The sequence below is a fragment of the Sphingobium limneticum genome, from assembly GCF_008710165.1.
Taxonomy (GTDB): Bacteria; Pseudomonadota; Alphaproteobacteria; order Sphingomonadales; family Sphingomonadaceae; genus Sphingobium; species Sphingobium limneticum.
Map to the genome: position 1 here is coordinate 1 of NZ_VYQA01000009.1, position 55,690 is coordinate 55,690.

At 63.2% G+C, this 55,690-nt stretch carries 53 protein-coding genes and 3 tRNA genes (1 of these 56 cut by a window edge); 17 read left to right on the plus strand and 39 right to left on the minus strand.

Annotated features, from left to right (window positions below):
- Positions 1 to 140: 140 nt before the first annotated feature.
- The 4 genes from F4U95_RS12950 to map form a co-directional block, all read right to left on the minus strand.
- Positions 141 to 1,193 (minus strand): NAD(P)H-dependent flavin oxidoreductase, encoded by a 1,053-nt coding sequence (locus F4U95_RS12950; protein WP_150425949.1) that lies wholly within the window; start codon positions 1,191 to 1,193, stop codon positions 141 to 143.
- Positions 1,194 to 1,281: 88 nt separating this feature from the next.
- Positions 1,282 to 2,694, minus strand: a complete 1,413-nt coding sequence (gene glnA / locus F4U95_RS12955; RefSeq protein WP_120250021.1) for a type I glutamate--ammonia ligase — start codon at positions 2,692 to 2,694, stop codon at positions 1,282 to 1,284.
- 109 nt (positions 2,695 to 2,803) lie between these two features.
- On the minus strand, positions 2,804 to 3,142 hold the full coding sequence (locus F4U95_RS12960) for a P-II family nitrogen regulator (RefSeq protein WP_120250022.1): 339 nt from the start codon (positions 3,140 to 3,142) through the stop codon (positions 2,804 to 2,806).
- A 243-nt stretch (positions 3,143 to 3,385) separates the two neighbouring features.
- On the minus strand, positions 3,386 to 4,216 hold the full coding sequence (gene map / locus F4U95_RS12965) for a type I methionyl aminopeptidase (protein WP_120250023.1): 831 nt from the start codon (positions 4,214 to 4,216) through the stop codon (positions 3,386 to 3,388).
- Positions 4,217 to 4,295: 79 nt separating this feature from the next.
- On the opposite strand from map, the gene F4U95_RS12970 reads away from it, so the two are divergent.
- On the plus strand, positions 4,296 to 5,057 hold the full coding sequence (locus F4U95_RS12970) for a competence/damage-inducible protein A (RefSeq protein WP_150425950.1): 762 nt from the start codon (positions 4,296 to 4,298) through the stop codon (positions 5,055 to 5,057).
- A gap of 9 nt (positions 5,058 to 5,066) precedes the next feature.
- Here F4U95_RS12970 and F4U95_RS12975 read toward each other — a convergent pair whose 3' ends face one another.
- The 7 genes from F4U95_RS12975 to F4U95_RS13005 form a co-directional block, all read right to left on the minus strand.
- Positions 5,067 to 5,393 carry a c-type cytochrome gene (locus tag F4U95_RS12975; protein ID WP_232016021.1) on the minus strand — a complete coding sequence of 109 codons (327 nt, stop codon included), beginning with the start codon at positions 5,391 to 5,393 and terminating at the stop codon, positions 5,067 to 5,069.
- A gap of 234 nt (positions 5,394 to 5,627) precedes the next feature.
- Positions 5,628 to 5,703, minus strand: a tRNA-Lys gene (locus F4U95_RS12980).
- A gap of 106 nt (positions 5,704 to 5,809) precedes the next feature.
- Complete coding sequence (gene rodA / locus F4U95_RS12985; RefSeq protein WP_120250026.1) at positions 5,810 to 6,922, minus strand: rod shape-determining protein RodA; 1,113 nt, start codon at positions 6,920 to 6,922, stop codon at positions 5,810 to 5,812.
- Complete coding sequence (mrdA, locus tag F4U95_RS12990; RefSeq protein WP_150425951.1) at positions 6,919 to 8,994, minus strand: penicillin-binding protein 2; 2,076 nt, start codon at positions 8,992 to 8,994, stop codon at positions 6,919 to 6,921. The genes rodA and mrdA overlap by 4 nt, the downstream gene beginning before the upstream one ends.
- Positions 8,991 to 9,518, minus strand: coding sequence for a rod shape-determining protein MreD (gene mreD, locus F4U95_RS12995; RefSeq protein WP_150425952.1), 528 nt, complete (start codon positions 9,516 to 9,518; stop codon positions 8,991 to 8,993). The genes mrdA and mreD overlap by 4 nt, the downstream gene beginning before the upstream one ends.
- A complete protein-coding gene (mreC, locus tag F4U95_RS13000) occupies positions 9,515 to 10,429 on the minus strand; it encodes a rod shape-determining protein MreC (protein WP_150425953.1) in 915 nt (304 codons plus the stop codon). Before mreC ends, mreD begins: the two co-directional genes overlap by 4 nt.
- Before the next feature lie 17 nt (positions 10,430 to 10,446).
- Positions 10,447 to 11,493: a rod shape-determining protein gene (locus F4U95_RS13005; protein ID WP_024019606.1), complete on the minus strand. Its 1,047-nt coding sequence runs from the start codon at positions 11,491 to 11,493 to the stop codon at positions 10,447 to 10,449.
- Positions 11,494 to 11,655: 162 nt separating this feature from the next.
- Here F4U95_RS13005 and mutL point away from each other — a divergent pair, with 162 nt between their 5' ends.
- Both mutL and F4U95_RS13015 read left to right on the plus strand, forming a co-directional pair.
- Positions 11,656 to 13,452, plus strand: coding sequence for a DNA mismatch repair endonuclease MutL (mutL, locus tag F4U95_RS13010; RefSeq protein ID WP_150425954.1), 1,797 nt, complete (start codon positions 11,656 to 11,658; stop codon positions 13,450 to 13,452).
- 271 nt (positions 13,453 to 13,723) lie between these two features.
- On the plus strand, positions 13,724 to 13,948 hold the full coding sequence (locus F4U95_RS13015) for a hypothetical protein (protein WP_150425955.1): 225 nt from the start codon (positions 13,724 to 13,726) through the stop codon (positions 13,946 to 13,948).
- Positions 13,949 to 14,042: 94 nt separating this feature from the next.
- Here F4U95_RS13015 and F4U95_RS13020 read toward each other — a convergent pair whose 3' ends face one another.
- The 5 genes from F4U95_RS13020 to ychF all read right to left on the minus strand — a co-directional run bounded on the left by F4U95_RS13020 (position 14,043) and on the right by ychF (position 19,118).
- The gene (locus F4U95_RS13020) at positions 14,043 to 14,507 is read right to left on the minus strand and encodes a MaoC family dehydratase (protein WP_150425956.1); all 465 of its coding nucleotides are present in this window, start codon (positions 14,505 to 14,507) and stop codon (positions 14,043 to 14,045) included.
- Between the two features lie 61 nt (positions 14,508 to 14,568).
- Positions 14,569 to 16,122, minus strand: a complete 1,554-nt coding sequence (locus F4U95_RS13025; RefSeq protein WP_150425957.1) for an alkaline phosphatase D family protein — start codon at positions 16,120 to 16,122, stop codon at positions 14,569 to 14,571.
- A 10-nt stretch (positions 16,123 to 16,132) separates the two neighbouring features.
- A complete protein-coding gene (locus F4U95_RS13030) occupies positions 16,133 to 17,410 on the minus strand; it encodes an alkaline phosphatase family protein (protein WP_150425958.1) in 1,278 nt (425 codons plus the stop codon).
- Positions 17,411 to 17,489: 79 nt separating this feature from the next.
- The gene (locus tag F4U95_RS13035; RefSeq protein WP_150425959.1) at positions 17,490 to 18,011 is read right to left on the minus strand and encodes a DNA-deoxyinosine glycosylase; all 522 of its coding nucleotides are present in this window, start codon (positions 18,009 to 18,011) and stop codon (positions 17,490 to 17,492) included.
- A gap of 6 nt (positions 18,012 to 18,017) precedes the next feature.
- Complete coding sequence (ychF, locus tag F4U95_RS13040; protein WP_120250032.1) at positions 18,018 to 19,118, minus strand: redox-regulated ATPase YchF; 1,101 nt, start codon at positions 19,116 to 19,118, stop codon at positions 18,018 to 18,020.
- A gap of 159 nt (positions 19,119 to 19,277) precedes the next feature.
- Between ychF and F4U95_RS13045 the strand changes: the two genes are divergently transcribed.
- Entirely contained in the window at positions 19,278 to 19,721 is a 444-nt protein-coding gene (locus tag F4U95_RS13045; protein ID WP_120250033.1) for a DUF983 domain-containing protein, read from the plus strand.
- Here F4U95_RS13045 and F4U95_RS13050 read toward each other — a convergent pair.
- Genes F4U95_RS13050 through F4U95_RS13065 form a run of 4 tightly spaced genes read right to left on the minus strand, consistent with a single transcriptional unit; the run spans position 19,718 to position 22,363 of the window.
- Positions 19,718 to 20,470: a glutaminyl-peptide cyclotransferase gene (locus F4U95_RS13050; protein ID WP_150425960.1), complete on the minus strand. Its 753-nt coding sequence runs from the start codon at positions 20,468 to 20,470 to the stop codon at positions 19,718 to 19,720. The two genes, F4U95_RS13045 and F4U95_RS13050, sit on opposite strands and share 4 nt — an antisense overlap.
- Positions 20,467 to 21,204, minus strand: coding sequence for a CAF17-like 4Fe-4S cluster assembly/insertion protein YgfZ (gene ygfZ / locus F4U95_RS13055; protein WP_150425961.1), 738 nt, complete (start codon positions 21,202 to 21,204; stop codon positions 20,467 to 20,469). The genes F4U95_RS13050 and ygfZ overlap by 4 nt, the downstream gene beginning before the upstream one ends.
- A 38-nt stretch (positions 21,205 to 21,242) precedes the next feature.
- Positions 21,243 to 22,112 carry an EamA family transporter RarD gene (rarD, locus tag F4U95_RS13060; RefSeq protein WP_281347234.1) on the minus strand — a complete coding sequence of 290 codons (870 nt, stop codon included), beginning with the start codon at positions 22,110 to 22,112 and terminating at the stop codon, positions 21,243 to 21,245.
- Positions 22,113 to 22,141: 29 nt separating this feature from the next.
- Positions 22,142 to 22,363, minus strand: a complete 222-nt coding sequence (locus F4U95_RS13065; protein ID WP_150426082.1) for a hypothetical protein — start codon at positions 22,361 to 22,363, stop codon at positions 22,142 to 22,144.
- A gap of 158 nt (positions 22,364 to 22,521) precedes the next feature.
- Here F4U95_RS13065 and F4U95_RS13070 point away from each other — a divergent pair, with 158 nt between their 5' ends.
- Positions 22,522 to 23,253, plus strand: coding sequence for a hypothetical protein (locus F4U95_RS13070; RefSeq protein ID WP_150425962.1), 732 nt, complete (start codon positions 22,522 to 22,524; stop codon positions 23,251 to 23,253).
- 148 nt (positions 23,254 to 23,401) lie between these two features.
- On the opposite strand, the gene F4U95_RS13075 is transcribed toward F4U95_RS13070, so the two are convergent.
- The 6 genes from F4U95_RS13075 to F4U95_RS13100 form a co-directional block, all read right to left on the minus strand.
- Positions 23,402 to 24,085, minus strand: a complete 684-nt coding sequence (locus F4U95_RS13075; RefSeq protein ID WP_150425963.1) for a DUF2490 domain-containing protein — start codon at positions 24,083 to 24,085, stop codon at positions 23,402 to 23,404.
- 117 nt (positions 24,086 to 24,202) lie between these two features.
- Positions 24,203 to 25,831 (minus strand): alpha-D-glucose phosphate-specific phosphoglucomutase, encoded by a 1,629-nt coding sequence (locus tag F4U95_RS13080; protein WP_150425964.1) that lies wholly within the window; start codon positions 25,829 to 25,831, stop codon positions 24,203 to 24,205.
- Positions 25,832 to 26,077: 246 nt separating this feature from the next.
- Positions 26,078 to 26,647 (minus strand): aminoacyl-tRNA hydrolase, encoded by a 570-nt coding sequence (gene pth, locus F4U95_RS13085; RefSeq protein ID WP_150425965.1) that lies wholly within the window; start codon positions 26,645 to 26,647, stop codon positions 26,078 to 26,080.
- An 80-nt stretch (positions 26,648 to 26,727) separates the two neighbouring features.
- Positions 26,728 to 27,342: a 50S ribosomal protein L25/general stress protein Ctc gene (locus tag F4U95_RS13090; protein ID WP_120250039.1), complete on the minus strand. Its 615-nt coding sequence runs from the start codon at positions 27,340 to 27,342 to the stop codon at positions 26,728 to 26,730.
- Positions 27,343 to 27,563: 221 nt separating this feature from the next.
- Positions 27,564 to 28,448: a TraB/GumN family protein gene (locus F4U95_RS13095; RefSeq protein WP_150426083.1), complete on the minus strand. Its 885-nt coding sequence runs from the start codon at positions 28,446 to 28,448 to the stop codon at positions 27,564 to 27,566.
- Positions 28,448 to 29,350 carry a TraB/GumN family protein gene (locus tag F4U95_RS13100; RefSeq protein ID WP_150425966.1) on the minus strand — a complete coding sequence of 301 codons (903 nt, stop codon included), beginning with the start codon at positions 29,348 to 29,350 and terminating at the stop codon, positions 28,448 to 28,450. The genes F4U95_RS13095 and F4U95_RS13100 overlap by 1 nt, the downstream gene beginning before the upstream one ends.
- A 133-nt stretch (positions 29,351 to 29,483) precedes the next feature.
- On the opposite strand from F4U95_RS13100, the gene F4U95_RS13105 reads away from it, so the two are divergent.
- From F4U95_RS13105 to ppdK, 3 genes are all read left to right on the plus strand, one after another.
- Entirely contained in the window at positions 29,484 to 30,356 is an 873-nt protein-coding gene (locus tag F4U95_RS13105; RefSeq protein ID WP_150425967.1) for a glycine--tRNA ligase subunit alpha, read from the plus strand.
- Between the two features lie 106 nt (positions 30,357 to 30,462).
- Positions 30,463 to 32,835, plus strand: coding sequence for a glycine--tRNA ligase subunit beta (glyS, locus tag F4U95_RS13110; RefSeq protein WP_150425968.1), 2,373 nt, complete (start codon positions 30,463 to 30,465; stop codon positions 32,833 to 32,835).
- Positions 32,836 to 32,974: 139 nt separating this feature from the next.
- Entirely contained in the window at positions 32,975 to 35,674 is a 2,700-nt protein-coding gene (gene ppdK, locus F4U95_RS13115) for a pyruvate, phosphate dikinase (RefSeq protein ID WP_150425969.1), read from the plus strand.
- A 55-nt stretch (positions 35,675 to 35,729) separates the two neighbouring features.
- Here ppdK and F4U95_RS13120 read toward each other — a convergent pair whose 3' ends face one another.
- Positions 35,730 to 36,206, minus strand: coding sequence for a hypothetical protein (locus F4U95_RS13120; protein ID WP_150426084.1), 477 nt, complete (start codon positions 36,204 to 36,206; stop codon positions 35,730 to 35,732).
- 126 nt (positions 36,207 to 36,332) lie between these two features.
- Between F4U95_RS13120 and F4U95_RS13125 the strand changes: the two genes are divergently transcribed.
- Both F4U95_RS13125 and F4U95_RS13130 read left to right on the plus strand, forming a co-directional pair.
- Positions 36,333 to 36,409 (plus strand) — tRNA-Arg (locus tag F4U95_RS13125).
- Between the two features lie 55 nt (positions 36,410 to 36,464).
- Positions 36,465 to 36,541 (plus strand) — tRNA-Arg (locus tag F4U95_RS13130).
- 54 nt (positions 36,542 to 36,595) lie between these two features.
- On the opposite strand, the gene F4U95_RS13135 is transcribed toward F4U95_RS13130, so the two are convergent.
- The 10 genes from F4U95_RS13135 to F4U95_RS13180 form a co-directional block, all read right to left on the minus strand.
- Positions 36,596 to 38,047 (minus strand): cobyric acid synthase, encoded by a 1,452-nt coding sequence (locus F4U95_RS13135; RefSeq protein WP_150425970.1) that lies wholly within the window; start codon positions 38,045 to 38,047, stop codon positions 36,596 to 36,598.
- Positions 38,048 to 38,087: 40 nt separating this feature from the next.
- Complete coding sequence (locus tag F4U95_RS13140; protein WP_150425971.1) at positions 38,088 to 39,713, minus strand: pilus assembly protein TadG-related protein; 1,626 nt, start codon at positions 39,711 to 39,713, stop codon at positions 38,088 to 38,090.
- A complete protein-coding gene (locus tag F4U95_RS13145) occupies positions 39,710 to 40,162 on the minus strand; it encodes a TadE/TadG family type IV pilus assembly protein (RefSeq protein WP_246171590.1) in 453 nt (150 codons plus the stop codon). The genes F4U95_RS13140 and F4U95_RS13145 overlap by 4 nt, the downstream gene beginning before the upstream one ends.
- Before the next feature lie 162 nt (positions 40,163 to 40,324).
- Positions 40,325 to 41,209, minus strand: a complete 885-nt coding sequence (locus F4U95_RS13150) for a PAS domain-containing protein (RefSeq protein ID WP_150425972.1) — start codon at positions 41,207 to 41,209, stop codon at positions 40,325 to 40,327.
- Positions 41,210 to 41,316: 107 nt separating this feature from the next.
- Entirely contained in the window at positions 41,317 to 41,532 is a 216-nt protein-coding gene (locus F4U95_RS13155; RefSeq protein ID WP_120250048.1) for a hypothetical protein, read from the minus strand.
- Positions 41,533 to 41,558: 26 nt separating this feature from the next.
- Positions 41,559 to 42,821, minus strand: coding sequence for an N-succinylarginine dihydrolase (locus F4U95_RS13160; RefSeq protein WP_150425973.1), 1,263 nt, complete (start codon positions 42,819 to 42,821; stop codon positions 41,559 to 41,561).
- A complete protein-coding gene (locus F4U95_RS13165) occupies positions 42,818 to 43,825 on the minus strand; it encodes an arginine N-succinyltransferase (protein ID WP_150426086.1) in 1,008 nt (335 codons plus the stop codon). Before F4U95_RS13165 ends, F4U95_RS13160 begins: the two co-directional genes overlap by 4 nt.
- Positions 43,826 to 43,833: 8 nt before the next feature.
- Positions 43,834 to 45,081 carry a hydrolase gene (locus tag F4U95_RS13170; protein ID WP_150425974.1) on the minus strand — a complete coding sequence of 416 codons (1,248 nt, stop codon included), beginning with the start codon at positions 45,079 to 45,081 and terminating at the stop codon, positions 43,834 to 43,836.
- A gap of 59 nt (positions 45,082 to 45,140) precedes the next feature.
- Positions 45,141 to 46,049 carry a DUF481 domain-containing protein gene (locus F4U95_RS13175; RefSeq protein ID WP_150425975.1) on the minus strand — a complete coding sequence of 303 codons (909 nt, stop codon included), beginning with the start codon at positions 46,047 to 46,049 and terminating at the stop codon, positions 45,141 to 45,143.
- A 55-nt stretch (positions 46,050 to 46,104) separates the two neighbouring features.
- A complete protein-coding gene (locus F4U95_RS13180) occupies positions 46,105 to 46,590 on the minus strand; it encodes an RNA pyrophosphohydrolase (protein ID WP_120252053.1) in 486 nt (161 codons plus the stop codon).
- Positions 46,591 to 46,810: 220 nt separating this feature from the next.
- Between F4U95_RS13180 and F4U95_RS13185 the strand changes: the two genes are divergently transcribed.
- Both F4U95_RS13185 and F4U95_RS13190 read left to right on the plus strand, forming a co-directional pair.
- Positions 46,811 to 48,187: a cryptochrome/photolyase family protein gene (locus F4U95_RS13185; protein WP_150425976.1), complete on the plus strand. Its 1,377-nt coding sequence runs from the start codon at positions 46,811 to 46,813 to the stop codon at positions 48,185 to 48,187.
- A 36-nt stretch (positions 48,188 to 48,223) separates the two neighbouring features.
- Positions 48,224 to 49,489, plus strand: coding sequence for an SAM-dependent methyltransferase (locus tag F4U95_RS13190; RefSeq protein ID WP_150425977.1), 1,266 nt, complete (start codon positions 48,224 to 48,226; stop codon positions 49,487 to 49,489).
- A 4-nt stretch (positions 49,490 to 49,493) separates the two neighbouring features.
- Here F4U95_RS13190 and F4U95_RS13195 read toward each other — a convergent pair whose 3' ends face one another.
- On the minus strand, positions 49,494 to 50,210 hold the full coding sequence (locus F4U95_RS13195) for an SDR family NAD(P)-dependent oxidoreductase (RefSeq protein WP_150425978.1): 717 nt from the start codon (positions 50,208 to 50,210) through the stop codon (positions 49,494 to 49,496).
- A gap of 120 nt (positions 50,211 to 50,330) precedes the next feature.
- Positions 50,331 to 51,791: an amidophosphoribosyltransferase gene (gene purF, locus F4U95_RS13200; protein WP_232015937.1), complete on the minus strand. Its 1,461-nt coding sequence runs from the start codon at positions 51,789 to 51,791 to the stop codon at positions 50,331 to 50,333.
- 213 nt (positions 51,792 to 52,004) lie between these two features.
- On the opposite strand from purF, the gene ccmC reads away from it, so the two are divergent.
- From ccmC to F4U95_RS13220, 5 genes are all read left to right on the plus strand, one after another.
- The gene (ccmC, locus tag F4U95_RS13205; protein ID WP_150425979.1) at positions 52,005 to 52,730 is read left to right on the plus strand and encodes a heme ABC transporter permease CcmC; all 726 of its coding nucleotides are present in this window, start codon (positions 52,005 to 52,007) and stop codon (positions 52,728 to 52,730) included.
- A 1-nt stretch (position 52,731) separates the two neighbouring features.
- Positions 52,732 to 52,866, plus strand: coding sequence for a hypothetical protein (locus F4U95_RS25370; protein ID WP_281347235.1), 135 nt, complete (start codon positions 52,732 to 52,734; stop codon positions 52,864 to 52,866).
- Positions 52,867 to 52,876: 10 nt separating this feature from the next.
- Positions 52,877 to 53,323, plus strand: coding sequence for a cytochrome c maturation protein CcmE (gene ccmE, locus F4U95_RS13210; RefSeq protein WP_150425980.1), 447 nt, complete (start codon positions 52,877 to 52,879; stop codon positions 53,321 to 53,323).
- A 127-nt stretch (positions 53,324 to 53,450) separates the two neighbouring features.
- On the plus strand, positions 53,451 to 55,394 hold the full coding sequence (locus tag F4U95_RS13215; RefSeq protein WP_150425981.1) for a heme lyase CcmF/NrfE family subunit: 1,944 nt from the start codon (positions 53,451 to 53,453) through the stop codon (positions 55,392 to 55,394).
- Positions 55,391 to 55,690: the 5' portion of a redoxin family protein gene (locus tag F4U95_RS13220; protein ID WP_150425982.1), read on the plus strand. The gene runs 228 nt beyond the window's last position; only the first 300 of its 528 coding nucleotides appear in the window; it begins with the start codon at positions 55,391 to 55,393; its stop codon lies off the right edge, out of view. Before F4U95_RS13215 ends, F4U95_RS13220 begins: the two co-directional genes overlap by 4 nt.

Genomic DNA, 55,690 nt, shown 5'->3' on the forward strand with positions numbered 1-55,690 from the left:
CTGCGCCTCATAGCGCCCGAGGCCGGTCAAAAACGACCGGATTCTGGAAGGTTACCTCCCAGAATGACTGACGCCTTGGGCTAGAAAACGGCGAAAGCGAGGCCAATGGCCGGCTCTGCCAACCCTTTTTCCGCAGCCTGCTAAACAGTCACGCCTTGCATCTCCGCGACCAGCAGCGCCATCAATTCCGTGGTGGGCAGTGCGCGTGCCAGAGGCGCGCCCTGTCCCGCCCATTGCGCGCCATAACCGCCTTCGCCAGCAGCCTTGGCCGCTTGATGGAGCGCCTTCCCGGCATCATAGGCGATCGGATAGTCGGGGGAGGGCAGGCCCATCTGCATCCCCCATCGGGTAAAGCTGTTGGACAGGCAGCGTGCCGGACGCCCGGATATGGCCCGCGTCAGCATGGTGCGATGCGCCGCCGGACTGAACAATGCCGCGCGATAGGCCTCGTCGGCGCTGCTTTCCGGGCAACCGATGAAGGCCGTGCCCAATTGCGCCGCCACCGCGCCCAGATCCAGTGCGGCCCTGATGCCTTGTCCATCCATGATCCCGCCCGCCGCGATAACAGGCAGGCCGGCCTGCGCCACCAGCAAGCGGGTCAGCGGCAAGACCCCCAACTGCGCATCCGGCGCATCGGGATCGAACATGCCGCGATGGCCGCCAGCCTCTATCCCTTGCGCCACCACGGCGTCGATCCCGGCAGCCTTGGCCGCCAGCGCCTCGTCCAAATTGGTCGCGCTGGCGAGCAGCAGGCACCCCGCCGCCTTCAGTGCAGCGATCCGATCCGCATCGGGCAGGCCGAAATGAAAACTGACAACCGCCGGCCGTGCCGCGACCAGCATCTGTAGCATCGCATCATCTTCGGCAAAGCTGCGATAGATTTCCCGCAGCGCCGTGGGCGGCGTCGCGCCGTAACGGGCAAAGACGGGCGCCAGCGCTTCCAGCCAACGCCTCTCGGTTTCAGGCTGCGGTCGGGCAGGGGCATGGACGAACAGATTGACGTTGAACGGCCGACCGGTCAGCGATCGCACTGCGTCGATCGTCCCGCGCGCGCCATCCGCATCCACAGCGCCGACCCCGATCGACCCCAATCCCCCCGCCTGGCTCACGGCCGCTGCCATGGCGGGCGTCGATACGCCGGCCATCGGCGCCTGAATGATGGGGTGGATGAGGCCAAGGCGATCGAGTGTCATGCTCCTTATGTGGGCGCGCCTGGCCCAAAGGAAAAGGCCCAGCCGCATCGCTGCGACCGGGCCTTCCCGAAAGTCAGGGCTGAAAGGATCAGCTGCTGTAATACATGTCGAATTCGACCGGCGAAGGCGCCATTTCCCAACGGTACACTTCGGGCCACTTCAGTTCGATATAGGATTCGATCTGGTCCTTGGTGAACACGTCGCCCTTCAGCAGGAAGTCGTGATCGGCTTCCAGGCTGTTGAGCGCTTCACGCAGCGAGGCGCAAACGGTCGGCACCTGGCTCAGCTCTTCCGGCGGCAGATCGTACAGGTTCTTGTCCATCGCGGCACCCGGATGGATCTTGTTCTCGATCCCGTCCAGACCCGCCATCAGCAGCGCCGAATAGCAGAGATAGGGGTTGGCCATCGCGTCGGGGAAACGGAACTCGACGCGCTTCGCCTTGGCACCCGCGCCATAGGGGATGCGGCACGATGCCGAACGGTTGCGGGCCGAATAGGCCAGCAGAACCGGTGCTTCGAAGCCGGGCACCAGACGCTTGTAGCTGTTGGTGGTCGGGTTGGTGAAGGCGTTCAGGGCCTTGGCATGCTTGATGACGCCACCGATGAAGTAGAGGCACATATCGGACAGGCCGGCATAGCCTTCACCCGCGAACAGCGGCTTGCCACCGTCCCAGATCGAGATATGCGTGTGCATGCCCGAACCATTGTCCTGCGCGATCGGCTTGGGCATGAAGGTTGCCGACTTGCCATAGGCCTGGGCGACGTTCCACACGACATATTTATAAACCTGCATGCGGTCCGCGGTCTGAACCAGCGTGCCGAAGGTCAGGCCCAGTTCGTGCTGCGCAGCGGCGACTTCATGGTGATGCTTGTCGCAGGGCAGGCCCATTTCCAGCATGGTGCTGACCATTTCGGCGCGGATGTCGGTGGCCGGATCGACCGGCGCGACGGGGAAGTAACCACCCTTGGCGCGCGGACGGTGGCCCAGGTTGCCGCCTTCATATTCCTTGCCGGTGTTGGTCGGCAGTTCGATATCGTCGATCTTGTAATAGCTCTGCGAATAGTCGTTTTCGAAACGCACATCGTCGAACATGAAGAATTCGGCTTCCGGGCCGACATAGACGGTGTCGCCGAAACCGGCCGACTTCACGAACGCTTCGGCGCGCTTGGCGGTCGAGCGCGGATCACGGGTGTAGAGTTCGCCGGTGTCGGGCTCCACGATGTCGCAGATCAGGATCAGCATGGGTGTGGCGCTGAACGGATCGACATAGACGGCGTCTAGATCGGGCTTCAGGATCATGTCCGATTCGTTGATCGTCTTCCAGCCCTCGATCGAGGAACCGTCGAACATCAGGCCCTGGGTCAGTTCATCCTCGCCCAGCACCGAAGCGACCATGGTCAGGTGCTGCCACTTGCCCTTGGGATCGGTGAAGCGGACATCGACCCATTCGATCTCCTTTTCTTCGATCATCTTCAGGATGTCTTTAGGCGTGTTAGCCATGTGAACTTGCCCTTCTTTTAAAATACCCCCCCGAAGGGGTAGGTTGATATGCGTTCGCCAACGCTCCTGGAGGTGTCCCCCCTTCAAGCCGGCGAAAACCCGTTGAAAATCAGATGGCGTCGCTGTCCCGCTCGCCGGTGCGGATGCGCACGGCGCCCTCGATCGCCGAGATGAAGATCTTGCCGTCGCCGATCCGGCCGGTCTGCGCGGCCGAGCTGATCGCTTCGACCACCCGTTCGGCCAGCGCGTCGTCGACGACGACTTCCAGCTTCACCTTTGGCAGGAAATCGACGACATATTCGGCGCCGCGATAGAGTTCGGTATGGCCCTTCTGCCGGCCGAAACCCTTGGCTTCGGTGACGGTGATGCCGGACACGCCCACTTCGTGCAGCGCTTCCTTCACCTCGTCCAGCTTGAACGGCTTGATGATCGCTTCGATCTTTTTCATCACTCGTTATCCCAACCCATGACGCACGTTCCGGGTGCGGGCGCGACCCGCATCCATCTCTTCTTCAAGGAACGATCGTCATGCCCCCCAAAGGCAGGCGCCGTTCCCATTACCAATCAATTACCGTGCCAAATGGCGAATCGCTAGGAATGCTTTCGGCGATGCAGCAATCTTTGTCCATATTGCCCGTATTCTGGGCAATATCATGACGCTATGCCTGTTTTTTGGGCAGCAATCCGACGATCAAAGCGCATAAGGCGGGCAGTCGAAACCGGCCGGGCTCTTGGTGAAGATTTCACAGCCGGTTTCGGTGATGCCGATACTATGTTCGAACTGGGCGGACAGGGTACGATCGCGGGTCACGGCGGTCCAGCCATCGTCCAGCATCTTCACGCCGGGCTTGCCGATGTTGATCATGGGTTCGATGGTGAAGAACATGCCGGGGCGCAATTCGGGGCCGGTGCCGGGGCGGCCGATATGCACGACCTCCGGACTGTCATGGAAGACCTGACCCAGGCCATGGCCGCAAAAGTCGCGCACCACGCCATAGCGATGCTTTTCGGCATGGCGCTGGATGACATAGCCGATATCGCCCAGATGATTGCCGGGCTTGGCCTGCTCGATCCCCAGCATCAGGCACTCATAGGTGACTTCGACCAACCGCCGCGCCTTGATCGGCGCATCGCCGACGATGAACATGCGACTGGTATCGCCATGCCAGCCATCGACCAGCGGCGTGACGTCGATATTCAGGATATCGCCATCCTTGAGCTTATAGTCCCCCGGTATGCCATGGCAGATGACATTGTTGAGCGAGATGCAGCAGCTATGGGTATAGCCGCGATAGCCCAGCGTCGCCGGCACCCCGCCGCCATCCAGCGACATGCGGCGGACGATGTCGTCCAGTTCGCCTGTGGTCACGCCCACAACGACATGCGGCACCAGCGCGTCCAATATCTCGGCGGCCAGCCGCCCGGCCTTGCGCATGCCGGCAAAACCGGATTCGTCATAGAGCTTGATCGCGGTGGAGCGGGTGGTCGGCGTATCGGCCGTCATCGTCATATATTCGGTCATGGCCCATTTATAGGCGCACCGACCGGATAATGCGAGAGGGCGGCTAGGCAGGATCGGCGGGGCAGGCTATGGGCAGGCCATGGCCGATCCCACCCGCATCTGGACCGCTGCGCTGATTGTCATCGGCGACGAAATTCTCTCTGGACGGACCCAGGACAAGAATGTGAGTCAGATTGCGGTCTGGCTTGGCGTTCAGGGCATCCGCATGTGCGAAGTGCGCGTGGTACCGGACGATCAGGACGCGATAATCGAGGCGGTGAACACGCTGCGGGCTCGCAACGACTATCTCTTCACGACTGGCGGCATCGGCCCCACGCATGACGATATCACGGTCGATGCGATCGCGGCGGCGCTGGGTGTGGGCGTGGACATCCACGAAGGCGCGCGCGCGATCCTGTCGCGCTATTATGAAACGCGCGGTGGCCTGACCGAAGCGCGCCTGCGCATGGCGCGCGTGCCGGCCGGCGCCGACCTTATCGAAAACCGCATGTCGGGCGCGCCGGGTATCCGCCACGGCAATATCTTCATCATGGCCGGCGTGCCTTCCATCACCGCCGGCATGCTCGACAGCCTGACCGGCAAGCTGGAAGGCGGTCTGCCGCTTCAGTCGGCGACGATCGGTTGCTGGGTGGCGGAAAGCGAGATTGCCGATCTGCTGGCCGCCACGGAGCGCGCGCATGTGGGGTGCCAGATCGGCAGCTATCCCTTCTTCCGCGAAGGTCGCACGGGGGCCAATTTCGTGATTCGCTCGACGGATGCCGCCACGCTGGACGCCTGCACCGCCGACCTCAGCGCCGCGCTGGAGCGTGGCGGCTTGGCCGTAACGGCGGGCGGTATCTGATCGAGCCTTTTATTTAGTCGCGCTCGCCAGATAGGCGATGAGGTTGGCCCGATCGGCGGCATTGGGCAGGCCGGCAAAGGCCATGCGATTGCCCGGCACGAATCCGCTCGGCTTGGTCAGGAACGCGTCCAGGCTTTTGGCGTCCCATCGGATCTTCGCTTTCTGCATCGCCGGGGAATAGGCGAACCCTGCCGTTGTCCCGGATGTTCGGCCGAATAGGCCAGCGAGCGAAGGCCCGATCTTCTTCGGTCCCGGCTTTACATCATGGCACAGGGCGCACCGTGCGAACACGCTCTTCCCCTTGGCCGCGTCACCGGTCTGCGCCATTGCGGGCATGGCAGTGCCGCAAAGGGCCGTCAGGATGAAAATTCTGGAAACGGATGCAACGGAAACCATCAAGCCTACCCCTAATCTCTTATCGCGCGGCGAGGGCTTCATCCGTCTGCCGCGATGCCGCTTTATGGCAGCGTGTCTGAATGGAGGTTTAAGCGGCTGGAGATCAACCGCATATTCCACCCACAGGTCACAAAAAGACCGGTCTAGTTTCGATAGTGCGGCGATCGGAAAGGGTGGTGGACACACTTGGGCTCGAACCAAGGACCCGCTGATTAAGAGTCAGCTGCTCTACCAACTGAGCTATGTGTCCATGCTGGGGCAATTATGCGCTCCGGCGTGGCGGGCTGTTAGCAGTCGCTTGCGATTCTGCAAACAGTAAATTGCTTTGTGACAGAAATTTTTCACGCCGCACTGATTTAGCGCCAGTTTCCCGTACCCGCACGTCGCTTTCCTGCACGGTCGATCGCCATGATGATGCCCACGCACAACATCACGGTCAGCATGGACGATCCGCCATAGGACATGAAGGGCAGGGGGATGCCGACCACCGGCGCCAGACCCATGACCATCATCAGGTTGATGGCGACATAGAAAAACACTGTCGTGGTCAGGCCTGCCGCCGCCATGCGTGCAAACTTATCCTGCGTCCGCATGGATACCCGGATGCCCCAGCGGAACAGCAGCATGAAGGCCAGGATCAGCAATGTGCCGCCCAGCAGACCCCATTCCTCCGCCATGGTCGCGAAGACGAAGTCGGTATGGCCTTCGGGCAGATAGTCCAGATGGCTTTGCGAGCCTTTCAGGAAACCCTTGCCCCAGATACCGCCCGAACCGATCGCGATCTTCGACTGGCTGATATGATAGCCGGCACCCAGCGGATCGCTCTCGGGATCGAGGAAGATCAGCACGCGGTTCTTCTGATAGTCGTGCAGGAAGCTGAAGGCGATCGGTACCAGCGCCGCGCCCGCCAGCCCCGTGCCGACGAACAGGCGCATCGGCAGGCCGGCCAGGAACATCACGGTCACGCCTCCCGCCGCAATCATGGTGGCGGTGCCGAGGTCGGGCTGTACCAGCACCAGCATGAACGGCACGCCGATCAGCACCAGCGCCGGCCAGATCGCGTTCCAGCGCCGTATCTCACCCACGGGCAGCATCGCATAGAAGCGCGCGACCGTCAGCACGATGATAGGCTTCATGAACTCGGACGGCTGCAACTGCATGAAGCCAAGGTTGATCCAGCGCTGGCTGCCGCCCGCAACGCCGCCGATCAATTCCACCAAAAACAGCGCGACCAGCACCGCGCCATAAGCGGGAAAGGCGAAGCGGGCGAAGATTTCGACGGGAATGCGGCTGAGCGCCAGTGCCATGCCGGAAAATATGCAGAAGCGCACCGCCTGATTGACGGCCCATGGGAAGATGCTGCCGCTCGCCGCGCTGTAGAGGACGACCGTGCCGAAACCGGCGATCACCAGCAGCAGCGCCAATATACGCCACGGAAATTCGGTGAGGGGCTTTGGAACGATGCTCATGGCGCGACCGGGCTGTTGGCGGCCGGGGGAACATCATCTTCCTCCGCCGGGGAGGGGGGGGCTGAGGATGGCACTGCTGGCGCCGATGCGTTGCCGCTGGCGGCATTCATCCCATTGTCCGCTGGTGGCGGTACTTCGCCCTTCTCGATCGCCTTGGCTATGCGGAAAGACGCCATCTGTCGCGCCTGCCGCTCAGTCGGCGTACCACCCCAGCCTTTTTCCAGCGTTTCCAGCTTCTCCATCGCCTTGGCCGGATCGAACAGATAGGACAGCGTATCGCTGGCGATCATCGGCGCGTCCTCATTGCGGATCATATGGCCGCCATGCTCGATGATGCAGGCAATGGCATAGCGCGGATTGTCGAACGGCGCGAAACCCTGAAACAGGGCATGATCGCGCAGCTTGAACGCCAGCGAGCTGTTGCCACGCACGCCGCCGGCGCGCTCCGCCATGGTGATGCGGCGGACCTGCGCGGTGCCGGTCTTGCCGGCGATCATCACGCCTGGAATGGAACTGCGCGCCGCGCCGCCGGTGCCGCCGCCATTGACCACCGCATTCATGGCATCGCGGATAACGACCAGATGCTCCTCGCTCGCCCCGACAGACGCCGGATCGGGTCGTGGGGCACCGAAAATGAAATTGGGCATCAGCTGCCTGCCGGTCGCAAGCCGCGCCGCCATCACGGCCATCTGTAGCGGGTTGATCAACATATAGCCCTGACCGATGGTAGCATTAACCGTGTCGTAGACTTGCCATTTCTGGTTATATTTCCGTTCCTTCCATGCCGGGTCTGGCACGGTGCCATAACTTTGGCTGGGAAAGGGCAGGTCGAATTTCTGGCCCATGCCGACGCGTCGCGCCATGCTGGCGATCCGGTCCATGCCGATACGCTGGGCCATCTGATAGAAATAGATGTCGCAACTCTGGGCGATCGCACCGCGCATGTTGAGCGGTCCATGGCCACGCCGTTTGTGGCAATGGAACAGAGTGTTGCCGACGCGAATGGCACCGGGGCAATTGATCGTTTCCTGCGGGCCGATCCCCGCCTCCAGCAGCGCCAGCGCCACCATGGGCTTCACCGTCGAACCGGGCGGATAAAGCCCCTGCAACGTCTTGTTGCGCAGGGGAACATGATCGTCCTTCGACAGCATCTCATATTCCAGATGGCTGATACCATCGGAGAAACTGTTCGGATCGAAGCTGGGCATGGACGCCAGCGCCAGTACGTCGCCATTGTGGCAGTCGATCACCACCACCGACCCGCTCTGGGTGGCTAGACGCCGTCCGGCAAATTCCTGCAGGCCCGCGTCGATCGTCAATTTGATCGTGCGCCCCGGCGTGTCGGTGCGGGTCGTCAATTCCTGGACGATCTTGCCGCGTGCCGTCACCTCGACCCGCTTGGCGCCGGGTTTGCCGGTCAGATGGCGATCGAACGCCTTTTCCAGCCCGTCCTTGCCGACCTTGAAGCCCGGCGTGATCAGCAACGGATCGCGCCGCGCTTTATAATCTTCCGCCGTCGCCGGGCCGACATAGCCCAGCAAATGGCCGACCGTCGCACCGGCCGGATAATGACGCGAGAAGCCCTGGCTCGGTGCGACGCCCGGCAAGTCGGGCAGGCGCACGCTGATCGCGGCATATTGATCGTAGGTCAGCTTGTCGGCGACCTGCACCGGGCGGAAACCGGCGGATTTTTCCAGATCCTCGCGAATGCGATCGACATCGTCCGGCTCCAGCTTGAGCAACTGGGCCAGATGGGTGATCGTCGCCTCCGCATCCACGATGCGCTGCGGGATCAGATCGACTCGGAAATCCGTGCGATTATTCGCCAGCGGCCGCCCGTTACGATCAATGATCCAACCCCGGCGCGGCGGTATCAGCGTCAGGTTCACGCGATTGCTCTCCGAAAGGAGGCTGTATTTCTCATTCTGGACGACGCTGATCCAGGCCATACGCCCGACCAGCACGGCGCCGATCGCCCCCTGCAATCCCCCCACCACCATCGCGCGGCGCGAGAAGGTGAAGGATTGGGTAGCTTCGGTGACGATCTTGCGCTTGGGGAACGGGAATTTCATGCCATCACGCGCCAGCGGTCGATCCACGCGCATTGGCGGACGATGAAAGGAAACAGCAATATCGTCCAGACCATTTGCGGCGCGACCAGGAAAAGCGTCACATTACCTCCACCCGTGATCTGTGCGAAAAACAGGCCACCGGAGATGCAGAAGATAATGGCGAGGGTGGCAATTAGCCAGTCCTGACGATAGCCGCGCCAAACCATCCGCTGTTCGATCGCATCGATGCCGATCAGCGCCACGGTCCACAGGAACATGGCCGACCCGACCGGCTGGCCGCTCATGACATCGTCGAACAGGCCGAGCGGCAAGCCGATCCAGGCGCGCCACAAGTCCGGCCGCAACAACCGCCAGGCGAGCAGCAGCAGCAGGCCGAAGGGCGGCATGATCGGTGATTGGGCGATGACGGGCAATGCCGTCAGGAAGGATCCCAGCATCACGGTGATGACCGGCGTGCCCGCCAACCGGAAGCGGGAAGGATGCCGCCCCAGCCGTGGTACATGGTACAGATGCGGATCGATCATGGCTGGGCGACGTTGCCGGCCGCAGGTTCATCCGCCACGCCGGGTGCTGCCGGACCAGTGCGGGTCACCGCATCTTCGAAGGCGCGCTCGACCACCACCGCATCGACGCGGGCGGGATTCGCCAGCGGCACCGCATAAGCGATTTCGCCCTGCGCGCGAACAACGACTGCGACAGGTATATTGGGTTGATAGACGCCGCCGATGCCGGACGTCACCAGCAGGTCGCCGGGCTTGAACGGGTTGCGACCGGCCGTCAGCGCGCGGACCTCCACCGATCCGTCGCCAAGGCCGGTCGAAATGGCGGGGATGCTGTCATTGGCGCGGCGGACCGGCACGATGTTGCTCGTGTCCGTAATCAACAGCACTTCGGAACTGTTGGGCGTGGTGATGTGGATGCGGCCGATCAACCCTTCGGGCGCGCGCACCGGCATGCCGGGTCGAACGCCTTGCCACCGCCCGGCGTTGAGCCGCGCGAAGCGACGCGCGCTGGTGGCGGACGAAGCGATCAGGCGTGCGGTCAGCACCTCGCTGGCATCGGAATCGACCAACCTGAGCAACTTCTTCAGCCGCACATTTTCCTGCGCGACGGCCTTCGCCTCGATGATGCGGTTGCGGTCTGCCTCGACCTGTCGGCGCAGCGCGACATTCTGCGAACCGGCGCGCCAATAGGCGGCCAGCACTTCGTCCACCGACCCGACGCCGCTCACCATACCCTTCAGGGTGTTGGAAACGGGACGACTGACTTCGGACGTGGCAATGCGAATGGCGGCGAAGCCGGTGGGATCGAAGATCGCGACCACCACCAGCAGCAGACCAAGGGCTGCACCGACGACCGCCACGACATAGCTGGCGAAGAGGCTATATTGCGCCTTCCGGTTGATACCGGGGCGTCGGCTGGCTGGCCGCGCCATCTAATCGTCCTTCTCGATCAGGCGGTTTGCAGCACGCCCCGGAAGATCGGGTCTTCCATAGCGCGGCCGGTGCCAATGGCCACGCAGGTCAGCGGGTCTTCCGCGATGGTGACGGGCAGGCCCGTTTCGTCGCGCAGCTCGTCATCCAGCCCCTTGAGCAGCGCGCCGCCGCCGGTCAGAACGATGCCCTGATCGACGATATCGGCGGCCAGTTCAGGCGCGGTGTTTTCCAGTGCGATCCGGACACCTTCGACGATGGTGCTGATCGGCTCAGCCAGCGCATCGGCGATCTGGCCCTGATTGATGCTGATTTCCTTGGGAACGCCGTTCACCAGGTCGCGACCCTTGATGTGGATCGTTTCGCCCACGCCGTCTTCGGGCGGCTGGGCGACGCCGAACTGCTTCTTGATCCGTTCGGCCGTGGCTTCGCCGATCAGCAGATTGTGATGGCGGCGCACGAAGGACACGATCGCTTCGTCCATCTTGTCGCCGCCGACGCGGACCGAGGTGGTGTAAGCGAGGCCACGCAGAGAGAGTACGGCGACTTCGGTCGTGCCGCCACCGATATCGACGACCATCGAGCCGATCGGCTCGGTCACGGGCATGTCGGCGCCGATCGCGGCGGCCATCGGTTCTTCGATCAGGAACACCTGGCTGGCGCCGGCATTGCTGGCGGCGTCGCGGATGGCGCGGCGTTCGACGCTGGTCGAACCCGACGGCACGCAGATCACGATTTCAGGCGCGCGCCAGGGGCTATGCTTGCCGCCATGCACCTTGGTGATGAAATGCTTGATCATCTGTTCGGCGACGTCGATGTCGGCAATCACGCCATCGCGCAGCGGGCGAATGGCTTCGATCGAATCCGGGGTCTTGCCCATCATCAGCTTGGCATCGACGCCCACGGCCTTCACCCGCTTCACGCCGTTCAGCGTCTCGACCGCCACCACCGACGGTTCGTTCAGCACGATGCCGCGACCGCGCACATACACCACCGTATTGGCGGTGCCGAGGTCGATGGCCATATCCTGCGAGGAGAATTTGAAGAGACGCGAGAAGATCGACATGCCTTATCCTGTATCGCCCGCCGTCCCCGCGACGCGACAAGGGGACCGGTCGGAAAGCTGTTTCTGCTCCTGCCGTTAACCTCAGCTTCCTTGCGCTTTGCAGTGCAAAAAATTTCAGGTCGCGGCTCGCGGAAAGCGCTCGCTTGGGCTAGTCCCTAATCAATGTCAATACGCCGTCTACCCGAACATCTGGTCAATCGTATCGCTGCCGGTGAAGTGGTCGAAAGACCCGCCAGCGCGCTGAAAGAGATCGTCGAAAACGCTTTGGACGCTGGCGCGACTCGCATCGCGATCCGCCTGTCCAATGGCGGGCTGGACCGGATCGAGGTCAGCGACGATGGCTGCGGCATGGATTCGGCCGACATGGCGCTGGCGCTGGAGCGTCATGCCACGTCGAAGCTGCCCGACGATGCCATTGAAAATGTGGCCACTTTGGGTTTCCGGGGGGAGGCGCTGCCCTCCATCGCCAGCGTTGCGCGCCTGTCGATCGACAGTCGGCCGCGTGGCGCCGATGGCTGGAACCGCACCGTAGACAATGGGCAACTGATATCCGAGGGACCGGCGGCACTCCCGCCCGGCACCCGCGTCACGGTCGAACAGCTGTTCGGCAAGGTGCCGGCGCGGCGCAAATTCCTGCGCACGGCCAAGGCCGAATATGCCGCCTGCATCGACATCATCCGCCGTCTCGCAATGGCACATCCCGCCGTCGCTTTTTCGGTCGAACATGATGGCCGGCGCGTGCTGGGCGTGCAGGGGGGTGAAGCGCGGGAGGAGCGGGTGGCTGCGCTGACCGATCGTGCATTGGCCGACAATCATGTCATCGTCAGCCTAGAGCGGGAAGGGGTGCAACTGTCCGGCGTCGCATCGTTGCCCACATACAATCGCGGCGTGGGCGATCATCAATATCTGTTCGTCAATGGCCGCCCGGTGCGCGACCGGTTGCTGATCGGGGCGCTGCGGGGCGCCTATGCCGACATGCTGGCGCGCGATCGCCATCCGGTGGTCGCCCTGTTCCTGGATGTCCCGCCGCTGGAGGTGGACGTCAACGTCCATCCCGCCAAGACCGAAGTGCGCTTTCGCGACCCGGCGCTGATCCGTGGCATGATCGTGTCCGGCCTGCGCCGTGCGCTGGATGCCGAAGGCTTCCGGGCTGTCCAGAATGCCGACCCCGCAGCCTTGTCCGCCTGGAAGCCGGAGCCGATTTCGCCGACGCCGATCGGGTCGATGCCGATCTTCGAGGCGGCGGGCGCTGTGCCGCCTCCCAGCTATAATCAGTTCACCCCATCCGCCGCCTTCGCCGATCGCCGAAGCTCGTTCATCACGCCTCCGCCGCAGGCCCGCGCCGAACCCGCCGCTGCGCCTGCCCCGGAAGGTCGCAGTTTCCCGCTCGGCGTCGCGCGCGGACAGGTGGCGCGCACCTATATCGTCGCGGAAGCCGAGGATGGCCTCGTCATCGTCGACCAGCATGCCGCGCATGAAAGGCTGACGCTGGAGCGGATGCGCCGCGCGATGGAGGGGCAGGGTGTAGCGTCCCAGGCTTTGCTGCTGCCCGAAGTGGTCGAACTGGAGGAAACCGCCTGCGACCGGTTGGAGGCGCGGATCGCCGAACTCAAGGAATTCGGCCTCGACCTCGAACGGTTCGGCCCTTCGGCAATGCTGGTTCGGTCCGTCCCAGCGATGTTGGGCCAGGCTGACGTGCAAGGCATGGTCACGGATCTGGCCGACGATCTGGCCGCCTATGACAGTGCCCTGTCGTTGAAGGAGCGCCTTGACCTCGTCGCGGCCACCATGGCCTGCCACGGCTCGGTCCGCGCTGGCCGGGTGCTGAGCGTCGCGGAAATGAACGCGCTGCTGCGGGAGATGGAAGTCACGCCCCGGTCCGGCCAATGCAATCATGGGCGGCCGACCTGGGTGAAGCTAGATCACAATTCCATTGAGAAGCTTTTTGGCAGAAAATAGAATGAGTTAGATGTGTGTATTGGGTCGGAAATCTATAGCTGACACATCTGTGATTGGAATTCGGCGTCGCGAACGGTGGCGAGCCATCGGTTGTGAGGGTATTGAGGTATATATGCAGCCTGTAGGTAACGAAAAATCCCGTATCTGTCTGAATTTCGCTGTGGACGGTCTTACTGCCTATTGCAATCGAGAGGCGTTGATCGATCTACGCGATCAATTGGACTGGCTAATTTCGTCGCCGCAGGAAGACCATTATCATTGACATGTCCTTATGGCTCTGGAAAATGATGCCAGCAAGTTTGAAGGGCAGAGGCCCCGCAATGCCGGTGTGCGGTTCTCCGAAGGCGTCGAGAAAATGAAAGACGCCGATCTCATCGGTGGGGAATGCGTTGATTTGACTTTCATGGTCGCGACCGAAGCCGACCTCGACGCCATTCAGGCTCAACAAGAACCGGGTTTTGAGTTCAGCAGCGAACCTTTAGAACCAGACGTTTGAAGGTTCTTAGACGCTCCTTGCCGCACATGGGACAAGCTTGGTGAAGCTGGGCCATGGCGATATCGAGAAGCTGTTCGGGCGAAAATAGCTCGGTTCAGGCTGGCCGGGTCCGCCACATGGCGATCGGAATCATGGTCAAGACCGGGTTGTCGTCCTGATTGAAAATCGTCACCTTGTTGCGGACGATCCCCATTTCCGGGCGGCTTTGCGACGCTTTCTTGTCGATCACCTCGCTTCGCCCGCGCAGCGTGTCGCCAGGGCGAACGGGGCGGAGCCAGCGTAGTTCGTCCACGCCCATCGCGCCCAGGCTGGCCGCCTGACGGCCCGGATGCGCCTGCATTTCGGCGACGAACATCTTCATGAACAAAGCCGTCGTATGCCAGCCGCTCGCGGAGATCGTGCCGAAATGGGTGGTCGCGGCGGCTTCATCCGACAAGTGGAAGGGTTGCGGATCGAATTCGGCAGCGAAAGCGACCGTTTCATCGCGCGAGACGGTGAGCGGCCCGAAATCGAAACCATCGCCGATCGCGAGATCCTCGAAATAGACAATGTCTTCCATGCTCATCCGTCTCCACTTGCAACGGATGCGTTTCTAGGCCTGCTTTCCGTTTACGTCAATGTCAGGCGATGCTGATCGACGGTTGGCCACGCGGTACCGTCAGACTGGCGCGGGTACTGATCGCACCGCCCGGCTCCGACACCTGATCCATCACGCGGAAGCGCGTCGTCCACGCGTCCGGCGTCACTTCGCAGACAAGATAGCCGCGCTGGTCGTTGATGAATTTCAGCTCCGGGCTGTTCTTCATCATGATCTCGCTGCCCGGCCGCACGTCCGATCCGTCGCCGCCCGAGGAGATGGAGGTCGACACGAATTCCACGGCGACGGGCTTGCCATCGCTTTCCAGCAGGCCGGCGAAATTCTGATGCTCGTCACCGGTCAGCACGACGACATTGTCGAGCCCACGCATCTTGCCTAGCAATCGGTTACGCTGCGCCGCATAGGCGGCCCAGGTGTCGATATTGTAGATTTTCTGCGTCTCGTCGGCATAGCGGCGCCGGTCGAGTGACATCATCATCACCTGCTGCGCGACGCAGTTCCACTTGGCCTGCCCGCGGGTCATGTTGCGAACCAGCCAGCTTTCTTCCTCCGGCGACACGACCTGCGCCTTGGGATCGTCGATATCCTTGCACCAGGGCTTGAACCCGTCGCCGCAGGGCTGGTCCGTGCGGAAGGAGCGGGTGTCGAGAAAGTCGATCGAGAGCAGGTCGCCATAGCGCGCCTCCCGATACATGTCGGTGATGATGCCATTGCGCGGGATCATCGCCGCGCGCACCGGCATATATTCATACCAGGCCTGCAAACCAGCCTGACGACGCAGGCGGAAGATTTCCGGTGGCGCCTCGCCCTTGCCGTCGAAATCGCCGACCCAATTATTCTGGATCTCATGGTCGTCGAATGTTGGGAACCATGTGTGGCGGGCGCGCGCGGCCTGCAAATCATAGTCGCTCAGATATTGGGCGTAACGCAGGCGATAGTCGGCGACGTCGATGCAATCCTGCCCGATATGCTGGCGTACTTGCGGCGCGGGCAGGCCGTCCTTGTCATAATTCGGCCCGCGCTTCTTATATTCGTAGATGAAGTCGCCATAATGATAGACGAAGGCCAGATCATCCTCGCGCGCCAGATGGCGATAGGCGGTGAACAGCCCATCCTCATAATTCTGGCACCCCGCGACGCCGAATTTCAGCGCCTTTGGGCTGGCCGATGCCAAGGGCAACGTTCGCGCCCGGCCGCGCGAAGACTGGTCGCCGCCCAGCGTAAACCGATACCAATAGGGGCGATCGGGTTGCAGGCCCGCGACCTCGACATGGACGCTATGGCCCAGTTCGGGCCGCGCGATCGCTTCGCCCGACGCGACTATGGTCTTGAAACGGTCGTCGCTGGCCACTTCCCATTTTACCGGCAGCGGCACGGTGGGCATACCGCCATGCGGCTCGAAGGGCTTGGGCGCCAGCTTGGTCCAGATGACGAAGCCGTCCGGCGCCGGATCGCCCGACGTCACGCCCAACGAAAAGGGGTAGCCGGCAAACCAGCTTTGCGCCTTCACGATGGCGGGCACACCCGCCAGCGGAGTGATGGTGGCGGCGGACAATATCTGGCGACGGGTCAGCATGGGGCAGTCCTTAGCGGGCGAGAAGGCCGGACAGGGCAGCGGCATCGCCATCCGACGCGCGCGGCGTCACGCCGATCAGGCGGGCGAGCAGCGGATAGACATCGACGTTGGCAAAGCCGTTCGCCGGCGCCTTCGCGCCCTTTGCAAAAGCCGGGCCGTTCGCGATGAACAGCGCCTGCATTTCGGGCGCTCGGTCGTCCCAGCCATGGTTGCCGCCGGTGATTGTGCCCTTGGGCTTGCTCGGCAGGATTTCCCAGCCGGTGTCCGCCAGGCAGAAATAGGGCGGGATGCGGCGATGCGTGCCATAATGGAAGCGCGCCGGTATCTCGCCTTTGCGCCAGCATTGCATATGCGGCGTGGCCTTGAGCAGCGCGGCCTCCAGCGCCTTTTCATGACCGGGTATGGCGGCCAGGCTGGCATAGGGGCCGCTTTCGACGATGCGATAGTCGGCTGGGTTGGCGACGGTGTCGAGCGGAATGATCCGATCCGCCGAACGTGCCGCCATGCCATGGTCCGCCAGGATCACCAGATTGGCCGGCTGGCCCATCGCCTTCAGCCCCGCGACCAGTTCGCCGATATGCGCGTCCACCTCCGCAATGGCCTGCGTCGTTTCCGGCGCATCCGGCCCCTTCACATGGCCTGCCGTATCGACCGTGTCGAAATAGAGCGTGACGAAGCGGGGGCGGATGGCGTCTGGGCGGCGCAGCACGTCCAGCACCATGTTGACGCGCTGGGTGCCGCCGATCTGCTGATTGAACTGCGCCCAGTCCTGCGGCCGCGCGCCCCCATGGATCGCACGGGGCCATTCCTTGTCCTGCGTGGCGCCCCATGGCACGTTGGATCCGGGCCAGAACATGGTGGCGGTGCGCACGCCGGCCTTTTCCGCCGTCACCCAGATCGGTTCGACATCGTTCCACCAGAAGGGATCGTCGCTCGCCATGGTGAATTTTTCGTCCGGGCGCGTGGCGTCTTCCATGTTGTTGGCGACGATGCCGTTGCGGTCCGGCCGGTCGCCCGTGACGATCGCCCAATGATTGGGGAAGGTCTTGGTGGGGAAGGACGGCCGCATCGGCGCCTCGATTCCCTCACTCGCCAGCGCCGCCAGATTGGGCGTGACCCCGCGCTGGAGATAATCCGCGCGGAAGCCGTCGATGGATACCAATATGGTAACAGGTCCGCGCTGCTCCACCTGCGCGGCAGGCGCCGGGCGCTCCGTCGAGGCGACGGTGGTGCAACCGCTCAGGGCGGCAAGGGCGAACAGGGCAGGGGCGAGGGTGCGGGATAACATGGCGACTCTTCGGATTTTGTTCGGATCAAAATCGCTTAGCAGCCATGCCATGACGGTAAAGTGACGTTTTGGTAGGCTTTTATGTCAGCACGTCGCGCAGTACCATCCAGGCCTGCCGTTTCGCCGCGCGCGACAGGCTGGCATAGGCGCCGCTGGAGGAGGGCAGGTCGAAGAGTTTCAAGCCCGACCGATCCCCCAATTGCCGCCGGCCATGCAGGCTGGCCGTCTTCCCGTTGAAGCCGATACCTCGCAACGCCGGGAGCCGCTCCACGAACAGTCCAAGATCGCGCAATTCCGCACCCTTGATGCTGCTGTCGAGGCTGCCGGGCCGCTCCGCGCTCTCGATCACGTCCCATAGGCCGACGCCGATCGCGCGCAGGCGTTTCAGCCGCATCGCATAGGGCTGGCCGCGCAGATCCTCTTCCAGTACATCGCCCAGCAAGTCCCAGAAGGCATTGCCGCGATGGGCATAATATTCGCCCTGCTTGATCGACGCGTCACCGGGCAGGCTGCCCAGGATCAACAGCCGCGTATCGGCGTCGACGCTGGGCGGAAAGGCGGCCTTGCGCTGCGCAGGCATTTGACCAAGGCGCAGCGCCATGGGCGATCAGACGTTGAAGCGGAACAGCATGATGTCGCCGTCCTGCGTCACATATTCCTTGCCTTCCGACCGCCACTTGCCCGCTTCCTTCGCGCCGGCTTCGCCGTTGAACTGGACATAATCCGCATAGGCCATGGTTTCGGCGCGGATGAAGCCCTTTTCGAAATCGGTGTGGATCGCGCCGGCGGCCTGCGGCGCCTTGCTGCCCTTGGCCACGGTCCACGCGCGGGCTTCCTTCGGCCCGACGGTGAAGAAGGTGATGAGGCCGAGCAGTTCATAGCCGGCACGGATGATGCGGGCGAGGCCGGCTTCGGTCAGGCCCAGCGCTTCAAGATATTCGGCGCGTTCCTCGATCGGCATCGTGACCAGTTCGGCTTCGATCGCGGCTGATACGATCACCGCCTTGGCATTTTCCGCTGCGGCCTTTTCGAACACGCGGGCCGAATGGGCGTTGCCGCTCGATGCGCTGTCTTCTTCGACATTGCAGACATAGAGGACAGGCTTCGCAGTCAGCAACTGCGCCTGCGCGAAGAGGCGTTCTTCCTCGACGTCGCGCGGTACAGTCAGGCGCGCGGGCTTGCCGTCGCGCAGCAGGTCTAGCGCCTGGCCCAGCACGGCGGCGGCCGCCTTGGCCTCCTTGTCGCCCTGCGCCGCCTTCTTGGCAAGGTTGGGGACGCGCTTTTCCAGGCTTTCCAGATCCGCGAGCATCAGTTCGGTTTCGACCGTCTCGGCGTCGGCGATGGGATCGACCTTGCCCTCGACATGGGTGATGTCGCCATCTTCGAAACAGCGCAGGACGTGGACGATCGCGTCCGTCTCGCGGATGTTTGCCAGGAACTGGTTACCCAACCCTTCGCCCTTGGACGCGCCGCGCACCAAGCCTGCGATGTCGACGAAGCTCAGCTGCGTCTCGATGATCTTCGCGCTGCCGCCGATCTTGGCGATCGTGTCGAGCCGGTCGTCGGGCACGGCGACGCGGCCCTCATTCGGCTCGATCGTGCAGAAGGGATAGTTGGCCGCCTGCGCCGCCTGCGTTTCGGTCAGCGCATTGAACAGGGTGGACTTGCCCACATTGGGGAGGCCGACGATACCGCAACGAAAACCCATTTGACTGCCTTACAAGATCGGAAAGAAGGATTGGCGCGCCGATAGCGCTTTGTGCGTGGAAAGGCCAGCCTTTGGGGAACAGGCAAAGGCGGGTGGGACAAAAGGCGCAATTGATAAGCGCGGTGCCGATACGACATGGGGATGATGTCAGGAGACGATATGGAACAGAGTAGCGAAACCCACTGGATCGACCAAAATGGTCGCGCGTGGAAGAAACGTCCGGCGCATGAAACGGGCGTGATGGGCCGGTGCCCACGCTGTGGCGAGGGGCATATCTTCACCGGTTTTCTGACGGTGCGCGATCATTGCGAGGTCTGCGGCCTCGACTATAGTTTCGCCGATCCCGCCGATGGCCCCGCCGTGTTCGTGCAGCTTTTCGCCTGCGTGCCCGGCGTTGTCTTCATCATCATGTTGGAAATATTGGCGCGGCCTCCCCTCTGGGTGCATCTGGCCGTGGGTATTCCAGTGCTGATCCTGACGGCGATCCTGCCGCTGCGCCCGATCAAGGGCTGGCTGATCGCGGCCCAGTTCACCACCCGCGCGCAGGAGGCCGGCACCGCTGCGCTCTGGGCGAAGCTGCATGGCCACGAACCGCGTCCCTAATTGCTGCGGTTTATCTTGATCTCGAACAGTTTCGGCCAATTCTTGCCGGTGATGAAGACGCGGTCCTTGTCCGCATCATAGGCGATGCCGTTGGCGACCGCTTCGCTGTCGGTCACGCCGGCGGCCTTGCGCAGGGGCGCGACGTCGATCCAGTCGATCACGGCGCCGGTCGCAGGGTCAATCCGTGCGATGCGGGTATCGTACCAGATATTCGCCCAGATCTCGCCGCGCACATATTCCAGTTCGTTCAGCCGATCGACGGCGCGCCCGTTCCAGGTCACGGTGATCCGGCGCTGCTCGGCCAGGCTGTCGGGATCGAGGAAGCGCAACTGGGCGGTGCCGTCGCTCATGATGAGGCTGCGGCCATCCTGCGTCAGGCCCCAGCCTTCGCCTTCATAACGAAAATCCGAAACGGGCGTGAAGTCTTTTAGATTCCAGACGAACCCTCTGCGATGGCGCCAAGTCAGGCTGACCAGCCGATCCTTCCAATTGACGATGCCTTCGCCGAAATAGGGCGACTCTATGATGCGGCTTTGCAGGACTTTCCCGGTCTTGAGCGCAACCTTGCGCACCTCCGACTGGCCCTCCAAACCCGTACTCTCATAGAGGTCGCCATCCAGATAGAAGAGCCCCTCGGTAAAGGCCTGCGCATCATGGGGATAGGTTTTGACCAGCGTCCAGCGTGTGTCGGCGGCGGCCGGCGCACTCAGGGTGAAAGCGCAGAGCAGCGCCAGCAGGGCGCGCTTCATTCGGCAGCCTGACTTGCGATCGCGGTCGCGAGCCATGCAGGCAGGGCGGCGGGGTCGATCGTTTCCACCCGATGCAGTTCGATCGACAGGCCAAGGTCGGGCAGGGCGGCGCGCTGACGCTTTTCGTCGGCCTGCGCGAGCGGCACGGCGATCAGCCGCCGGTTCACCTTGTTGCGATAATGCATGCGGGCGGTATTCTCCTGACCCACATAGCATCCCTTGTCATAATCGACGCCCTGCAATTCCTCCGCATTGGTTTCCAGCCAGAGCGTCTGGTCCTGCCCCAGTTCGCCCGCGCCCTCGAATATGCCGAGCGACAGGCGATGGGCACGGAATGCAGCGGAAGCATCCCCCGCATCGGCCGGCGCAAGCCAACGGTGGCCGAGCGCGGGAAGGCGCGGGTCGAATGGCCGATCGGCCGCATCGGTCGCCCAGTGGACGGCCAGATCGTCAACACGGGCGATCACCACCTTGCGGCGCAGGCGATAGAGGGTCAGGCGCTTGGCGAGTATATCGGCCTGCGCGGCTTCGCAGTCGATCAGCACGTCATCGCCATCCGCCCACAGGAAGAAATCGAACAAGGCCTTGCCCTGCGGCGTCAGCAGTGCGGTCCAGCGCGGTTCGCCCTCCGCCAGTTTCAGCACATCGCGGGTCAATAGTCCCTGAAGGAAGGGCTTGGCCTCTTCCCCGGAAATTCTCAGGATCGCGCGGTCGGTCAGGTTGGTGCCAGTCATGGCCCCTAAGTAGGACTGCCGCGCGCCTAAGCCAAGCCTTATGCCGTCGCCATTCTGTTGCGCCGTGCGGTGGCGATACCGTCGCTGGCAAAGAGGATCAGGCCGACCCAGATCAGTCCGAAACTGGCCATCTGGCCGCCGCTCAGCTTCTCGCCGAACAGCAGCACGCCGCTCAGAAACTGAAGCGTGGGGGCAAGATATTGCATCAGGCCCAGCGTCGACATGGGCAGGCGCTGGGCAGCGATGGCGAACAACACCAACGGCACGGTGGTTACGGCGCCAGAGATGATCAGCAACGCCGTGGTCGGCACATCCTGACCAAAGCCGGTGCCGCCATGGCTGAGTTCCCAGAGCAGATAGGCGATAGCGAGCGGGGTCAGCAGCGTGGTTTCGACGCCCAGACCGGTCATCGGTGCGACCGGCGTCAGCTTACGCAGCAGGGCGTAAAAGGCGAAGCTGAACGCTAGCGACAGGCTGATCCACAAGGTCGTCAACGCCGAAGCGGCCAGGATGGCGACGCCGATCGATGCCACGGCGATCGCCAGCATCTGCGGCCGGCGCAGCTTTTCCTTGAGGACCAGCACGCCCAGCACGACATTGACCAACGGGTTGAGGAAATAGCCCAGGCTCGCTGCGACGATATGGCCTTCATTGACGGCCCAGACATAGGTCACCCAGTTGATGCCGATCATGATCGCCGAACCCGCCAGCGGCAGGACCAGCCGGCGGTCGCGCAGCGCGGCGACAAAGGCCGGCAACCCCTTGCGCATCGCCAAGATGGCCAGGATCAACAGCAGCGACCAGAGGATGCGCTGGGTCACGATCTCCACCGGATCGACATGGTGTAACAGGCGAAAGAAGAGCGGCAGCAGACCCCACAGGCCATAGCAACCCAGTGCCGCCAGCAACCCCTTACGCGCTTCGGGATGTTCCTGTGTCAGAAGATGCCTCCGCCCAGGAAGAGCCGCAACGCGCCAAAGGCCGCAACGATCAGGCAGAAATTCTGGCCGCCCTTCTTCGATGACATCAAGCCGATGAACGCCCCGAACAGGGCCAGTGGGATCAGGATCCAGTTGAGCGCCCCCAAAAACGGAAACACCGCCGGGATCATGAGGACAAGGGTGACAAGGCCGATAAAGCCTGACAGGATATTGAGCATGGGCCGACCATGGCCGTTCATCTGTCCCAGAGCAAGACAGTGGGACAAGGCCAGTCGATCCTGGCTGGCCACCTGCGCAAAAAATCTGCAGATTCACCAATAGTCCTAACGCAATATTAACCTTTGCTCTTCAGGGCTTGTTTACGAAGGAGTGAAGGATGGCGCGTTTCCGGTCTGTTGGCATGATATCCCTGGTTCTGGCGCTCGCCGCCTGTGGCAAGGGGGACAAGGATGCCAATCTTGCGTCGCTCGACGCGCAACTGACCGACAATGCAACCGATCCGGCGCTGAAAGGCGCGCTGGCCGATCCGATCGTGGTCGATCCGCAACTGGTGGGCCAGTCCAATCGCAATGCGGTGCGGACGGCCGACAAGCCTGCCAATGGGGCGGTGCCGGTCCTGAGCGGCGACGCCGGCGCGGCGCAGGCGCAGGCGGTCAAGCTGGCGGGCGGCAAGCTACTGAGCGCACCGGCCGCGACGCAGGGCGAAGCATTGGCCTCTACCGTGACGCTGGGCGCGGTCGCGCGGGAAGGCGCGGGCAAGGGGAATTGCGCCAAGAAACTGAATTACGGCACGCAATGGGCGCAACGCATGCCCGAACCCTTCACCCTTTACCCCGGCGCGCAACTGACCGAGGCGGCTGGCGCGCAGGTGGACGGCTGCACATTGCGGGCGGCGAGCTTCGTGACTGCCGTGCCGCGCCAGGGCGTGATGGATTATTATTACACGCTGGCGCGCCGTGCCGGATATGATGGCGAGCACAAGATTTTGGGCGGCGACCATGTGCTGGGCGGTACGCGCGGCGCCGATGGCAGCGCCTATTTCATCCTGTTCACAGACGCGCCGGGCGGCAAGACCAGCGTGGACATCATTGCGGACAACGGGCGGTAAGGCGGTTTTGCGACAGCGAGTTGGACAGGTGTTTGGGATTGCACGGCTTTAACATGCTGTAATGGCTTTGCTTTTTTCGGGCCTCTGATAAAGCTGCCATGCATTTTACCTATTTGCCTTTGTTATCAAAGGCTTATTGTAAAATCCTTCAGTGCCGAAAGAATAAAGTGACCGACGCGACATGGTTGACGCGTGTGTTGCCGGCGCGCTGATTTACCAACTGGTTGAGATAGCCCACCTCCAGCGTCGATGCGCCGGGCAGGCCGATTTCCGCGCCGACGAAGCTGCGTAGCTGGTCGAAGCCGCTGCGCGCGCCCCAATCCGTATCGTTGAGGGCGGCGAATCCTTCCGCATAGACCAAAGCGTTGACGGCATCGCTGCCCGGCTTGAGCGGCTTTTCGTACCGCAGCATTTCGCGCAGGCGCCATCCCATATCGTCGCCGTTCGAGCGCCAACGCTGCTCCAGACGGGTGCGAGATGAGAGTTCGCCACCCCAGGGCTTACCCAGCGTCCAGCTCAATTGCTGGAAACTGCGCTCCTCATTGATATCCTTGCCGCCCTCGATCGGCACGACGACATGGGCATAGCCCTGATAGACGGTCATAGTGGGCGAGAGTTTCCAGCCCAGCGCGCCGCGAAACAGCGACTGGTCGACGCGCGACATCCCATCGCCGATCCGCGGCTGGATTTCCGCGAAATAGACCAGTTCGTCCTTGATCGATCCCATCGCGGTCAGGTTGAGCCAGAATTGCTCGTCTTCGCTGGTCGCCGCGCCGGCGGGGCTCGAAAGGAGGGCGAGGCAGGCGGAAAAGCAGGCAGCAAGGCGGCGCATGATGGTCCTTGGGACAGGAGAAAGTGCCTGTCCCCATAATGCGCGCGCATTGCTATCCCGTTTCCCGGCTGTGAGTTTGTGTCCGGCGCAAGCCTGCTTTGTGCGCTGCGGCCGGGATCAGGTGATGACGCTGGGCTTGTCCATGCCGGTATAGCCGCTGATATCGGCGACCTCCTGCGCAGCGGCGATCAGCGGCGCAAGGGCCTCGCCCGTCTCCAGTCCCAGATCGCCATCCGGCCCGACATAGCGTTCGATATAGACACGCAGCGTCGCGCCCTCGGTGCCAGTGCCCGACAGACGGAACACGACGCGCGATCCGTCCTCGAACAAGATGCGCACGCCCTGATTGCGGCTGACCGACTGATCGGTCGGGTCGGTATAGGCGAAATCGTCGGCGCTCTTCACCGTACCGCCGCTATTGCCGGTGCCGGGCAGGGTAGCGAGCGCTCCGCGCAGCGCCGCCATCAGCGCGTCAGCCTTGTCCTTGGCGATCGCTTCATAATCGTGGCGGGCATAGTAGTTGCGGCCATAGGTGGCCCAATGATCGGCCATGATCGCAGCAACGCTCTGCTGCCGCACGGCCAGAATGTTGAGCCAGAGCAGAACGGCCCAGATGCCATCCTTTTCGCGCACATGGTCGGACCCGGTGCCCGCGCTTTCCTCACCGCAGATGGTCGCCATGCCGGCGTCCAGAAGGTTGCCGAAGAATTTCCAGCCGGTCGGCGTTTCATAGAGCGGCGCGCCCAGCTTTTCCGCGACCCGGTCGGCTGCGCCGCTGGTCGGCATGGAGCGCGCGATGCCCTTGAGCCCAGCCTTATAGCCCGGCGCCAGATGGGCGTTGGCGGCCAGCACGGCGAGCGAATCCGACGGCGTCACATAGCTGTGCCGGCCTATGATGAGGTTGCGGTCGCCGTCGCCGTCCGACGCTGCGCCGAAATCTGGCGCGTCGGCGGCCATCATCCGGTCGTATAATTGCTTGGCGTGGACCAGATTGGGGTCGGGATGGTGATGGCCGAAATCGGGCAGCGGAGTGCCATTCATCACCGTGCCAGCCGGGGCGCCGAGGCGACGCTCGAAAATCTCCACCGCATAGGGGCCGGTGACCGCGCTCATGCTGTCGAAGGCAAGGGTGAAGCCGCCGGCGATCTGCGCGCGGATGGCGGAGAAATCGAACAGGCTTTCCATCAGTTCGGCATAGGCGGTGACGGGATCGACCACTTCGACGGTCATGTCGCCCAGCTGGCTGGTGCCGATCGCGTCGATATCGACATCGGCGGCTTCCAGGATTTTGTAGCTGTCGATCACCAGCGATCGCGCGGCGATGGCATCGGTCACCTTTTCCGGTGCCGGACCGCCATTGCCGATATTATATTTGATGCCGAAATCCTCGTCCGGGCCGCCGGGATTGTGGCTGGCTGACAGGACGAGGCCGCCAAAGGCGCCGGCAGAGCGGATCAGGTGCGATGCGGCGGGGGTGGACAGGATGCCGCCCTGACCCACGATGACGCGACCAAAGCCGTTGGCGGCGGCCATTTTCAGCACGATCTGGATGACTTCGCGGTTGAGATAGCGTCCGTCGCCGCCCACGACCAGCGTTTCGCCGACAAAGCCGTCGAGGCTGTCGAACACCGACTGGACGAAATTTTCCGCATAATGGGGCTGCTGGAAGATGCGGACCTTCTTGCGCAGGCCGGACGTGCCAGGCTTCTGGTCATTGAACGGCGTCGTCGAAACAGTCTGAATCACCCGAAATCCCCTGAACTGCATTTCAGGCGCCTTATGGCCCGGCAATGTTGCACTGCGCAATCCAGTTGCGACATCCTGGCAGGGTGATGTCAGTCTATATCGAGCGGCATAGATAGCAGGGTGTTCCCCGGCGAAGGCCGGGGCCCAGTTTCAGCGTCTCATCTGGACCCCGGCCTTCGCCGGGGAACGCCGTGATTGGTCCGTTGAGCCATTGTCATGGCGGTTGGGTAAAGATGTTTCGGCCGTTCAATCCGCCAGGCGGCGGGCGATCTCGTTCATGAAGCGGACGTCGTCATTCTTCGCCAGCCATTCGGCTTCGGCACTGGTCGCGCCCAGCATGTCGGCCAGCGCGTCCATTTCGCTCTTGGCATAATTGCCCAGCACATAGCCATGGACCTTGTCCTTATGCCCCGGATGGCCGATGCCGATCCGCACCCGGCGAAAATCATTGCCGATATGCGCGTCGGTGGACCGCAACCCGTTGTGCCCGGCATTGCCGCCGCCGCGCTTCACCTTCACCTTCATGGGCACGAGGTCGAGCTCGTCGTGGAAGACGGTGACGTCCTGCGGCGTCAGCTTGTAGAAGCGCATCGCTTCGCCGATCGAACGGCCGCTTTCGTTCATGAAGGTGGCGGGTTTGAGCAGGATGATTTTATCGGTGCCGATCCGACCTTCCTGAACCCAGCCCTGGAACTGCTTCTTGGGTGGGGAGAAGCGATGCATGTCCGCGATCAGGTCCGCGACCATGAAGCCGACATTGTGCCGGTGCATCGCATATTGCTGTCCCGGATTGCCCAGGCCCGCCCAGATCTGCATCGAAATCCTCCAGAAAAGCAAAACCCCGCCCGAGCGTGGCTCGAACGGGATTTCGCAAATAGCTTAAAGCTGGAAAAGGCTTATTCGCCTTCCGCTTCGGCCTCAGCTTCGCCTTCGGCGCTCTTGAGAGCCGAAGGAGCGACGACAGTCGCGATGCTGAAATCGGTGTCGGCATGCAGGGCCGTGGTGCCCTTGGGCAGGGTCACAGCGCTGATGTGCAGCGAATCGCCGACTTCCAGGCCGGTCAAGTCGACCACCACTTCGTCGGGGATGTTGGCGGCGTCGACGACCAGTTCGATGTCATGCGCCACGACGTTGAGCACGCCGCCCTTCTTCAGGCCCGGCGATGCGTCTTCATTTTCGAAGCGCACCGGCACATGGACGTGAACGGTGGCATGTTCCGAAACGCGCAGGAAATCGGCGTGCAGCGGACGGTCGGTGACGGGGTGGAAGGCCACGTCCTTGGCGAGCGTGCGGACGGTCTTGCCGCCGACTTCGACCATGATGACCGAATTGAAGAAGTGGCCGGTGCCGAGCTGCTTGTTGAGGAGCTTTTCCTCGACATGGATCGACAGGGGTTCTTCGTTCATTCCATAGATGACGGCGGGTACGCGGCCCTCACGGCGGAGGGCGCGGGAGGCTCCCTTGCCTGCCCGATCGCGTGCCTCGGCCGACAGCGTAAGCTGCTCGCTCATTGCGTGTCTCCAAAAGCAAAATTGATACAATTTCCCGCCACGCCTCCAGGGATGACCATCGCGGGAACGCGGCCCTTTAGCAGGAAATGGCGGAAAGGCAAGGGGTGGGCGTGGTTGTAATCTCCAGCCTCCGTTCGTCCTGAGCCTGTCGAAGGACGGATGCGCGAACGTCTGCCCGCGTGCTTCGACAAGCTCAGCACGAACGGAGGTGGTGCTGGAGGTTATTGCACCCGCGTGATCGTGTACCCCTGCGTCTTCAGCAACTCGATCAGATTTTCGCGCCCGGTCAAATGCCCGGCGCCCACCGCGATGAAGGGGCGGCCCTTCATCGGTTCGATCGCCTTCACCCAATCGCGATTGCGGGCGACCAGGATCGCTTCCTCAACCACCGGGTCGGGCTGCTCGCCGACCTTGTCTTCCTTGGCGATCGCCTCCATGTCGCCCTTCGACCAGGCGGTGAGGATGCGATCGTACAGTGCCTTCATCCCCTTGGCCTCATGCACGGTCTGCACCAGCAGCGCGGACTGCGCGGTTTCAGGCAGCGTGTCGAACGCCGCGAATTGCCGCTCCACCGTCTCAAGCCCGCCGATCGGCTTTTTGGCTTTCTTGTACGTCTCGATCAGCACCGGCTCCACGCCGTCGCTCTGGCTGACGCCCAGACCCTGCTGGCTGGCGGCGGACAGCAGCATCGCGGCGGCCCAGCTTTCATAGCCGGACAGCAGCTGGCTGTTCGTGCCGCCATCGGCCATCGCCTTCCTCAGCGCCGCCTTCTCGCCATCGGGCACCCGCTTTTCCAGCGGCGGCAAGCCGGGGCTGCGGCCCATTTTCTCGAACAGGCCCAGCGTCTTCTGCTCGTCCTGCAAATCGGCCGCTTCCAATATCAGCCGGTCGGACGCGCCCATCGCCTCCTTGATCGCCGGTGTATCCCACGCGACGCCCTTGGGCAGGACATGGATGGTGCCGAACAGCCAGCCGTTCAGCTCGCCGCGCTGCACCTGCCACAGGGCAGGGCCGCCCTCGACCTTAGCCACCGGCTTGCTGTCCTGACCGCAAGCCGCGACCAATGTTAGAGCAAATAGCGCCAGCAGGCGGGTCGCGATGCGCATCATGGCTTGACCTTCTTCATCCGCTTGGCCTGGACGCCCAGCGCCTTGAGCTGTTCCTGCACGCTGCCCTTGCCGGCCAGATGGCCCGCGCCGACCGCCACGAAGACGGTACCCGGCTGCTCCAGCCGCGCCTTGATCCACTTCGCCCAATTGGCGTTGCGCCCGGTCAGCAGCACCTGTGCCAGTTCCGGCGTGGCCTCCAGCGACTCGTTCATCGATGCGGCCAGCTTGTCGGGCTGCCCCGCCTGCCAATAGCGCAGCAGGTCGCCAAATTCCTTTTCCATGTCCGGCAGGCCGTCGACCGTTGCATTCAGGAACTGCAATTGCTGCTCCATCGGCAGGCTGGCGAAAAAGCCGACCTGCTGCTCCACCGTCTCCAGCGCTTCGACCTTCTTGCCAGCGCCGGTGACGGCGCTGCGCAGGATCTTTTCCGCGCCCAGATCATTCTTGTAGCCCAGCTTCTCCAGTGGCGCGACCGACAGGGCCATGCCGCTCATCCACGGATTGAACATGTCGAATGTCCGCCAGGGCAGGCCGTTCGCATCCATCGCCGCCTGATATTTCGTCCGCGCATCCGGCGTCAGTCGATCCGACAGCTTCACCCCGTCCTTCGCCATCGCCAGACCCGCCATGGTCGCGCCGATCGCATTGGGATCGTCCGGCTCGATAATCTCCAGCACCAGCGTATCGGCCCGGTCGAAAGCGCGCTTCACGTCGCCATGGAACCAGTCGATATCGGGCTTCATCACATGGACGGTGCCGAACAGATAGATGGTCGTGTCATCATCCTTCACCTGCCACAGGGCAGGGGTCGCGGTTTCAGCCGTGCGGGCCTGCGCGACGCCGCCGATCATCAGCAGCGCGGCACTGAACGCACGGAACAGGGTGGGGAGCATCTTCATGCCTCCTTCAATGGGGAGCATGCGGCGTCAGGGCAAGCCGCTTAACCCTGTTTCCCGCCGCTTTTCCTTGACCATGGCCATGCCATGCGCCAAGGCGCGCGACATTCTAGATAGCAATTTTTGAGGACTATCCGTGGCCGAAGGCAAAGTGCTTTCCTTCCAGGACTTGATCCTGACCCTGCATGCCTATTGGGGGAAGCAGGGATGCGTCATCCTTCAGCCGCTCGACATGGAAGTCGGCGCGGGCACCTTCCACCCCGCGACCACGCTGCGGGCGCTCGGACCGAACGCCTGGAACGCCGCCTATGTGCAGCCCAGCCGCCGCCCGACCGATGGCCGCTATGGCGAAAATCCCAACCGGCTTCAGCATTATTACCAATATCAGGTGATCATGAAGCCGTCCCCGGCGAACCTTCAGGAACTCTATCTGGGTTCGCTGGTGGAAATCGGCATCGATCCGCTGGTCCACGACATCCGCTTCGTCGAGGATGACTGGGAAAGCCCGACGCTGGGCGCCTGGGGCCTGGGCTGGGAAGTGTGGTGCGACGGCATGGAAGTCACCCAGTTCACCTATTTCCAGCAGATGGGCGGCTATGACTGCAAGCCGGTCGCGGGTGAACTGACCTACGGCCTCGAACGGCTCGCCATGTATATTCAGGGCGTCGACAGCGTCTATGACCTCAAGTTCAACGATGCGGGCGTTACCTATGGCGACGTGTTCCTCGAAAACGAGAAGCAGATGTCGAAATGGAATTTCGAGGTTGCCGACACCGAAAAACTGTTCCGCTGGTTCAAGGATTGCCGTGCGGAATATGACCAGTGCATCGAAAATGGCGTGCCGCTGGCGGCCTTCGAGCAGGCGATCAAGGCCAGCCACACCTTCAACCTGCTTCAGGCGCGCGGCGTGATCTCCGTGCAGGAACGTGCCAGCTATATGGGCCAGGTGCGCGACATGGCGAAGGGTAGCTGCGAAAAGTGGATGGACGTGAACGGGTGGGCCGCGTGATGACCAAGTTTAGATCCGTCATCCCAGCGAAGGCTGGGATCTCAGGCGATGTGGCGCTCCGTTCGATTGCGGCCCCAGCCTTCGCTGGGGCTTCGGAGGAAATCGCATGACTGATTTCCTCCTTGAAATCCGCTGCGAAGAAATTCCGGCGCGCATGCAGTTGAAGGCCTCCGACGACCTCGCCCGCCTCTTCACCGAGGAGCTGGCCAAGGCCGGCCTGAAGCCCGCGTCGATCGACAGCTTCGTGACGCCCCGCCGTCTAGCGCTGATCGCGCGCGACCTGCCGCTGGAAACGGCGGCCGTCAGCGAAGAGTTCAAAGGCCCGCGCACCAGCGCCCCGGCGCAGGCGCTGGAAGGCTTCCTGCGCAAGACCGGCCTTCGCCAAGACCAGTTGGAAGATCGCGACGGCGTGTGGTTCGCCGTGGTGAACAAGCCCGGCCGCGCGACCGCCGATGTGCTGGCCGAAGCTGTCCCCGCCGTCATCCGCGCCTTCCCCTGGCCCAAGTCGATGCGCTGGGGCGCGGCCAGCCAGACGACCGAAAGCCTGCGCTGGGTCCGGCCCCTCAAGGGGATCGTCGCGATCCTGGGTGAAGAACTGGTCGATATCGCGGTGGAGGATGTGCGGTCTGGCTATGCCACGCTTGGCCATCGCTTCCACCATGCCGGGGAAATCACCATCGGCGGCGCGGACGACTATGTCGAAAAGCTGCGCGCCTGCCATGTGATCGTCAGCCATCAGGAACGGCAGGCGATCATCGCGGCAAAGGCCGACGAAGCCGCTGCCGCGCATGGCTATAGCGTGATCGAGGACAAGGGGCTGATCGCGGAAAATGCGGGGCTGACCGAATGGCCGGTGCCGCTGCTGGGCGATTTCGACCCGGCCTTCCTTGAGGTGCCGCCTGAAGTCATTCAGCTGACCCTCCGGATCAACCAGAAATATTTCGTGCTGCGTGATGGCGATGGCAAGCTGGCGCCCGCCTTCATCTGCACCGCCAATATCGAGGCGAAGGATGGCGGCGCGGCGATCATCGCCGGCAACCGCAAGGTGCTGGCCGCGCGCCTGAGCGACGCCCGCTTCTTCTGGGAGCAGGACCGCAAGACGCCGCTGGCGGATCATGCGCTGAAGCTGGAACGCATCACCTTCCACGAAAAGCTGGGCACTGTCGCCGACAAGGTGGAGCGGGTCGCCAAGCTGGCCCGCTGGCTGGTGGAAGAGGGGATCGTTGCCCCCACCACAACCGTCACCCCCGCGAAGGCGGGGGTCGCAGGCGACAGCGCGCCGACGCCTGAGATGCCAGCCTTCGCTGGCATGACGAAGGAAGAGTTGGCCGACCTCGCCGAACAGGCCGCTCGCCTGGCCAAGGCGGACCTCGTCACCGAAATGGTCGGCGAATTCCCCGAATTGCAAGGCGTGATGGGCGGCTATTACGCCCGAGCCGAACGCCTGCCGGATGCCATGGCCGACGCTATCCGCGACCATTACAAGCCGGTCGGGCAGGGCGATGATGTGCCGACTGCGCCGGTGACGGTGGCGGTGAGTTTGGCGGACAAGCTGGATACGTTGGCTTGTTTCTTCATAGCTGATCTTCCCCCAACCGGGTCAAAAGATCCTTTTGCATTGAGGCGTGCTGCTATTGCGGTGATTGAATTACTAAGTCGCAATGATTTGCGTACTCGACTCAGCTTGCCAATTCATTTGGGGATGGCTCGTGCCGCGGGTCGTGTTGTGGGTTACGAATGGTTTAAAAAGCTTGAAAATCTAGCTAAAGCCAGAAGTGATGGGGGTGATCCCATGACCCAGGAAGAGTATATAAATACACAGGCGCAATTTACGCAGCGAGCAACCTCTCAAGAAGAACTAGACAAGTTTTCTGCGCGCGCGGGAGACAAGGCTGACAAGCTTCTCGATTTCTTCGCCGATCGCCTCAAGGTCCAGCAGAAGGAAGCGGGCGTCCGCCACGACCTGATCGACGCCGTGTTCGCGCTGGGCGGCGAGGATGATCTCGTCCGGCTGCTCGCCCGTGTGAAGGCACTTCAGTCCTTCGTCGCGACCGACGACGGCGTGAACCTGCTCGCAGGGTACAAGCGCGCCGCCAATATCCTCAAGAAGGAAGCGCCTGATCTTTCCGTCACCCCAGCTAAGGCTGGGGTCGCAGGCGATGGCGCGCTGCCTCATGAGACCCCAGCCTTCGCTGGGGTGACGAAAGGGGAACTGTCCTACACGCCCGAACATGCCGAAGCTGACCTGCTCGCCGCGCTCGACATAGCGGAGCCCCAAGCGGCGCAGGCTGTTGCGGCCGAGGATTTCGAGGGCGCCATGGCCGCGCTTGCCACGCTTCGCGCGCCGATCGACGCCTTCTTTGAAAGCGTCACGGTCAACGACGCCGATCCGGCGAAGCGCACGACTCGCCTCGCGCTGCTGGCGCGGGTGCGTGCTGCGGTGCACAACGTGGCGGACTTTTCGAAAATTACGGGATAAGGACATTAAATTCCGAAATGAATGGGAAATATGCGAAGTTAAGCGCGTTATCTCCTATTCTATTCTATCTTAAATCGCTATTTGCGACATTATTATTGCATCGCACAACACGGCAATCAGTGCAGGGAGAGCCGGATCTATGGTTACGACGGAAGAGGCCATCATGAACAGCACCGCGACCCGCTATGTCTATCGTTTCGGCGGCGGCGTGGACGATGGCGGTCAGGGCGACCGCAATCTGCTGGGCGGCAAGGGCGCCAATCTGGACGGCATGGCGGCGATCGGCCTGCCGGTGCCGCCGGGCTTCACCATCACGACGGACATGTGCACCCGCTATTATGTGGACGGTGGCAAATATCCCGAAAGCCTGAACGCCGAAGTCGCCAATGGCATCGCGCATATCGAGGGCATCACCGGCAAGCGTTTCGGCGATGCCGCCGATCCGCTGTTGGTGTCGGTCCGTTCGGGTGCGCGCGCGTCGATGCCCGGCATGATGGACACCGTCCTCAACCTCGGCCTCAACGACGAAACCGTGATCGGCCTGGCCAACACCTCGGGCGACGAGCGTTTCGCCTGGGACAGCTATCGCCGTTTCATCCAGATGTATTCGGACGTCGTGCTGGAACTGGACCATGGCGCGTTCGAGGAAGCGCTCGAAATCGCCAAGGAAGATAATGGCTATACGCTCGATACCGAGCTGACCGCCGACGACTGGAAGACGCTGGTCGCCGAATATAAGGCGCTGGTCCAGAAACTGTGGAACAAGCCCTTCCCGCAGGATGTGCATGACCAGCTGTGGGGCGCGATTTCGGCCGTGTTCGGCTCCTGGCAGTCGGAGCGTGCGAAGGTATATCGCCGCCTCAACAACATCCCCGGCGAATGGGGCACCGCCGTCAATGTGCAGGCGATGGTGTTCGGCAATATGGGTGAGACGTCGGCCACCGGCGTCGCCTTCACGCGCGATCCGTCGACCGGCGAAAACGCCTATTATGGCGAATATCTGATCAACGCGCAGGGTGAGGATGTCGTCGCCGGCATCCGCACCCCGCAATATCTGACGCTGGCCGCGCGCGAGCGGGCAGGGGCCAAGCCGCTGTCGATGGAAGAGGCGATGCCGGAAACCTATGCCGAACTGGCGAAGGTGTTCGAAATCCTCGAAACCCATTATCGCGACATGCAGGACATCGAATTCACGGTGCAGCAGGGCAAGCTGTGGATGCTGCAAACCCGTTCGGGCAAGCGCACCGCCAAGGCCGCGCTGAAAATGGCCGTGGATATGGCGCATGAGGGCCTCATCACCGAAGAAGAAGCCGTCGCCCGCGTCGATCCCGCCGCGCTGGACCAGCTGCTTCACCCGACCCTCGATCCCAGCGCGCCGCGCGATGTGCTGACCAAGGGCCTGCCGGCCTCGCCGGGCGCCGCATCGGGCCTGATCGTGTTCGACGCCGACACTGCGGAGCGCCGCGCCGAACTGGGCGACGCCGTCATCCTCGTCCGTGTCGAAACTTCGCCGGAAGATATTCACGGCATGCACGCGGCCAAGGGCATCCTGACCGCGCGTGGCGGCATGACCAGCCACGCCGCCGTCGTGGCGCGTGGCATGGGTCGTCCCTGCGTCTCGGGCGCTGGCGGCATTTCGATCGACGGCAAGACCAAGATCCTGCGCGTGGGCGGTCGTGAGTTGAAGGAAGGGGACATCCTGACCATCGACGGGTCGACTGGCGAAGTGATGGCCGGCGAAGTGCCGACGGTTCAGCCCGAATTGGCCGGTGATTTCGGCACGTTGATGGTGTGGGCGGACAAGGTTCGTCGCCTCAAGGTGCGCGCCAACGCTGAAACGCCGCAGGACTGTAAGGTCGCGCGCGAATTCGGCGCGGAAGGCGTGGGCCTGTGCCGGACCGAACATATGTTCTTCGACGCGGCGCGCATCACCGCCGTCCGCGAAATGATCCTGGCCGACAGCGAGAAGGGCCGCCGCGTAGCGCTCGACAAGCTGCTGCCCGAACAGCGGGACGATTTCGCACAGATCTTCATGGTGATGGCCGGCCTGCCGGTCACCATCCGCCTGCTCGATCCGCCGCTGCACGAATTCCTGCCGCATGGCGAAGCGGAGTTCGAGGAAGTGGCGAAGGGGGCTGGCGTCAGCGTCGATACGCTCAAGCGGCGCGCCGCCGAACTGCATGAATTCAACCCGATGCTGGGGCATCGCGGTTGCCGCCTGGGCGTGACCTATCCCGAAATCTACGAGATGCAGGCGCGCGCCATCTTCGAAGCGGCGCTGATCGTGAAGGCGCGGGGCGGCGAAGCGCCGATCCCGGAAATCATGATCCCGCTGGTCGCCACGCGCAAGGAACTGGAGCTGATGAAGGCGATCGTCGATCGCGTTGCAGCCGAAGTGTTCGAAGAACAGGGCAACAGCGTCGACTATCTGGTCGGCACCATGATCGAACTGCCGCGCGCAGCGTTGAAGGCCGGTGAGATCGCCGAAGTCGGGGAGTTCTTCTCGTTCGGCACCAACGACCTGACGCAGACGACGATCGGCATCAGCCGCGACGATGCTGGCCGGTTCCTGACGCAATATGTGGACAAGGGCATCTTCGCCCGCGATCCCTTTGTCAGCATCGATGTGGAAGGCGTGGGCGAACTGATCGAACTGGCGGCGGAACGCGGTCGCAAAACCCGTCCGGGCATCAAGCTCGGCATCTGCGGCGAACATGGTGGCGATCCGGCTTCGATCGCCTTCTGTGAGCAGACCGGCCTCGATTATGTCTCGGCATCGCCCTACCGCGTGCCGATCGCTCGCCTCGCTGCGGCGCAGGCCGCGCTCGCGAAGAAGTGATATGAAAAGGGCGGGGCATCAAACCCTGCCCTTTTTTCCTTTTGGCTAAGCCTATTTAGCCGAACAGGCCGCGCTTGCGGCCATGCGCGAGATCATCGGCCTGCTTGCGCCAATCTTCATGGGTGATGGTGCCAGGCTTCAGGCCCAGACGCGCCTCCAGCGTGGCTTCCTGCTCGGCATTGAGCGCGGCGATCTGGCCATAGCGATGATAGCCAGCCTCGTTCAACGCAACCTCCTGCGCCTGACTGACCCCGCTGATCCGGCTCAGATCGTCGCGGCCATGCACCGCGCCCGCAACCGCCGTGGCGGTGCCAGCGCCGATCGGCCCGGTCGACTGCCGCTCCAGTTCCGCGATGCGGGCATTGGACGCCTCGATCCGCGTGTCGCGATCCTTGATCGCCTGGCGATGGGCAATCTGCTCGTCACGCCACAGTCGACGATATTTACCGCGACCGCTCATCATCAGGCCCAGCAGCCAGCCGATCACCAGTGCAATCAGCAGCAGCGCCGCCTCGTTCAGATTGAAGCTCATCATCGAATCCTCCTGACCGCATCAACGAAAAACGGGGGTTAAAAGTTGCCGGGCCATAAAAGTGCAAGAAAGGGAAAAAAGGGGCTTGCCCAATCTGCTAAGCGCTTCTATCTGCGCCTCTCCAACGCACCCGTAGCTCAGCTGGATAGAGCATCAGACTACGAATCTGAGGGTCGGACGTTCGAATCGTTCCGGGTGCACCATTGGAAACATCGTGATAGGTTTTGGCTTCAAGCCTTTGCCTTTGCATAGAAAAGTGCACCCGTAGCTCAGCTGGATAGAGCATCAGACTACGAATCTGAGGGTCGGACGTTCGAATCGTTCCGGGTGCACCATTCTCCCTGCGGTGGAGAAAAATCAGGCGGCGAAAGCCGCCTTTTTCTTTGCCCTCACGCCATGGCCAGCGCGACCATCGCGTCGATATCGACATGCGCTTCGAGCAGCGCGGCAACCTCATCCAGCGCATCCTCGACCGACTGGTCATAGTCCGCACCGGTCGATTGACCGCCCAGCCGTTGTAACAGGGCATCGCGCAGGGCGGTGCTGCCCAGCAGGCCATGGACATAGCTGCCCATCACCCTCCCGTCGCGACTGATCGCGCCATCCGGCCGTGCGCCATCAAGCAGCGCGAAGGGCCGCTCGCAGTCGGGACCGGCAGTGGCGCCCATATGCATTTCATAGCCGCCAAAATCGGCATCCAGCGCGCGGCCCCGCACCTGCTCCAGCGTCTTGCCGGCCGACAGCCGCGTGTCCACGTCGAGCAGGCCCAGCCCCGCGACCGATCCCGCCGGCCCCTCCAGCCCATCGGGGTCGGCGATGGTCCGCCCCAGCATCTGATAGCCGCCACACAGGCCCAGCACGGCCCCACCGCGCCGATGATGGGCGCGAATGTCGATGTCCCATCCCTGCGCCACCAGCGCGCGCATATCGGCAATGGTCGCCTTCGATCCCGGCAGTATCACGAGCGCCGCGTCGCCGGGAATGGCCTGACCGGGGCCGATCATGCGCAGGTCGATGCCCGGCTCCAGCTTGAGCGGGTCGAGATCGTCGAAATTGGAAATGCGCGGCAGGACCGGGCAAGCGACGACCAGCGGCGCGGCAGAGGAGAATATCCGCCGCTCCAGCACAACCGCATCCTCGCTGGGCAGGCGGGCAACGGCGTCCAGCCATGGCACCACGCCAAAGCCACGCCAGCCCGACAGCGCCTCGATCTGGCGATAGCCATCCTCGAACAGGGCCGGGTCGCCACGGAATTTGTTGATCAGGAAACCTTGGATCATCGCCGCATCGTCCGGGTCGATCACCGTGCGGGTGCCGACCACCGCCGCGATCACGCCGCCACGGTCGATATCGCCCACCAGAATGACGGGAAGGTTGGCAGCGCGCGCGAAGCCCATATTGGCGATGTCGCCGCCGCGCAGGTTGATTTCGGCCGGCGACCCGGCACCTTCGACAACGACGATGTCGCACTGGCCGCGCAACCGGTCGTAGCTTTCCAATACGGCGCCCAGCAACTGTCCCCGCGCGCTGCGGAAATTGCCGGAGCCCAGCGTCCCACGCACCTGGCCATGGACGATCAATTGCGATGTGCGATCGGCCTGCGGCTTCAGCAGCACCGGGTTCATGTCCGTATGCGGCGCCACGCCGCAGGCGATGGCCTGCAAGGCCTGCGCCCGGCCGATCTCGCCCCCGTCGCTGGTGACGGCGGCATTGTTAGACATATTTTGCGGCTTGAACGGACGCACCCGATAGCCCCGGCGCAGCAGCGCGCGGCATAGCCCCGCCACCAGCACCGATTTGCCGACGTCCGATCCGGTTCCCTGCAACATGATAGCGCCCATGCAACGCTCCTGAAGGCGGAGCGACGCGAAGGCAAGGGGATCAGGCGACGATGGACGCCATGCCGCACCGGCGCTGATGCACACGTACCTCCGCCGATCCCACGCGGACGCCCAATGTCGCGGTGACGCTGTTGACGATGCCGTCCAGCAGGGGCGCCGTGGTGCCCAGCAGGGCGCCCACGAGCGGTGTCAGTGGGCTGTTGCTGACAGTCAGGCCCAGTAACGACACCTGAAGCTGCGTCTGCCCCGCCAGGCTGGCAGCTATCCCCTGGGTCAGATCCTGCGTGCCGATGGTCTTGGCCTGTTGCGCGCCGATCTCTGCTGGGGAAAAATGGACATTGTGGGTTTGCGTGCCGCCCAGAGCGATATTGGCATAGCCGGTGACGCGGGTGCCCAATGCCTGTGCCAGTACGGTGGCGCGCGGGCTGGCCGGCACGGAGAAATTGGTCAGCGCGTTCATATCGATATCGCCCAGCGCGGCCACACCCACCGATGGCGTAACCGCAAGCGTGACGCCGCCCGTTTCTCCGCATTGGATATCGGACAGACGTGCTTCGGCGGCGGCCAGTTCGATATAGAGCGGGATCCGCACCGATGCGATGCCCGACAGGGCGGTGGCAACCGTGCTTTCCAGATAGAGGCGTGTTTGCGCCGTGCGCAACACCACGTCGCGCTTGGCGGTGATGCTCATCAATGGGGATCTGGCCTGCCCTTCGCCCGTCACCAGCATCAGCCTTGTGCTGGTCAGGCCAGGTACGGCGATGCGCAGGTCCATCGGGATCGTAGTGCCGGACGGCGGGCTGAGGAGCATGCGCAACATGGAGAAGGCGTCGAGCACCACGCTGGGCTGGCCACTGGCATTGGCGGCGCCGCGCATGGGGCCAAGATCGATAATGTCGCTCAGCCGCACGGACCGGCCCGGTATGCGGCCCGCCAGTGCCAGCAGCGTGTGGGTGGCGGCACTGTTGCCTGCGCTGTCCGCCATCGCACCCAGCAGATCTGCCAGAGGAATGTCCCGGTCGAACAGCGCGCCATATGCTTCGCCATTTCGCCCGGTTCGCGCGCGTAGCGCATCCGCAAACCCCAACAGGTCCAGGTCTGCGCTGACCAGCCCATTATAGTCCATCACCGACAGATTGAGCTCGGTTCCGGCCAGGTTGGACAGAAGCATGTTGGGCAAGCCGCCGCTGAGCGAGGCGAGGCCCGTGCCAAGGGAGAAGGCTGCCGCATCGCTGCGGGCCGCGGTTGCCCGCGCGCTCAGGTCTATGCCATCGCGCCCGACCAGCAACCGGCCGAAGAAAAGCGGTGTGCGTCTGCGCAGTTCGACCCGCATCGCGCCGCCGGTCGGATCGTTGGCGCGGAACCGCTGCTCCACCGGTACGGTTGGGTCGGCGGCATAGCTGCCGGTGTCGAGCGTAGCCAGAGCGATGCCGTTGACGCCGCTCTGGTCGATCAGCTGTACGGCGGCGGAGCGCCCGCCATCGGCGGCGGCCAGCGCCGCTGCATCCGCCACGCCCTGCAATTGGCGACGGGCGAGATAGACGGACCCAAGATCGACCGCGACGGTCGCAGCCCCCGCCAGCATGAACAGCGATCCGGCCAGGATCAGCGTAACGCCCCCGCGCCGGTCCCGCGTGAGCGCGCGATGAAAGGGCGCGCGGATCATTGGCTGTTGATCCGCACGACCGCGCTACGCTCCAGCGTGGCGCCGGGCAAGGGGAGCGGCATGGCGGCGAAGAGCGGGGCGTTGGCCAGATTGTAGCGCAGCGTCACCCGGTAATAGCCGCTATTCTCCCCCGTGCTGACGCCGATCGTCTGGGCAGCGGGGGCGGGGAAGGCGGCGCGGGCGGCAATGATGCTCTGGTCGACCAGGGTGCGGCGCTCATTGGTGGTCAGCCCGCCCACTGAGGCACGAGCGGCATCATTGGCTGCCTGTTGCAGGCTATGGGCCGTCATGAACCAGCTGCCATAGCCCAATATGCCCATCAGCAGCAGGATCAGAACCGGCAGGACGAAGGCTGCCTCGATCAGGCTGCTGCCGGCCTGATGGCGGATAAGCCGGATAAGCAGCCGGCATGGTCGGGCAAGGATGCTATCGCAGGTCATGAAAGCCATGGTAGCGCGCATGGTTCAATATCGGGTTTGCCGACCATCCGTCGCGATTGACGGATTTTACATAGGCTTTGGCATGGGTATCCGGACGGGAACGGGCGATTTCGCGCAAATCTTGTGCTGGGCGGATGCGCTCTGTCCGATATGGACGTTGTTGGCGGCAAATCAGGGCATGCTATGCGAGGTGACGACGATCACCGCACCCTCCGTCCCGTAAATGCCATGCAGGCGCGCGATGGCGGCATCTACGGGCGCGAGTACCCCCTCATTGGTCAGCAACTGGGTGGCAAAGCGCATGTCGCCCTCACCCCGCAACACCCGCTCCAGCCGTTCGCGAAACAGCGGGCGGGAGGGCAGTTCGACCAGATCGGCGATCGGCACATCGGCCAGGCGATCGGCAGCAAGGCCGACCATCGCGCAGAAGCTGTCGTTCACCACCTCGATGAAGCCGCGCATCGACACACGGACATAGCCTACGCCGCCATGCACGCCCATGGCTTTGAGGATCGCCGATTTGACGTCGGCCAACCGATGGCGCTGCATGTCGGCAGTAATGTCCCGCAACAACAGAGCGACGCCACCGGCAAAGGGGAATGTCTGCACATGCAGCCACACATCATCGCGAAAGGGGGAGGGGATATCGGCCCCGCTGGCTTCGCCGGAGGACAGGCTGTGGCGGATATGCGCTTCCGTCAGCGATCCGGCCAGTTCGGGAAAGGCGTTCCATAAGGATTGCCCTTCCAGATCGCGGTCCCAACGCTTGGCCATGGCCAGCGCCACGCCATTTACATAAGTGATGGCGAGGTCCGGCCCGCACAGGACCAGCCCCTGATGCATGCGCGCCGCCAGTTCGAAGGTACGATCGGGGGCCGGCGCTTCGTCATCCCCAACCGCCATCGTCCGAAACCGGTCCAGCCCCATGAAGACATGGGTTTCGCGGCCATGATGCGTCACCATCACCGGCTCACGCGATCCGACTTCCCGCCAATGGGCGAAGTTGCGCACCAGTTCGGCGGCGGGCACGCTGCGCCTGCGACGATCATCCAGCATGTCACTTTCCCTCCATGAACCCAACGGAGGGAGGATAGTGCAGATCGGGCGGATCGGATCGCGCAGTTCGATCCGTTATGGAAGAAGCCGGCGATTACAGCGGATGATTACAGGCCGCGCTGATAGTCCAGCGCATCGATGATCTTGCCCCCGGCCATGAAGACCGCGCCCGAACAGGCGAGCGCCAGCAGGTGGCCGCCGGTGCCCGGATATTGTTGCATATAGACATGCCCACGCTCGGCCGCGCCCAGCGCCAGCGCATAGATGACCAGAAACGCCTCGAACTTGGTCTTGATGGTGAAGAGGCTCTTGATCCGTTCCATATCATCCCGTCCGGCTTGCCCTGCCGTCAGGGAGACAAGTCGCCCGACAGCTGCAAATGGTCAACAAGAGTTAACCATGATTGTTCGATCCGGGCAATCAGCCGCGTGTCGCCCAAATCCTGGGGTTCGATGGATAATGGCCAATATTGGGACACGATCTGCGCAATATCATCCAAGCGCGCTTCGTCCACCAGGAAGCGGGGGTCGATGTCGGCGGGGTCGGCCACCACGCGCAATCGGAGGCAGGCGGGGCCGCCGCCATTGGCCATGGATTGGCGCACGTCGACAGGTACCAGTCGGCGGATCGGACCATTGCCGGCGATCAACTGCTCAAGCCATTGCCAGACCGCCGGCGTCTCTTGCGCTTCGGTCGGCAGGATCAGCGCCATGCCGCCGCCGTCGGGCAGGGTGACGAGTTGCGCGTTGAACAGATAGGATTTGATCGCATCGCTCAGGCTGACCGCGCTGGCCGGTACCTCGACGATGTCGACACAGGGCAGAGCCGCGCGCAGGTCGGCGTAGAAGGTCGCCTTGTCGGCAAAGGCCTGCTCATGGGCGAAGAGCACATGCTCGTTGGCCACGGCCACGACATCATTGTGAAAGGCCCCTGCGGCGATCGCCGCTTCGGATTGCTCGACGAACAAAGTGCGGGCGGGGTCCAGGCCATGGTTGCGGGCGATCGCCTTGCTCGCCTCGACATGCTGGCGCGCGGGGAAGGCACCGCCCGCACGGCCATAGACGAAGACTTCGATGCCAGCCTCGCCATGGCTCTGTGCCAGTCGCATATGGTTGGCCGCGCCCTCGTCACCGAAAGGCGCCGGGATCGGATCATGCACGGCGAAGGCCCGGCTGTCGGAAAAGGCGATGCGCAATTGTGCCAGCGTCTGGGGCCATTCATGGCTGCGATGCGGCATGGTGACGAGGTTGGCGACGGTCAGGTGCGTGCGCCCATCCGCCGTGTCGCTGGCCGGCGAGATGGTCGCGGCGTTGGCCGCCCACATGGAGGAAGCGGACATGGCCGCCGCCCGGATATGCGGTTCCGCATTGCCGACATCCGTGCCCAGCTTCGTCAGCCAGGCGACGTCGGGCCGCCATTGCGGCAGGAAGATGCCTTGCGTCAGGCCGAGGCGGATATTGCCCCGCATCTTCTCCAGCCCCTGAAGCGCCGCCGCGCGCGGATGCGACACGCCACCGGCATTGCGCGCGGAGGCGAGGTTGCCAAGGCTGAGGCCCGCATAATTATGGCTGGGACCGATGATCCCGTCGAAATTGATTTCCCGGATGCTCATGCCCGGCCCGCCATGGTGAAGGACGCTCCGATATCGAGGCCAAGTCGTGCTGCGCTGGCCGCGTCGAGCGATATGTCGCCCTTGTCGTCCTGCTGCACGAAACCCCAGGTGCAGCGATAGTCGGCCAGTCGGCCGGTCGCGATCAGCATCTTGTCGCCGCCCTTGTCATGGGTGGCGGACAAAGTGACGTCGCGCGCGCCGGCGATCGTGCGCAGCTGGTCGATCTGCCCCACCATGGTCGGGCCGCCATCGAAAATGTCGACATAGCCCGCATTGTCGAAGCCCTCCGTCTCCAGCATCCGCATCGCCGCGCGGCCATTGGGGTGGGGCAGGCCGATGACGGCGCGGGCGCTGTCGGTCAGCATGGCGGTGTAGATCGGCGTCTTGGGCATCAGGTCGGCGATGAACTGGTTGCCGTTCACCGCATTGAATTCGTCCGCTTCCTGAAAATTCATGCCGAAAAAGCGGCCGGCCAGACCGTCCCAGAAGGGCGACCCGCCTGCCTCGTCGATCACGCCGCGCAATTCGGCCAGCACCTTGTCGCCGAAGCGGCTGCGATGCGCGCGGATGTAAAGATAGCGGCTGCGCGCCAGCAGCAGGCCCAGCCCCTCGGCCCGCTCGCGCGGATGCAGGAACAGGCCGCCGACCTCCGCCGATCCTTCCAGATCGGTGGTGAGCGAGAGCATCTGCGCGCGGAAGGTGCGGCCCAATTCCCGGCTATGCTGGGTCAGCACGCCCAGACGATAGCTGTAGAAGGGCCAGCTTTGCCCGACGGTGGAGAATATCTGGCAAGTGCCGCGCACCTGCCCCGTTTCGACATTTTCCAGCACCATGACGATCAGTTCGTCCTCAATGCCGTCGCCTTCGCGCGCCAATGCTTTTTCGGTTCGCTCCAGCTTGGCGGCCAACGACGTGCGGTCGGGCGGCAGGTTGGTGAAGCCACCGCCGGTCAGCTTGGCCATTTCATAGAGCGTTTGCAGATCGTCCGCGCGCGCGATGCGCATGATGAAGCTCAAGCGGTCATCCCCTCTGTCTGATTATGTCCTGGTATGAATTGCCCCTGCGCGATCCGCCATATGGCCAGCGCCGACAGTTGCGCCCGTTCAGGCAGGCTGTCGGTCAGCAGAAATTCGGCATCGCTATGAATGCTGCCGCCGCGCACGCCCATCGTGTCGACCACAGGCACACCGCAGGCGGCGATATTGTTGCCGTCGCACACGCCGCCCGTGTCGCGCCAGCCGATGCTGAGGCCCAGATCCGCGCCGCATTGCCGGACCAGCCCGAACAATGCCTGCGCCTTGCCGTCCATCGGCTTGGGCGGGCGGCCGAAGCTGCCATGCAGATGCAGGCTGACGTCATGGTCGCGGGCGACATCGGCCATGGCCCGGTCGATCAGTGCGCGGGCGGCGATTTCGTCCGCCGGTGTCCGGGGCCGGAAATTGACCCGCAGCACGGCGTGGTCGGGCACGACATTGTTCGGGCCGCCGCCGTCGATCTTCGCCGGGTTGCAGGAAAAACCGCTGCCTTTGCTACCCGCCTTCAAGCGCAGCGCCAGATCGGCGGCGGCGAGCAGGGCATTGCGCCCATCATCGGGATTGCGGCCGGCATGGGCGCTGAGGCCGGTAACGATGATCGAGAAATTGCCGCTCCCTGCGCGCGCGCCGGCCAGCGTCCCGTCCGGCAGGGCCGACGGTTCATAGGTGAAGGCCGCCAGCTTACCCGCCGCAGCCGTCCGCAGCAGCGCGGCAGAAGACGCGCTGCCCACTTCCTCGTCGCTGTTGATGATGACGTCATAGCCCAGCGTCGCCACCGCCTCCGATCCCTCGATCGCGGTCAGCGCCGCCAGCATGACGGCGATGCCACCCTTCATATCGGCGACACCGGGGCCGTTCAGGATGCCCGGTTCCAGCCAGCGCTGCTCCTGAAACGGATGATCGATGGGAAAGACCGTGTCCATATGCCCGGTCAGCAACAGCCGGATCGGCGCATCGGGGCGAACCGACAGGTGAAGGTGCCGGCCATGGGCGATCGGTTGAACGCGCCCGTCCTGCGTCACGCTCTCGACCGGCGCCGGGGCGATCAGGCGCAGGTCGCCGGGCAGGATGGAAAAGGCGTCGGCCAGCACATCCGCCATTTGAGCAAGCCCGTTCAGATTGCGCGAGCCGCTGTTGATCGCGGCCCAGGCCTGCGTCTGCGCCAGCATCGGCGCGGCAGCCGCGCGATCGAGCAATAGCCGTTCCTGCGATGAAAAATCCCTCATCCGCTTTGATCTATCAGAGCGCCGGGCCGGCCTCCACCCCCGCAATAAAATTGCGTGGTTCAGAAATCATAGGTCAGGGTCAACCGGCTCAGCGTGTCGAGGTCGCGTGTCGTCAACAATGTCTCCGACTCATATTGGATATTGTAGGAAAAAGCCGCCGACAGTCTTGTGCTGACCTTCGTTTCGACCGAGGACAGGGCGTTGAGCGTATAGACGTCGCTCTCCGCATAGCCTGATGCGGTCTGCTTGAACGTCACCGTCGGCGTGGCGCGCCACGCCAGCGCCATCGATCCGCGAACGCCCAATTTCGTTTCCCGATCGCCGATCATATATTTGGCATGACGCACCGAAGGACCGATATCGGCCGACAGATCGACCGGCTTGCTGACGATAAGCTTGTACCCGACACCGACCGAAGCGGTGTAACGCTCGTCATAGCCGATCGACGTATCGCGCTCGAACTGGGCCAGGCCATAGGCGAAGCCGCGCGGGTCGAACTCGTAGCGCGGCTCATAGCCGGCGAAATAACGCTCGCGCGATGTCACGCCGTTGGCGCGGCGATAGTCTGCAGCGGCAGTCAGCTTGTGCGACCATTGCAGGCCGGCGCGGGTGGCCGTGGCCGATGCACTGATGCCCAATTCGCTGGTGGAGCCGGTGGAACGGAAGCCGCCGGCCTCGATCCGGCCGGTCCATAGCTCGTTGAAGCGCGCCTCGCGAATCACAGTGTCATGCGTGGCCTTGGTCCGTTCCTTCCAGCTATTGACCATGCGCTGGATTTCGTCGGCCGATGCCGGATTGGTCTGCTTGGCGATTTTCGACACGGTGGCGATGTCGGTTTCGTTGCCGTTGGCGATCGCCGCTTCCATCATCTCGCGCACGGCGGGTGGCAGCAGGGCCGATTCGGCTGCCTGCGCAGCGGCAGGCAGGGCAGCAATCAGCAACGACAAGGGGATCAGACGGGCATGCATAGGCCCGTCATAGACAAGCGACAGCAGATTTTAAGCCCCCAAAACGCCCATCTGGTCAGATAAGCGCCCGGAACTCCTGCAATATGTCGCGATACAGCTTGCGTTTGAACGGCACGATCAACTCCGGCAGCGTATCGGGCGCTGTCCAGCGCCATTCCCGAAATTCAGGATGCTTGGTCTGGATATCGATGTCGCTGTCCTTGCCGATAAAGCGGGCCAGGAACCAAAATTGGCGTTGGCCGCGATATTTGCCGCCCCACAGCTTGCCGACCAGTTCAGGCGGCAGATCGTAGAAATGCTCGTCCTTGGCCGTGGCGATGATCTCGACCAACTCGCTGCGGATGCCGGTTTCCTCTTCCAATTCGCGCAAAGCGGCGGCTTTCGCTTCTTCGCCTTCGTCGATGCCGCCCTGCGGCATCTGCCACGCCTCGACCACATTATCGAGCCGCTGACCCACGAACACCTTGCCATCCGTGTTGACGAGCATGATCCCGACGCACGGCCGGTATCCCAATTCCTGATCGTTCGGCATCGAAGCCATGATTTCCCCAAACAAATATTGTGACGGCGTCTTTCCATCCCCTGAAAGGCCGCCATCGCCGAACATCGGCGTCTTCGCCAGAATAAGCGGGGTGAGGCCCCGCGTCCATTGGCCGAATCATCATCCTGCCGATTTGCGACCGATCGATGCCACCATAACGAAGGCAATATGCCCCAATGGCCGCTTGGAACCGCACGCCATGGCGCGCATTGGCTTGGGCATGTCCAAACCCGTCCTGCTCTGGCTCCGCCAGGATCTTCGCCTGTCCGATCAGGCTGCACTGACAGCCGCCGCCAGCGAAGGTCCGGTCATACCCGTCTATATATTGGACGATGAAAGCCCACGCCAATGGGCGATGGGCGGTGCGGCCCGCTGGTGGCTGCACCATAGCCTGAGCCGGCTGGACGAAAGCCTGCGGGACAAGGGGTCGCGCCTGATCCTGCGGCGCGGCAAGAGCGTGGATGTGCTGGCGGCGCTGGCGAAGGAAGTGGGCGCATCGCGGATCCATGCGCTGCATCATTATGAGCCATGGTGGCGCAATGCCGAAAAGGCGGTCGCCAGGCTGCTGGACCTGTGTCTGCATGACGGCGGCCTGTTGCTTCCGCCCGGTGCCGTGCGGACGGGGGCAGGGGGCATGTATCGTATCTACACGCCCTTTGCCCGCGCGGTGATGGAGCATATGCCGCCACCGCCGCCCCATCCCGCGCCGGCCCATATAGAAGCGCCGACGCAATGGCCCAAGAGCGAGTCGCTGGAGAGTTGGGCGTTGCTGCCGACAAAGCCGGATTGGGCGCCGGGCTTTGCGAAGGACTGGACGCCGGGGGAAAAGGGCGCGCGCGCCAATGTCGCGAATTTTCTCGATGAAGCGGGCGACTACCCGACCGCCAGAAACCTGCCTTCGATTGAGGGCACGTCGCGTCTGTCCGCGCATCTTCACTTCGGCGAAGTGACGCCTGCCTATGTCTGGCACCGTGTCGAAAGTTCAGGGCATGATGCAACAATCTTTCTTAAAGAGCTGATCTGGCGGGATTATGCCCATGTCCAGATTTGTGAATTGCCCACCTACGGATCGGCCAATGCCAGGACGGATTTCGACCGGCTGAACTGGCGCGACCTGCGGGAAGCGGGGCCGGACTTCACGGCCTGGAAGACGGGACGTACCGGTTATCCGATCGTAGACGCCGGCATGCGGCAGCTTTGGATGACGGGATGGATGCATAACCGTGTGCGCATGATTGCCGCCAGCTTCCTGATCAAGCATTTGCTGATCGACTGGCGCCATGGCGCGCGCTGGTTTTGGGACACGCTGGTCGATGCCGATTATGCCAATAACAGCGTCAATTGGCAGTGGGTGGCGGGCAGCGGCGTGGACGCCAATCTCTTCACCCGCATCATGGCGCCGCTGACACAGTCGGACAAGTTCGACGCGGCCGACTATATTCGCGAATGGGTGCCTGAATTGGCCGACCTGTCCGATGCGGTGATCCATGATCCCGACGCCCATGGCGCGCGCGCGTCCAACTACCCCGCCAAGATCATCGGCCATCGCGAAGGGCGTGAGCGTGCGCTGGAGGCCTATCGCCGTAGCAAGGGGTGATTGCAGCGGCGCCCGGCTTGCGGCAGGATTGACGTCATGAATGCAACCGACCCCCGGCGCGGCAGGCGCGCGCTGTCCGTGCGACGTCCGCCGCGATCGGGCAAGCCACGAATATTGTCGCGTCTGATGGCGCCTGTCTTTCACCGGTTGCTCGATCGAATCGATTTGGGATTGGAAGAAGGCGCTCTGGAAGCCTCTTTGCCCGATGGCACGCGGCGCCTGTTGGGTGGCCGGGCGCCAGGACCGCAATGCGAGGTCGACCTGCAAAGCTGGCGCGCCCTGGTGCGGCTGGCCATCGGTGGATCGGCTGGCTGGTATCGCGCCTGGGCCGCAGGGGAGTGGGACAGCCCCGACCCCGTCCCGCTCTTCGCCCTGTTCATGCGCAACGCCGTGACCTTGGGGCAGGCGGCCCGTCCACGCGGTCCGGGGCGCTGGATCGGCCGGCTGGCGCACTGGGCACGACGCAACAGCCGTGTCGGATCGCGACACAATATCGCCTATCATTATGATCTGGGGAATGATTTCTACAGCCTTTGGCTGGACAAAAATATGCACTATTCCAGTGCCTTGTTTATCGATCCTGACGATCAACATGAAGAGTTGGAGCAGGCCCAGCGACGCAAGGTAGACGCGATCCTCGACCGTCTCGACCTGCACGATGGCGCATCGTTTCTGGAAATCGGCTGCGGCTGGGGTGGGCTGGCGGAGCAGGCGATGGAGCATAGCGCCATCGCCTATAGCGGGCTGACCCTGTCGACCGAGCAAGCCGACTATGCCCGCGACCGGTTGGGATCGGGCGCGCAGATATTGCTGACCGACTATCGGGACGCGCAGGGTCAATATGATGCCATCGCCAGCGTGGAAATGGTGGAGGCGGTGGGAGAGCGCTACTGGCCCGATTATGTCGCCGCCGTCCACCGCCTGCTGAAGCCCGGCGGCAGGGCGGCGATCCAATATATATTGATCGACGACGCGATTTTCGAATCCTACGCGCGCGGCGCGGACTTCATCCAGACCTATATCTTCCCCGGCGGCATGCTGATGTCGGAAAGCCGCTTTCGCGCGCTGGCGGAGAAGGCCGGGCTGGAATGGCGCGACGTTCATCGCTTCGGCCTCGACTATGCCGAAACACTGCGTCGCTGGCGGGTGCAATTCGACCGGGCGATCGACGATGGCCAACTCCCCGCCAGTTTCGACCAGCATTTCGTGGCCTTGTGGCGCTATTATCTGATGTATTGCGAAGGCGGCTTTCGCGGTGGCGGGATCGACGTGGCGCAGGTAACGCTGGTCAAGCCCGCCTGATCGATCAGCCCTCGACGCGTATGCGATGCCCGGTCGGCGCGTCAGACGTCACCAGATCGAGGATCGCCTGCCCGACCACTTCCGGCCCCTTCAGGCTCGCGGGATCTTCGCCGGGGAAGGCACGGGCGCGCATCGCGGTGCGGGTCGCGCCGGGATCGACGATATGGGTACGGATGGCGGAGATATTCTTCACCTCCTCGCCATAGGCGCCGACCAGAGTTTCCAGCGCCGCCTTCGACGCGCCATAGGCCCCCCAATAGGCGCGCGGCGCGGCGACGGAGGAGGTCAGCGCCACCACCCGAGCATCGCCGCTGGCGCGCAACATGGTGTCGAACGCGGCGATCAACGCTTGCGGTGCGGCGATGTTCAAGGTGAGCAGGCGGGCAAATTCCTTGGCATCGATCGCCGGCACCGCTGCCAGCGAACCGAGCGTCGCGGCATTCAGCACCAATATATCGAGCGCGCGCCAGCGGCCACCTATGGCCTGCGCCAAACGCCCGATACTCTCGCCATCGGCCAGGTCGAGCGGCGCGATCGTCGCGCTGCCGCCGGCCTGATGGATGCGATCCTCCACTTCCTCCAGCCCGCCGCTGGTCCGGGCGGTCAGCACGACATGCGCGCCGGCAGCGGCCAGCACCTCCGCCGTGGCGGCGCCGATGCCCCGGCTCGCGCCGGTGACGAGAGCCAGTTTGTCGGAAAGCGGAAGGTTGGAAGTAGACATGGAAATCCGTTCGTCCTGAGGAGGGCCTGAGTTTGGCGAAGACCCGTATCGAAGGATCCTTCGATACGCCACTTCGACTTCGCTCAGTGGCTACTCAGGACGAACGGGGATTTATGCTTGTCAGACGACGCGTTCGGCCAGCAGTTCCAACTGGTTGGTCACCACCGCATCATCCTGATCGGTCAGTTTGGTGGGATAGTCGCCGGTGAAACAGGCATCGCAATATTGCGGGCGGATGTCCGCGCGCTTGGCTTCGCCCAGCGCCTTGTACAGGCCGTCGATCGAGATGAAGGACAGGCTGTCGGCGTGGATGAAATCCTGCATGCCGCCCACGTCCAGCTTATGCGCCAACAGCTTCGTCCGCTCCGGCGTATCGACACCATAGAAGCAGCTATGCTTGGTCGGCGGCGACGCGATGCGCATATGCACTTCGGCCGCGCCCGCTTCGCGCATCATCTGCACGATCTTGAGCGACGTCGTACCGCGCACGATCGAATCGTCGATCAGCACGATCTTCTTGCCCTGGATCAGCGCGCGATTGGCGTTGTGCTTCAGCTTCACGCCCAGATGGCGGACCTTGTCCCCCGGCTGGATGAAAGTGCGGCCGATATAGTGCGAGCGGATGATGCCCAGTTCGAACGGAATACCCGATTGCTGGGCATAGCCGATCGCCGCCGGCACGCCGCTATCCGGCACCGGAATCACATAATCGGCCTCGACCGGATTTTCGATCGCCAACTGCGCGCCGATCGCCTTACGGACCGAATAGACGCTGGAATTGTCGATGATCGAATCGGGCCGGCTGAAATAGACATGCTCGAAAATGCAGGGACGGGCATGCGTCTCACCGAACGGGCGGTGCGAGCGGATATTGCCGTCATTGGTGACGATCACCAGTTCGCCCGGATCGATGGTGCGAACATAATCGGCGCCGACTACGTCCAGCGCCACGGTTTCCGACGCGAAGATGGTCGAATCGCCCAGCTTGCCCATCACCAGCGGACGGATGCCCAGCGGGTCGCGGCAGGCGATCATGCCTTCGGGCGTCATGACGATCAGCGAATAGGCGCCCTCTACCTGCTTCAATGCGTCGATGAACTTGTCGAGCAACGTGCGATAGCTGGAGGTCGCCACCAGATGGATGATGACTTCGGTATCGGACGTCGACTGGAAGATGGAGCCGCGGCGAATCAGTTCGCGGCGCACCTTCATCGCGTTGGAGATATTGCCATTATGGGCAATGGCGAACCCACCGCTGTTCAATTCCGCATAGAGCGGCTGGACGTTGCGCAGCGACGTTTCACCGGTGGTCGAATAGCGCACATGGCCGCAGGCGGTATCGCCCGGCAGGCCACGAATCACTTCGTCCCGGTCGAAATTGCCCGCCACATGGCCCATCGCCCGGTGGGTATGGAAATCATGCCCGTCCCAGCTGGTGATGCCTGCGGCTTCCTGCCCGCGATGTTGCAGAGCGTGAAGGCCGAGCGCGACCATGGCAGACGCCGTTTCCGCACCGGAAACGCCGAAAATGCCACATTCCTCGCGCAACTTGTCGTCGTCGAAGGGGTTTGTCGTAAACATGGGTGTGAGCGGTTCCATAGCCGTTCCTGACAACCCCAAGATGCGACCGGGGCTGTCTCTTGTGCGCGCATATAGTCACTCTCGCGCCGTTTGTCGCCCTCCTGTAACAAAAAAGCGTGGCAGGCTGTGGCAACGCTGCGTTTCGGCGGTCGGTCTATCGGCAAAATGCCCTACTGGCGCTGTTCCGCTTGCCCGGCTACAGACTCGATCCTGATGCATCGTTTCGCCAATCCCGCCCGCTTTTTGAAGATTGCACGTCCGCTGACGGGATGGCTCTTCTGGTCCGGCCTGCTGCTGCTGCTCGTTGGCGCCGCTTGCGGCCTGTTCGTGACACCGGCTGATTATCTTCAGGGGCAGACGGTCCGGATACTCTATATACATGTGCCTGCCGCCTGGCTGGGGATGGGCGGCTGGACCGGCATCGCCATCGCGGCGCTGATGCAACTGGTCTGGCGTCATCCGCTGGCGGCCGTCGCTGGCCGCGCGATCGCCGCGCCGGGCGCGCTGTTCACTGCCATCTGCCTGATGACCGGATCGATCTGGGGTCGTCCCACCTGGGGCACATGGTGGGAATGGGATGGGCGCATGACGTCCATGCTCGTCCTTTTCTTCCTCTATCTGGGCTATATCGCACTCGCCAATGCCAGCGCGCGGCAGGGTCGGCAGGGCGGGGTCAGCAATGTCACGGCGATCTTCGGGCTGGTCGGCGCGGTCAATATTCCTATCATCAACCGATCGGTCGTGTGGTGGAACAGTCTGCATCAGGGGCCGTCGATCACGCTGCGCGGGTCCAGCATCGATGGGTCGCTGCTCTGGCCGCTGGGCTTGACATTATTGGGTTTCAGCCTGCTCTTCGGTGCCATCGTGCTGATGCGGATGCGGGCGATACTGGCAGAAAATAAGGTCGAGGCGCGCATGCAGCGCCTGGCAAGAGGGTAGGATGATGAACCAATGGGCTTTCGTGATTGCCGCCTATGCGGTGACGCTGGCCGGCACCGCGCTCGTCAGCCTGATAAGCTGGCGCGCCATGCGCAGTGCGGAGCGCCGCGCCGATCAACTGTCGGATCGCGGGTGAAGGCGCGATCATGAAGGCCAAGCATCAACGGCTGATCCTCGCGCTGGCGGCGCTGGTAGCGCTGGTCGGCGCAGGCTTGCTCGCGGCCTCCGCCTTGAAGGATGAGGCTGCCTATTTCTATGCGCCGGCTGACGTAAAGACCAAGGGTGTCGAACCCGGCAAGGCGATCCGCCTGGGCGGCATGGTGGTCAAGGGCAGCCTGAAACGCGCGGCCGACGGCATAACCATCCATTTCGACGTCACCGACGGCAAGGCGACCGTGCCCGCGACTTTCAGCGGCATCGCGCCGGACCTGTTCAAGGAAGGCAGCGGCGTCGTAGCGGAGGGCGCTTTCGATGCGAAGGGCACGTTCATCGCGACCAACCTGCTGGCCAAGCATGACGAACGCTACATGCCGCGCGAATTGGAAGGCATGACCTATAATGAGACGACGCACGAGATGAAGGCGGACAAGTGACGATGGGTTTTCCTCCTCACCGTCATCCCGGCAAAGGCTGGGATCGCAATGCCTTGCTGACGGCATGCCCGAAGAAGAAGGATGCCAGCCTTCGTTGGCGTGACGAAGACGTAAATCGGGTGCGCACATGATCGCCGAAGTCGGCCTCGCCGCGCTCTGGCTCGCCGCGGCTCTCGCGCTGTTGCAATTGGTTCTGGCTTTTGCTGGCCTGAAAGGCGGCAAGCCCGAACTGCTCGGCGCCGTAAGGCCCGCCGCGGTGACGCAGGGCATCCTGACCGCCATCGCCTTCGCCGCGCTCATCACCCTGTTCATGCGGTCGGATATGTCCGTGCTGCTGGTTGTCACCAACAGCCATTCAATGAAGCCGTGGCTTTACAAATTCGCCGGCACCTGGGGCAATCATGAAGGCTCGATGCTGCTGTGGGTCACGGTCATGGGTGTGGCGGGCGCCGCCGTCGCCCTGTTCGAACGCGCCCTGAAACGTGATGCCCATATGGCGACGCTGGGGGGGCAGGCCGCTATTTCACTCGGTTTCTACGCCTTCCTGCTTTTCTCCTCCAATCCCTTCGCGCGCATCGCGCAGCCGCCAGCGGACGGGCAGGGGCTGAACCCGCTGTTGCAGGATCCCGGTTTGGCCTTCCATCCGCCGACCCTTTATCTGGGCTATGTCGGCCTGTCGGTCGCCTTCTCCTTCGCCATCGGTGCCTTGCTGACGCGGCAGGTGGATGCCGCCTTCGCCCGCGCGATGCGGCCATGGGTGCTGGCGGCTTGGGTATTGCTGACGCTGGGCATCACGGCGGGCAGCTATTGGGCCTATTATGAGTTGGGCTGGGGTGGCTGGTGGTTCTGGGATCCGGTCGAAAACGCCTCGCTCATGCCCTGGCTGGCGGCGACGGCTCTGCTGCATAGCGTCACCGTGCTGGCGACCCGCGATGCGTTGCGGGCCTGGACGATCATGCTGGCGGTGGTGGCTTTTTCCATGTCGATGGTCGGCACCTTCCTGGTCCGGTCGGGCATTTTGACCAGCGTTCATGCCTTCGCCGTCGATCCGCAGCGCGGCAGCTTCATCCTGGCGCTGCTCGCTCTCTATATCGGCGGCGCTCTGGCGCTGTTCGGCTGGCGGATCGGGTCGGTGCGCGAGGGCGCGCCGTTCGAACTGGTCAGCCGCGAAACCATGCTGGTCGTCAACAATCTGCTGCTGACGGTCATATTGGGGCTGGTGCTGATCGGCACCCTCTACCCGCTGATGACCGAAGCGTTCGGTCACAAGGTTTCGGTGGGTGCGCCTTATTTCGACCGGATCGCCGGGCCGATCGCGCTGGCGCTGATGGTCGCCATGGCGGCGGGGCCGCTGACCCGCTGGCGGAAGGATCGGGCGGGCGTTGTTGGAAAACGATTGCTGGTGCCGATCGCCATAGCATTTGTGGTGTCCATCTCGCTGTCGCTCTTCGCCTGGGCGCGCATCGGCATCCTGCCCTTCCTGGGTCTGGTCATCGCCGTCGCGGTCGGCGTCGCGAGCCTCGCTCCGCTGTGGAAGCGCAAGCTGTTGCGCACCCCGCTCTTCACCTATGGCATGGTCGTCGCGCATCTGGGTTGCGCCGTCAGCCTGGCCGGTATGGCCTGCGACTCCGCCTTTACGGTCGAAAAACTGGTGGCGGCACGACCGGGCGACATGATCCAGACCGCCGGTTGGTCGATCCGTTTCCGTCAGATCACGCCGATCGCCGGCGACAACTGGACCGCGCTTCAGGCGGATATGGATGCCGGTCGCGGCGGCCGTTCGGTCGTCATCCGGCCGCAATCGCGCTTCTTCGCCTCGCCGCCGACCACGACCAGCGAAGCGGCATTGCTGACCCGCTGGGACGGGCAGCTCTATGTCGTGCTGGGCGAAGAAGTGGAGGGCGGCCGCTGGCAGTTGCGTATCTGGTGGAAGCCCTTCGTCACCTTGATCTGGCTGGGCGGCATCATGATTGCACTCGGCGGCGCGCTGGCGCTGGTCGGTCGGGAACGGCGCGGCTGGCTGATGAAATGGCGGGCCCACAATATGACGACAGAGGGCGTCGAGGCATGAGGAAGCTGCTGATCTGGCTGCCACTTGCCCTGTTCCTCGCCTTTGTCGGGCTTTTCGCCACTGGCCTGTTCAAGCCGGACGACCGCGTGATCCATTCCCGGCTGGTGGGGCAACCGCTGCCGGCCTTCACCCTGCCGGCGGCGGCCAGCGATCGGCCTGCGCTCGCCAGCGCCCAGTTTGTCACGGGCAAGCCACGCCTGCTCAACATCTTCGCCAGCTGGTGTGTGCCCTGCGCCGCCGAAGCGCCGCAACTGATGGCACTCAAGCAGGCTGGCGTGGAGATAGACGCGATCGCC

Coding starts and splice junctions, on each gene's coding strand:
- F4U95_RS13120 (WP_150426084.1), bottom strand. CDS start 36,206: ATGAGCTTCAATCTGAACGAGGCGGCGCTGCTGCTGATTGCACTGGTG.
- F4U95_RS13020 (WP_150425956.1), bottom strand. CDS start 14,507: ATGGAAGACATTGTCTATTTCGAGGATCTCGCGATCGGCGATGGTTTC.
- F4U95_RS12950 (WP_150425949.1), bottom strand. CDS start 1,193: ATGACACTCGATCGCCTTGGCCTCATCCACCCCATCATTCAGGCGCCG.
- F4U95_RS13025 (WP_150425957.1), bottom strand. CDS start 16,122: ATGCTGACCCGTCGCCAGATATTGTCCGCCGCCACCATCACTCCGCTG.
- F4U95_RS13030 (WP_150425958.1), bottom strand. CDS start 17,410: ATGTTATCCCGCACCCTCGCCCCTGCCCTGTTCGCCCTTGCCGCCCTG.
- F4U95_RS12960 (WP_120250022.1), bottom strand. CDS start 3,142: ATGAAAAAGATCGAAGCGATCATCAAGCCGTTCAAGCTGGACGAGGTG.
- F4U95_RS13190 (WP_150425977.1), top strand. CDS start 48,224: ATGAATGCAACCGACCCCCGGCGCGGCAGGCGCGCGCTGTCCGTGCGA.
- F4U95_RS13145 (WP_246171590.1), bottom strand. CDS start 40,162: ATGGCTTTCATGACCTGCGATAGCATCCTTGCCCGACCATGCCGGCTG.
- ychF (WP_120250032.1), bottom strand. CDS start 19,118: ATGGGTTTTCGTTGCGGTATCGTCGGCCTCCCCAATGTGGGCAAGTCC.
- F4U95_RS13100 (WP_150425966.1), bottom strand. CDS start 29,350: ATGAAGATGCTCCCCACCCTGTTCCGTGCGTTCAGTGCCGCGCTGCTG.
- rodA (WP_120250026.1), bottom strand. CDS start 6,922: ATGAGCATCGTTCCAAAGCCCCTCACCGAATTTCCGTGGCGTATATTG.
- F4U95_RS13005 (WP_024019606.1), bottom strand. CDS start 11,493: ATGTCGATCTTCTCGCGTCTCTTCAAATTCTCCTCGCAGGATATGGCC.
- F4U95_RS13035 (WP_150425959.1), bottom strand. CDS start 18,011: ATGGCGCTGCGCCTTGGTCAAATGCCTGCGCAGCGCAAGGCCGCCTTT.
- F4U95_RS13165 (WP_150426086.1), bottom strand. CDS start 43,825: ATGCGCATCGCGCGCGCGGACGATCTGCAAACGCTCTATGAAATGGCC.
- glyS (WP_150425968.1), top strand. CDS start 30,463: ATGACTGATTTCCTCCTTGAAATCCGCTGCGAAGAAATTCCGGCGCGC.
- pth (WP_150425965.1), bottom strand. CDS start 26,647: ATGCAGATCTGGGCGGGCCTGGGCAATCCGGGACAGCAATATGCGATG.
- F4U95_RS12975 (WP_232016021.1), bottom strand. CDS start 5,393: ATGCCCGCAATGGCGCAGACCGGTGACGCGGCCAAGGGGAAGAGCGTG.
- F4U95_RS13185 (WP_150425976.1), top strand. CDS start 46,811: ATGTCCAAACCCGTCCTGCTCTGGCTCCGCCAGGATCTTCGCCTGTCC.
- map (WP_120250023.1), bottom strand. CDS start 4,216: ATGACCGAATATATGACGATGACGGCCGATACGCCGACCACCCGCTCC.
- F4U95_RS13215 (WP_150425981.1), top strand. CDS start 53,451: ATGATCGCCGAAGTCGGCCTCGCCGCGCTCTGGCTCGCCGCGGCTCTC.
- F4U95_RS13155 (WP_120250048.1), bottom strand. CDS start 41,532: ATGGAACGGATCAAGAGCCTCTTCACCATCAAGACCAAGTTCGAGGCG.
- F4U95_RS13135 (WP_150425970.1), bottom strand. CDS start 38,047: ATGGGCGCTATCATGTTGCAGGGAACCGGATCGGACGTCGGCAAATCG.
- F4U95_RS13075 (WP_150425963.1), bottom strand. CDS start 24,085: ATGCGCCGCCTTGCTGCCTGCTTTTCCGCCTGCCTCGCCCTCCTTTCG.
- F4U95_RS13095 (WP_150426083.1), bottom strand. CDS start 28,448: ATGCGCATCGCGACCCGCCTGCTGGCGCTATTTGCTCTAACATTGGTC.
- F4U95_RS13160 (WP_150425973.1), bottom strand. CDS start 42,821: ATGAGCATCCGGGAAATCAATTTCGACGGGATCATCGGTCCCAGCCAT.
- ygfZ (WP_150425961.1), bottom strand. CDS start 21,204: ATGACTGGCACCAACCTGACCGACCGCGCGATCCTGAGAATTTCCGGG.
- glnA (WP_120250021.1), bottom strand. CDS start 2,694: ATGGCTAACACGCCTAAAGACATCCTGAAGATGATCGAAGAAAAGGAG.
- F4U95_RS13090 (WP_120250039.1), bottom strand. CDS start 27,342: ATGAGCGAGCAGCTTACGCTGTCGGCCGAGGCACGCGATCGGGCAGGC.
- F4U95_RS13170 (WP_150425974.1), bottom strand. CDS start 45,081: ATGAGGGATTTTTCATCGCAGGAACGGCTATTGCTCGATCGCGCGGCT.
- ppdK (WP_150425969.1), top strand. CDS start 32,975: ATGGTTACGACGGAAGAGGCCATCATGAACAGCACCGCGACCCGCTAT.
- mrdA (WP_150425951.1), bottom strand. CDS start 8,994: ATGAAATTCCCGTTCCCCAAGCGCAAGATCGTCACCGAAGCTACCCAA.
- F4U95_RS13195 (WP_150425978.1), bottom strand. CDS start 50,210: ATGTCTACTTCCAACCTTCCGCTTTCCGACAAACTGGCTCTCGTCACC.
- F4U95_RS25370 (WP_281347235.1), top strand. CDS start 52,732: ATGATGAACCAATGGGCTTTCGTGATTGCCGCCTATGCGGTGACGCTG.
- F4U95_RS13045 (WP_120250033.1), top strand. CDS start 19,278: ATGGAACAGAGTAGCGAAACCCACTGGATCGACCAAAATGGTCGCGCG.
- mreD (WP_150425952.1), bottom strand. CDS start 9,518: ATGATCGATCCGCATCTGTACCATGTACCACGGCTGGGGCGGCATCCT.
- F4U95_RS13065 (WP_150426082.1), bottom strand. CDS start 22,363: ATGCTCAATATCCTGTCAGGCTTTATCGGCCTTGTCACCCTTGTCCTC.
- purF (WP_232015937.1), bottom strand. CDS start 51,791: ATGTTTACGACAAACCCCTTCGACGACGACAAGTTGCGCGAGGAATGT.
- ccmC (WP_150425979.1), top strand. CDS start 52,005: ATGCATCGTTTCGCCAATCCCGCCCGCTTTTTGAAGATTGCACGTCCG.
- F4U95_RS13175 (WP_150425975.1), bottom strand. CDS start 46,049: ATGCATGCCCGTCTGATCCCCTTGTCGTTGCTGATTGCTGCCCTGCCT.
- F4U95_RS13050 (WP_150425960.1), bottom strand. CDS start 20,470: ATGAAGCGCGCCCTGCTGGCGCTGCTCTGCGCTTTCACCCTGAGTGCG.
- mutL (WP_150425954.1), top strand. CDS start 11,656: ATGTCAATACGCCGTCTACCCGAACATCTGGTCAATCGTATCGCTGCC.
- F4U95_RS13140 (WP_150425971.1), bottom strand. CDS start 39,713: ATGATCCGCGCGCCCTTTCATCGCGCGCTCACGCGGGACCGGCGCGGG.
- F4U95_RS13015 (WP_150425955.1), top strand. CDS start 13,724: ATGGCTCTGGAAAATGATGCCAGCAAGTTTGAAGGGCAGAGGCCCCGC.
- F4U95_RS13150 (WP_150425972.1), bottom strand. CDS start 41,209: ATGCTGGATGATCGTCGCAGGCGCAGCGTGCCCGCCGCCGAACTGGTG.
- F4U95_RS13180 (WP_120252053.1), bottom strand. CDS start 46,590: ATGGCTTCGATGCCGAACGATCAGGAATTGGGATACCGGCCGTGCGTC.
- F4U95_RS12970 (WP_150425950.1), top strand. CDS start 4,296: ATGGCCGATCCCACCCGCATCTGGACCGCTGCGCTGATTGTCATCGGC.
- mreC (WP_150425953.1), bottom strand. CDS start 10,429: ATGGCGCGGCCAGCCAGCCGACGCCCCGGTATCAACCGGAAGGCGCAA.
- F4U95_RS13070 (WP_150425962.1), top strand. CDS start 22,522: ATGGCGCGTTTCCGGTCTGTTGGCATGATATCCCTGGTTCTGGCGCTC.
- ccmE (WP_150425980.1), top strand. CDS start 52,877: ATGAAGGCCAAGCATCAACGGCTGATCCTCGCGCTGGCGGCGCTGGTA.